Annotated in this window: 55 protein-coding genes (2 of these 55 cut by a window edge); 33 read left to right on the top strand and 22 right to left on the bottom strand. The window is 71.0% G+C overall.

Annotation, left to right across the window (positions count from 1 at the left end):
• The 3 genes from ACZ41I_RS21435 to ACZ41I_RS21425 form a co-directional block, all read right to left on the bottom strand.
• A protein-coding gene (locus ACZ41I_RS21435; protein WP_468514903.1) for an ABC transporter permease crosses the window boundary here: on the bottom strand, positions 1–2,207 show its 5' portion. Its footprint begins 43 nt before the window's first position; the window shows 2,207 of its 2,250 coding nt (coding positions 1–2,207); the start codon lies at positions 2,205–2,207; its stop codon lies beyond the left edge, outside the window.
• 164 nt (positions 2,208–2,371) lie between these two features.
• Entirely contained in the window at positions 2,372–3,124 is a 753-nt protein-coding gene (locus ACZ41I_RS21430) for an ABC transporter ATP-binding protein (RefSeq protein WP_363220494.1), read from the bottom strand.
• Positions 3,121–3,627, bottom strand: a complete 507-nt coding sequence (locus ACZ41I_RS21425; protein WP_363220493.1) for a PadR family transcriptional regulator — start codon at positions 3,625–3,627, stop codon at positions 3,121–3,123. The genes ACZ41I_RS21430 and ACZ41I_RS21425 overlap by 4 nt, the downstream gene beginning before the upstream one ends.
• Positions 3,628–3,758: 131 nt before the next feature.
• On the opposite strand from ACZ41I_RS21425, the gene ACZ41I_RS21420 reads away from it, so the two are divergent.
• The 5 genes from ACZ41I_RS21420 to ACZ41I_RS21400 all read left to right on the top strand — a co-directional run bounded on the left by ACZ41I_RS21420 (position 3,759) and on the right by ACZ41I_RS21400 (position 10,359).
• Positions 3,759–5,030 carry an ABC transporter substrate-binding protein gene (locus tag ACZ41I_RS21420; RefSeq protein WP_399770223.1) on the top strand — a complete coding sequence of 424 codons (1,272 nt, stop codon included), beginning with the start codon at positions 3,759–3,761 and terminating at the stop codon, positions 5,028–5,030.
• Positions 5,031–5,165: 135 nt separating this feature from the next.
• Complete coding sequence (locus ACZ41I_RS21415) at positions 5,166–6,776, top strand: glycoside hydrolase family 13 protein (RefSeq protein ID WP_363217118.1); 1,611 nt, start codon at positions 5,166–5,168, stop codon at positions 6,774–6,776.
• A gap of 40 nt (positions 6,777–6,816) precedes the next feature.
• Positions 6,817–8,142, top strand: coding sequence for an ABC transporter substrate-binding protein (locus ACZ41I_RS21410; RefSeq protein ID WP_363217117.1), 1,326 nt, complete (start codon positions 6,817–6,819; stop codon positions 8,140–8,142).
• 11 nt (positions 8,143–8,153) lie between these two features.
• On the top strand, positions 8,154–9,509 hold the full coding sequence (locus ACZ41I_RS21405) for a carbohydrate ABC transporter permease (protein WP_399770226.1): 1,356 nt from the start codon (positions 8,154–8,156) through the stop codon (positions 9,507–9,509).
• A gap of 10 nt (positions 9,510–9,519) precedes the next feature.
• Positions 9,520–10,359: a carbohydrate ABC transporter permease gene (locus ACZ41I_RS21400; RefSeq protein ID WP_363217115.1), complete on the top strand. Its 840-nt coding sequence runs from the start codon at positions 9,520–9,522 to the stop codon at positions 10,357–10,359.
• A 49-nt stretch (positions 10,360–10,408) separates the two neighbouring features.
• Here ACZ41I_RS21400 and pgl read toward each other — a convergent pair whose 3' ends face one another.
• The 5 genes from pgl to tkt are packed head-to-tail and all read right to left on the bottom strand — an operon-like array spanning position 10,409 to position 17,046.
• On the bottom strand, positions 10,409–11,191 hold the full coding sequence (pgl, locus tag ACZ41I_RS21395; protein ID WP_363217114.1) for a 6-phosphogluconolactonase: 783 nt from the start codon (positions 11,189–11,191) through the stop codon (positions 10,409–10,411).
• Entirely contained in the window at positions 11,188–12,261 is a 1,074-nt protein-coding gene (gene opcA, locus ACZ41I_RS21390; RefSeq protein ID WP_468514807.1) for a glucose-6-phosphate dehydrogenase assembly protein OpcA, read from the bottom strand. Before opcA ends, pgl begins: the two co-directional genes overlap by 4 nt.
• Positions 12,258–13,805: a glucose-6-phosphate dehydrogenase gene (zwf, locus tag ACZ41I_RS21385; RefSeq protein ID WP_363217112.1), complete on the bottom strand. Its 1,548-nt coding sequence runs from the start codon at positions 13,803–13,805 to the stop codon at positions 12,258–12,260. Before zwf ends, opcA begins: the two co-directional genes overlap by 4 nt.
• A gap of 1 nt (position 13,806) precedes the next feature.
• Positions 13,807–14,925: a transaldolase gene (gene tal, locus ACZ41I_RS21380; RefSeq protein WP_399770236.1), complete on the bottom strand. Its 1,119-nt coding sequence runs from the start codon at positions 14,923–14,925 to the stop codon at positions 13,807–13,809.
• A gap of 33 nt (positions 14,926–14,958) precedes the next feature.
• Complete coding sequence (tkt, locus tag ACZ41I_RS21375) at positions 14,959–17,046, bottom strand: transketolase (protein ID WP_468320049.1); 2,088 nt, start codon at positions 17,044–17,046, stop codon at positions 14,959–14,961.
• Between the two features lie 391 nt (positions 17,047–17,437).
• Between tkt and ACZ41I_RS21370 the strand changes: the two genes are divergently transcribed.
• From ACZ41I_RS21370 to ACZ41I_RS21360, 3 genes are all read left to right on the top strand, one after another.
• The gene (locus ACZ41I_RS21370; protein WP_399770526.1) at positions 17,438–18,427 is read left to right on the top strand and encodes a heme o synthase; all 990 of its coding nucleotides are present in this window, start codon (positions 17,438–17,440) and stop codon (positions 18,425–18,427) included.
• 58 nt (positions 18,428–18,485) lie between these two features.
• Positions 18,486–18,806 (top strand): hypothetical protein, encoded by a 321-nt coding sequence (locus ACZ41I_RS21365; protein ID WP_363217108.1) that lies wholly within the window; start codon positions 18,486–18,488, stop codon positions 18,804–18,806.
• 161 nt (positions 18,807–18,967) lie between these two features.
• Complete coding sequence (locus tag ACZ41I_RS21360; protein WP_468514806.1) at positions 18,968–20,074, top strand: amidohydrolase family protein; 1,107 nt, start codon at positions 18,968–18,970, stop codon at positions 20,072–20,074.
• 90 nt (positions 20,075–20,164) lie between these two features.
• Here ACZ41I_RS21360 and ACZ41I_RS21355 read toward each other — a convergent pair whose 3' ends face one another.
• The 4 genes from ACZ41I_RS21355 to ACZ41I_RS21340 all read right to left on the bottom strand — a co-directional run bounded on the left by ACZ41I_RS21355 (position 20,165) and on the right by ACZ41I_RS21340 (position 23,762).
• Positions 20,165–21,157 carry a heme A synthase gene (locus ACZ41I_RS21355; protein WP_399770529.1) on the bottom strand — a complete coding sequence of 331 codons (993 nt, stop codon included), beginning with the start codon at positions 21,155–21,157 and terminating at the stop codon, positions 20,165–20,167.
• A gap of 64 nt (positions 21,158–21,221) precedes the next feature.
• Positions 21,222–21,938 carry an ABC transporter permease gene (locus ACZ41I_RS21350; protein ID WP_468514902.1) on the bottom strand — a complete coding sequence of 239 codons (717 nt, stop codon included), beginning with the start codon at positions 21,936–21,938 and terminating at the stop codon, positions 21,222–21,224.
• 53 nt (positions 21,939–21,991) lie between these two features.
• On the bottom strand, positions 21,992–22,915 hold the full coding sequence (locus ACZ41I_RS21345) for an ABC transporter ATP-binding protein (protein ID WP_363217105.1): 924 nt from the start codon (positions 22,913–22,915) through the stop codon (positions 21,992–21,994).
• A 31-nt stretch (positions 22,916–22,946) separates the two neighbouring features.
• Positions 22,947–23,762, bottom strand: a complete 816-nt coding sequence (locus tag ACZ41I_RS21340; RefSeq protein ID WP_468514805.1) for an AAC(3) family N-acetyltransferase — start codon at positions 23,760–23,762, stop codon at positions 22,947–22,949.
• Positions 23,763–23,945: 183 nt separating this feature from the next.
• On the opposite strand from ACZ41I_RS21340, the gene ACZ41I_RS21335 reads away from it, so the two are divergent.
• The 11 genes from ACZ41I_RS21335 to dapD all read left to right on the top strand — a co-directional run bounded on the left by ACZ41I_RS21335 (position 23,946) and on the right by dapD (position 32,541).
• Complete coding sequence (locus ACZ41I_RS21335) at positions 23,946–24,680, top strand: helix-turn-helix transcriptional regulator (protein WP_363217103.1); 735 nt, start codon at positions 23,946–23,948, stop codon at positions 24,678–24,680.
• Positions 24,677–26,098, top strand: a complete 1,422-nt coding sequence (gene sufB, locus ACZ41I_RS21330; protein ID WP_363217102.1) for a Fe-S cluster assembly protein SufB — start codon at positions 24,677–24,679, stop codon at positions 26,096–26,098. The genes ACZ41I_RS21335 and sufB overlap by 4 nt, the downstream gene beginning before the upstream one ends.
• 56 nt (positions 26,099–26,154) lie before the next feature.
• Positions 26,155–27,339, top strand: a complete 1,185-nt coding sequence (gene sufD, locus ACZ41I_RS21325) for a Fe-S cluster assembly protein SufD (RefSeq protein WP_363217101.1) — start codon at positions 26,155–26,157, stop codon at positions 27,337–27,339.
• Positions 27,336–27,653, top strand: coding sequence for a non-heme iron oxygenase ferredoxin subunit (locus ACZ41I_RS21320; RefSeq protein WP_399770252.1), 318 nt, complete (start codon positions 27,336–27,338; stop codon positions 27,651–27,653). Before sufD ends, ACZ41I_RS21320 begins: the two co-directional genes overlap by 4 nt.
• A 7-nt stretch (positions 27,654–27,660) precedes the next feature.
• Positions 27,661–28,425: a Fe-S cluster assembly ATPase SufC gene (gene sufC / locus ACZ41I_RS21315; protein ID WP_360093029.1), complete on the top strand. Its 765-nt coding sequence runs from the start codon at positions 27,661–27,663 to the stop codon at positions 28,423–28,425.
• Positions 28,422–29,678 carry a cysteine desulfurase gene (locus ACZ41I_RS21310; RefSeq protein ID WP_363217099.1) on the top strand — a complete coding sequence of 419 codons (1,257 nt, stop codon included), beginning with the start codon at positions 28,422–28,424 and terminating at the stop codon, positions 29,676–29,678. Before sufC ends, ACZ41I_RS21310 begins: the two co-directional genes overlap by 4 nt.
• 18 nt (positions 29,679–29,696) lie before the next feature.
• The gene (gene sufU / locus ACZ41I_RS21305) at positions 29,697–30,164 is read left to right on the top strand and encodes a Fe-S cluster assembly sulfur transfer protein SufU (protein ID WP_076092461.1); all 468 of its coding nucleotides are present in this window, start codon (positions 29,697–29,699) and stop codon (positions 30,162–30,164) included.
• Positions 30,161–30,493 carry a metal-sulfur cluster assembly factor gene (locus ACZ41I_RS21300; RefSeq protein ID WP_030792219.1) on the top strand — a complete coding sequence of 111 codons (333 nt, stop codon included), beginning with the start codon at positions 30,161–30,163 and terminating at the stop codon, positions 30,491–30,493. The genes sufU and ACZ41I_RS21300 overlap by 4 nt, the downstream gene beginning before the upstream one ends.
• Before the next feature lie 137 nt (positions 30,494–30,630).
• On the top strand, positions 30,631–30,954 hold the full coding sequence (locus ACZ41I_RS21295; protein WP_468514804.1) for a DMT family transporter: 324 nt from the start codon (positions 30,631–30,633) through the stop codon (positions 30,952–30,954).
• The gene (locus ACZ41I_RS21290) at positions 30,954–31,490 is read left to right on the top strand and encodes a TetR/AcrR family transcriptional regulator (protein WP_399770255.1); all 537 of its coding nucleotides are present in this window, start codon (positions 30,954–30,956) and stop codon (positions 31,488–31,490) included. The genes ACZ41I_RS21295 and ACZ41I_RS21290 overlap by 1 nt, the downstream gene beginning before the upstream one ends.
• Before the next feature lie 64 nt (positions 31,491–31,554).
• Positions 31,555–32,541: a 2,3,4,5-tetrahydropyridine-2,6-dicarboxylate N-succinyltransferase gene (gene dapD, locus ACZ41I_RS21285; RefSeq protein WP_363217095.1), complete on the top strand. Its 987-nt coding sequence runs from the start codon at positions 31,555–31,557 to the stop codon at positions 32,539–32,541.
• Positions 32,542–32,715: 174 nt separating this feature from the next.
• On the opposite strand, the gene dapA is transcribed toward dapD, so the two are convergent.
• Positions 32,716–33,624, bottom strand: coding sequence for a 4-hydroxy-tetrahydrodipicolinate synthase (gene dapA / locus ACZ41I_RS21280; RefSeq protein ID WP_468514803.1), 909 nt, complete (start codon positions 33,622–33,624; stop codon positions 32,716–32,718).
• Between the two features lie 144 nt (positions 33,625–33,768).
• Between dapA and ACZ41I_RS21275 the strand changes: the two genes are divergently transcribed.
• The 3 genes from ACZ41I_RS21275 to ACZ41I_RS21265 all read left to right on the top strand — a co-directional run bounded on the left by ACZ41I_RS21275 (position 33,769) and on the right by ACZ41I_RS21265 (position 35,421).
• A complete protein-coding gene (locus ACZ41I_RS21275; protein WP_363217121.1) occupies positions 33,769–33,921 on the top strand; it encodes a hypothetical protein in 153 nt (50 codons plus the stop codon).
• The gene (locus ACZ41I_RS21270) at positions 33,918–34,613 is read left to right on the top strand and encodes a hypothetical protein (protein ID WP_468514802.1); all 696 of its coding nucleotides are present in this window, start codon (positions 33,918–33,920) and stop codon (positions 34,611–34,613) included. Before ACZ41I_RS21275 ends, ACZ41I_RS21270 begins: the two co-directional genes overlap by 4 nt.
• A 253-nt stretch (positions 34,614–34,866) precedes the next feature.
• Positions 34,867–35,421, top strand: coding sequence for a DUF3618 domain-containing protein (locus ACZ41I_RS21265; protein WP_363217092.1), 555 nt, complete (start codon positions 34,867–34,869; stop codon positions 35,419–35,421).
• Between the two features lie 79 nt (positions 35,422–35,500).
• Here the strand turns inward: ACZ41I_RS21265 and ACZ41I_RS21260 are convergent, their stop codons facing one another.
• Positions 35,501–37,327, bottom strand: a complete 1,827-nt coding sequence (locus tag ACZ41I_RS21260; RefSeq protein ID WP_468514801.1) for an endonuclease/exonuclease/phosphatase family protein — start codon at positions 37,325–37,327, stop codon at positions 35,501–35,503.
• Positions 37,328–37,593: 266 nt separating this feature from the next.
• On the opposite strand from ACZ41I_RS21260, the gene ACZ41I_RS21255 reads away from it, so the two are divergent.
• The 5 genes from ACZ41I_RS21255 to ACZ41I_RS21235 all read left to right on the top strand — a co-directional run bounded on the left by ACZ41I_RS21255 (position 37,594) and on the right by ACZ41I_RS21235 (position 42,740).
• Complete coding sequence (locus ACZ41I_RS21255) at positions 37,594–39,021, top strand: hypothetical protein (protein WP_468514800.1); 1,428 nt, start codon at positions 37,594–37,596, stop codon at positions 39,019–39,021.
• A 172-nt stretch (positions 39,022–39,193) separates the two neighbouring features.
• A complete protein-coding gene (locus tag ACZ41I_RS21250) occupies positions 39,194–40,642 on the top strand; it encodes an alkaline phosphatase PhoX (RefSeq protein ID WP_468514799.1) in 1,449 nt (482 codons plus the stop codon).
• Between the two features lie 110 nt (positions 40,643–40,752).
• Positions 40,753–41,367 carry a hypothetical protein gene (locus ACZ41I_RS21245; protein ID WP_468514798.1) on the top strand — a complete coding sequence of 205 codons (615 nt, stop codon included), beginning with the start codon at positions 40,753–40,755 and terminating at the stop codon, positions 41,365–41,367.
• Positions 41,368–41,411: 44 nt separating this feature from the next.
• The gene (locus ACZ41I_RS21240; RefSeq protein ID WP_468514797.1) at positions 41,412–42,050 is read left to right on the top strand and encodes a 2'-5' RNA ligase family protein; all 639 of its coding nucleotides are present in this window, start codon (positions 41,412–41,414) and stop codon (positions 42,048–42,050) included.
• A 129-nt stretch (positions 42,051–42,179) separates the two neighbouring features.
• Positions 42,180–42,740 carry a TetR/AcrR family transcriptional regulator gene (locus tag ACZ41I_RS21235; RefSeq protein ID WP_468514796.1) on the top strand — a complete coding sequence of 187 codons (561 nt, stop codon included), beginning with the start codon at positions 42,180–42,182 and terminating at the stop codon, positions 42,738–42,740.
• A gap of 102 nt (positions 42,741–42,842) precedes the next feature.
• Here ACZ41I_RS21235 and ACZ41I_RS21230 read toward each other — a convergent pair whose 3' ends face one another.
• The 7 genes from ACZ41I_RS21230 to ACZ41I_RS21200 form a co-directional block, all read right to left on the bottom strand.
• Positions 42,843–44,042, bottom strand: a complete 1,200-nt coding sequence (locus tag ACZ41I_RS21230) for a TerD family protein (RefSeq protein WP_468514795.1) — start codon at positions 44,040–44,042, stop codon at positions 42,843–42,845.
• Between the two features lie 70 nt (positions 44,043–44,112).
• The gene (locus tag ACZ41I_RS21225) at positions 44,113–45,102 is read right to left on the bottom strand and encodes a zinc-dependent alcohol dehydrogenase family protein (protein ID WP_363217084.1); all 990 of its coding nucleotides are present in this window, start codon (positions 45,100–45,102) and stop codon (positions 44,113–44,115) included.
• Positions 45,099–45,926, bottom strand: coding sequence for a carbohydrate ABC transporter permease (locus ACZ41I_RS21220; protein WP_363217083.1), 828 nt, complete (start codon positions 45,924–45,926; stop codon positions 45,099–45,101). Before ACZ41I_RS21220 ends, ACZ41I_RS21225 begins: the two co-directional genes overlap by 4 nt.
• On the bottom strand, positions 45,923–46,861 hold the full coding sequence (locus ACZ41I_RS21215) for a carbohydrate ABC transporter permease (protein WP_468514794.1): 939 nt from the start codon (positions 46,859–46,861) through the stop codon (positions 45,923–45,925). Before ACZ41I_RS21215 ends, ACZ41I_RS21220 begins: the two co-directional genes overlap by 4 nt.
• A complete protein-coding gene (locus ACZ41I_RS21210; protein ID WP_468514793.1) occupies positions 46,858–48,228 on the bottom strand; it encodes an ABC transporter substrate-binding protein in 1,371 nt (456 codons plus the stop codon). Before ACZ41I_RS21210 ends, ACZ41I_RS21215 begins: the two co-directional genes overlap by 4 nt.
• A 76-nt stretch (positions 48,229–48,304) precedes the next feature.
• Positions 48,305–49,075 carry a DeoR/GlpR family DNA-binding transcription regulator gene (locus ACZ41I_RS21205; protein WP_468514792.1) on the bottom strand — a complete coding sequence of 257 codons (771 nt, stop codon included), beginning with the start codon at positions 49,073–49,075 and terminating at the stop codon, positions 48,305–48,307.
• A 280-nt stretch (positions 49,076–49,355) separates the two neighbouring features.
• The gene (locus tag ACZ41I_RS21200) at positions 49,356–50,165 is read right to left on the bottom strand and encodes an NAD-dependent epimerase/dehydratase family protein (RefSeq protein ID WP_468514791.1); all 810 of its coding nucleotides are present in this window, start codon (positions 50,163–50,165) and stop codon (positions 49,356–49,358) included.
• Between the two features lie 209 nt (positions 50,166–50,374).
• Between ACZ41I_RS21200 and ACZ41I_RS21195 the strand changes: the two genes are divergently transcribed.
• Positions 50,375–51,316: a 5-dehydro-4-deoxyglucarate dehydratase gene (locus ACZ41I_RS21195; RefSeq protein WP_399770282.1), complete on the top strand. Its 942-nt coding sequence runs from the start codon at positions 50,375–50,377 to the stop codon at positions 51,314–51,316.
• Positions 51,313–52,476: a hypothetical protein gene (locus ACZ41I_RS21190; protein ID WP_468514790.1), complete on the top strand. Its 1,164-nt coding sequence runs from the start codon at positions 51,313–51,315 to the stop codon at positions 52,474–52,476. Before ACZ41I_RS21195 ends, ACZ41I_RS21190 begins: the two co-directional genes overlap by 4 nt.
• Here ACZ41I_RS21190 and ACZ41I_RS21185 read toward each other — a convergent pair.
• Positions 52,413–53,645 (bottom strand): MFS transporter, encoded by a 1,233-nt coding sequence (locus ACZ41I_RS21185; protein ID WP_468514789.1) that lies wholly within the window; start codon positions 53,643–53,645, stop codon positions 52,413–52,415. The genes ACZ41I_RS21190 and ACZ41I_RS21185 overlap by 64 nt on opposite strands.
• A gap of 162 nt (positions 53,646–53,807) precedes the next feature.
• Between ACZ41I_RS21185 and ACZ41I_RS21180 the strand changes: the two genes are divergently transcribed.
• The 4 genes from ACZ41I_RS21180 to ACZ41I_RS21165 form a co-directional block, all read left to right on the top strand.
• On the top strand, positions 53,808–54,026 hold the full coding sequence (locus tag ACZ41I_RS21180; protein WP_468514788.1) for a hypothetical protein: 219 nt from the start codon (positions 53,808–53,810) through the stop codon (positions 54,024–54,026).
• A gap of 3 nt (positions 54,027–54,029) precedes the next feature.
• Positions 54,030–54,611: a TIGR03086 family metal-binding protein gene (locus tag ACZ41I_RS21175; protein ID WP_363220347.1), complete on the top strand. Its 582-nt coding sequence runs from the start codon at positions 54,030–54,032 to the stop codon at positions 54,609–54,611.
• Between the two features lie 75 nt (positions 54,612–54,686).
• Complete coding sequence (locus tag ACZ41I_RS21170; protein WP_468514787.1) at positions 54,687–55,064, top strand: hypothetical protein; 378 nt, start codon at positions 54,687–54,689, stop codon at positions 55,062–55,064.
• A 120-nt stretch (positions 55,065–55,184) separates the two neighbouring features.
• Positions 55,185–55,457 carry the beginning of a GntR family transcriptional regulator gene (locus tag ACZ41I_RS21165; protein ID WP_468514786.1) on the top strand. It continues 402 nt past the right edge of the window, so only the first 273 of its 675 coding nucleotides appear in the window; its start codon is at positions 55,185–55,187; its stop codon lies off the right edge, out of view.

Raw genomic sequence — 55,457 nt, 5'->3', positions numbered from 1 at the left:
GCGCGGGCCGCGGGCAGTGCGGCGAGCGCCGCCGCCCCGAGCACGGCTGCCGCGCCCACGGCGAGCAGCAGCGCCGGCGAGGGGGACTGGGCGATACCGGCACCGATACCGCTGGAGCTGCCCTGGGCGTCGATCAGCCGGCGGGCCAGCGGCAGTCCCAGCGCCGTGGCGGCGAGCGCCGCGGCCAGGGCCGTACAGCTCGTCGCCGTGACGGTGATCGCCGTGATCTGCCGCGGGGACATGCCGATCGCCTTCAGCGCCAGCACATCCCGCTCGCTCTCGCGGACACTGCCGCCGATGGCGGTGAGCAGCTCGACCAGCCCGATCAGAGCCAGTACGGCGATCAGCCCGGCGACGACGGCGCGCAGCGGGGACAGCCCGTCGGCGGGGTTGTCCACGGGGTGCACGTCCAGGTGGCCCAGGCCGGCCGCGGACAGCGCGGTGGCCACGCGCTGCGGGTCGGCGCCGGGGCGCAGCCGCAGCTCGTAGAAGGCGGGGGACAGGCCCGGGTCGTTCTCGCGGAGCGTGTCCAGGGAGGTGGTGACGACCCGGCCGGCGTTCTGCGTTTCGATGCTGCGGCCCACGATGTGCAGGATCTGCGGCCGGTCTCCCACCGTCATGCGCACCCAGTCACCGACCCGCGCGTGCAGCAGGTCCAGCAGGCCCTGGCCGGCCACCGCCTCATCCTGTCCCCGTGCGGTTCGGCCCTCGGCGAGGGCGTAGGGGTAGGGCGCGGCACGGGTGCCGACGCCGCGCAGCGCGATGGTGCCGGTCTGGCCGGGGACCAGCGCGGCGACCTCGACCCCGGGATAGGCGCCGGTGACCCGGTGATCGGCGGTGAGCAGGGACCGTACGGCGGACGCGTCCAGGGCGCCGTCGGAGCGGACCGTGAGGGCCGTCGGCATGCCCACGCGCTCCGGGCTGCCGTGGAAGCGGTCGATCGTGGTCCAGGCGCCGAGCGCCACCACGATCAGCAGCAGCGGCAGCGTCAGCCGGGCCACGGTGGCCAGCGACCGGCCGCGTCCCGCGCACGCCTTGTGGCAGCCGAGGACCAGCGCGGCCGGCAGCCCCAGCCCGAGCGCGCGCCGGGCCGCCCCGGTCAGCCCGCCGCCGGCCGGCGCGACCGGGCGCGGCACCGGAACCGGCGGCACCCGCCCGGCCCGCCAGGCCGCGAGCCCCGTGGTCAGGCCGATGAACAGCACCGCGCCGACGGGCACCACGAACAGCGCCACGGTGTGCCCCGGCAGTCCCTGCCACACGCCCACGGCGTCGCCGAGCCGGCCGGGGATCCGGCTGCCCAGGGCCTCGGTGAGTGCCGCGGCGGCCACCGAGCCGAGCAGCGCGTACGCCAGGTGCTGCAGCAGGAAGACCCGGACGACCTGGCCGGGTGTGAAACCGATCGCCTTCAGCACCGAGAGGTCCCGCAGGTGCCCCCGGATGCGGGTGGCGATCGCCCCGTGCACGGCCAGCCCCGCGGCGACCAGTGCGCCCAGGCCGAACAGGCCGAGCACCTGGCCGAGCAGCCGGTTGTCGCCCTGGGCCGCGGCGCGCGCCTGCTGCCAGGTGGACACCTCGCCGACCGCGCCCGCGCCCAGCACCGTGACGGCGCGCTGCACCGCGTAGTCCGTGTCGCCCGGGTCGGCCAGGCGCAGCCCGATCACCTGGCCGCCGGGGGCGCGCACGGCGGACGGCAGCGCCCAGACCAGCCCCGGCTGCTCGCCCGGGTTGTAGTGCGGCTCGGCGCTGTCCGCGATGCCCTCGACGGTCAGGGTGCGGGCGGTACCCGGCAGCGTGAGGGTGTCACCCGGTTCGGCCAGCAGGGCCCGTGCCAGGCTGCTCTGCAGCACCACGCCGTCCGGTTCGGCCGGATCCAGCCAGTGCCCGGCGGTGAGCAGCGGCCGGCCGACGGAGGGCCGCTGGAAGACGCCGCGCAGTTCCACGGAGGCGCGGCTGCCGCGCACGGCGACGGTGGCGGACTCGGTGCGGTAGGGGCCGGCGACGGACTCGACGCCGCCCAGTCGGGCGAGCTTGCCGGTGTCCGCGGAGGCGACCGTGTGGATCCATACGTGTGCCCCGCGGGCCTGTGCGAAGATCCGCTGCCAGGGGTTGGTCGCGTAGCCGAACAGGGCGGTGGCCAGCAGCAGCGAGGCGACGATTCCGGCGGTGGCCAGCACGAGGAAGAGCGCCTCGCCTCGATGCGTGCGCAGATCGGAGTGCGCCCAGCGCCGGCCGGCTGCGCCGCTGAACGTCCCGCGGTGGGCCGTCGGTCGTGTGCGGCGCCGTGGTGGCTGGCCGGGCTCGTCCGGCGGCAGCCGCACATCGGACACAGTCCCGCCCCCCTTCGGGGCGCTGTCCGGACCGCGTACCACCATCAGTCCCTCAGCTCCAGCACGCCCGAGATCCCCGACTTCCGGGACGGGGGTGCGCCGTCCAGGCGCGCGTCGTCGGCTATGCGGCCGTCGAAGAAGCTGATGACGCGGTCGGCGGCGCTCGCCAGCCGGGCGTCATGGGTGACCAGCACGATGCTCTGCCCGCGCCCGTGGAAGCGGGACAAAAGCCGCATCACCTCACGTGTGCCCTTGCTGTCCAGGCTTCCGGCGGGCTCGTCGGCCAGCAGCAGTGGCGGATGGTTGACCAGGGCCCGGGCGAGCGCGACCCGCTGCTGTTCGCCGCCGGACAGCTCGCCCGGCATGCTGCGCTCCTTGCCCGCGAGCCCCAGCTCGGCCAGCAGCTCCTCGCGTTCGGCGCGCGCCTTCTTCGGCGGGACGCCGGCCAGCAGCGCGGGCAGCTCGACGTTGTCGGCCACCGACAGGTTCGACACCAGGTTGAAGAACTGGAACACGATCCCGATCGCCTTGCGGCGCTCGACCGCCCAGCGGGCCTCGCTGAAGGAGTCCGTGCACCGGCCGTCGAGCCAGATGCTGCCCTCGTCGGGCCGCTGCAGCCCGCCGAGCAGATGCAGCAGCGTGGACTTCCCGGCGCCGGACGGGCCGGTGATCGCGACGAACTCGCCGCGGGCCACGGACAGATCGACCCCGCGTACGGCATGTGCGGGCGCGCCCTCGCCGTGGTGGGTCTTCACCAGGCCCTCGGCGCGCAGCACCGCAGCAGCGTGCTCGCTCATTCCAGTTCCTCCTGGCACCGCTCCAGCCAGTCGAGGTCGGCCTGCAGATGCAGCATCGCGCCCTCGATGAGCAGGTGGGCGATTCGGTTGTCCCGGCTCTCGGCCGCGGCCAGTTTCGACAGGTTGCGCATGGTGGTGAGGTACTGGCGCCGCTGCTTGTTGATGAGGGCTATCTGGTCGGCGAGACCGGTCTGCGGGGCGAGGGCGAGCTTCATGAAGAACTCGTCCCGCACCCGCGGCTCGTCCTCGGTCTCCTCGAACCAGGCGTGCAGCGCCTCGCGCCCGGCGTCGGTGAGGTGGTAGACCTTCTTGTTGGGCCGGCTGGACTGCTCGACGTCCTCGCCCTCGATCAGTCCCGTCTTCTCCAGGCGGCCGAGGGTGACGTAGATCTGGCCGACGTTCGGCTGAGGGTACGCGGAGCCCAGCAGTTGCTCAAGGTCCTGCTTCAGCTCGTAGCCGTGAGCCGGGCCACGGGCGAGGAGTGCCAGGAGGGGCAGGCGCACTCGTGCTGTCCTCCTGTCTGCTCACAATGTGCTCCAGGCCCTAGTATCGCCCATACCTAACAGGTATACATGGCCTCTGACTCCCGGGCGAGGGTGCCCGGAGCCGTGTGTACGTGTTCAGGGAGGAACCTATGCGGTGGATCCACGCCGCCGGTAGGGGCCTCCTCGTTCTCGCCGTGATCATGGCCGGGTACGTCGCCTCCGGCGCACAGGCCGACGAGGTCGCGGGCGAGGGCCGCGGCCCGCTCACCCTGGCCACCGCCGGCGACCTCACCGGCTATCTCGGCCCGCTGCTCCAGGGCTGGAACCGCACCCATCCCGGCGAGAGGGTCACCCTGGTCGAGCTGCCGGACTCCGCCGACGAGACCCATGCGCAGATGACCACCGACCTGCGCGGCGGCGACCGGGGCCGCTTCGACGTCCTGAACATCGACGTCAACTGGACCTCGGAGTTCGCGGCTGCCGGCTGGATCCGCCCACTGCCGCGCGACCGCTTCCCGCTGAAGAGCTTCCTGCCCCCGGTCGTGGACACGGCCACCTATGACGGACGACTGTACGCGGTCCCGTACGTCACGAATGCCGGACTCCTCCTGTATCGCAAGGACGTGCTCGCCAAGGAGGGTGTGCCCCCGCCGCGCACCTGGGCCGAGCTGGAGCACGACGCCAAGACGATTGCGCCGAAGTACGGACTCGGCGGCTACGCGGGCCAGTTCCTGCCCTATGAGGGGCTCACCGTGAACGCGGCCGAGGCCGTCTACTCGGCGGGCGGCACGATCCTCGGCGACGAGGGCACCCGGGTCACCGTCGACTCGGCCGCCGCGCGCGAGGGCATCGGCTTCCTCGCCCGCGGCATCCGCGAGGGCTGGATACCGAGGGCGGCACTGACGTACAAGGAAGAGGAGTCCAAACAGGCCTTCCAGGACGGCAGGCTGCTCTTCCTGCGGAACTGGCCCTATGCGTACGCCGTCGCCTCCGCCAAGGGCTCCAAGGTCGCCGGGAAGATCGGCGCCGTACCGATCCCCGGCCCCGACGGGCCGGGGACGAGTGTGCTCGGCGGCTCGAACCTCGCCGTCAACTCCCATACGCCGCACCCAGATTCGGCCGCGCGTCTGATCGCCTACCTCACCAGTGCGCCCGTTCAGCGCCAGGTGCTCAGCCGGGGTGCGCTGCCACCCGTGCGGGCCGCGCTCTACCAGGACCCCGCACTGGTCCGGCGGTTCCCCTATCTGCCGACCCTGCGCACCGCCGTGCTGACCGCCGCCCCGCGCCCCAAGAGCGCGCGCTACGACCAGGTCAGCCTGGTGGTCCAGGCGGTCGTGCAGGACGCCCTGACGGGGCACGAGACGCCTGCGGCGGCGGTGCGCCGACTGGCGCGGGAGCTGGCGGCCGTCTCCGGCCGCTAGTTACTTGTTAAGTAACGCCAACGTCTCATCTGCCGTCCGAGTGTACAGATAAGTCCGGATTTGCCGCTCCGACTTGGCAGTAACCAACGTTCTTTTCATTGACACCTTCGCGATACGCCTACCTAACATGCATGCATGTTGAGTAAGCACCACTGGTGGCGCGACGCCGTCATCTACCAGGTGTACGTCCGCAGCTTCCTGGACAGCACCGGCGACGGCATCGGCGATCTGGCCGGGGTCCGCGCGGGGTTGCCGTATCTGAAGAAGCTCGGTGTCGACGGCATCTGGCTGAGCCCCTTCTACCCCTCGCCGCAGCACGACCACGGCTACGACGTGGCCGACTACTGCGACGTCGACCCGCTCTTCGGCGACCTCGCCGAGTTCGACCTGCTGATGGCGGCGGCCCGGCGGCTCGGCATCAAGGTGCTGCTCGACATCGTCCCCAACCACTGCTCCAGCGAGCACCCGTGGTTCCGCGAGGCACTGGACAGCGCACCCGGCACCCGGGCCCGCGCCCGCTTCCACTTCGCCGACGGCCGCGGCCCGGACGGCAGCGAGCCGCCCAACAACTGGCACGCCATGTTCGGCGGCCCCGCCTGGACCAGAGTCGGCGACGGCCAGTGGTACCTGCACATGTTCACGCCCGAGCAGCCCGACTGGAACTGGCGCAACCCCGAGGTCGCCGCCGAGTTCGACCGCGTCCTGCGCTTCTGGCTGGACCGGGGTGTCGACGGCTTCCGCATCGACGTCGCCGCCGGCCTGTACAAGCACCCCGAACTGCCCGACTCCGACGACCCGGAGGCCGACGCCCGCACCCGCGACTCGGTCAACCCGCTCGCCTGGAACCAGCCCGAGGTGCACGAGGTGTGGCGGCAGTGGCGCGCGACCTGCGAGGAGTACACCGCCCGCGACGGCCGCGAGCGCCTCCTCGTCGGCGAGGTCTCCGTCCCCACCGCCCGCGAACACGCCCTGTACGTCCGCCCCGACGAACTCCACCAGGCCTTCTTCTTCGACCTGCTCGGCGCCCCCTGGGACGCCGACGCCTTCCGCAAGGTCATCTGCGAGGCCATGCAGGACATCGCCGGCACCGGCTCCACGGTCACCTGGGTCCTCAACAACCACGACCAGGTCCGCACCGTCACCCGCTACGGCGAACCCGCCACCGAGAGCAGCGGCCTCGGCGCCGCCCGCGCCCGCGCCGCCGCACTGCTGATGCTGGCGCTGCCCGGAGCCGCGTACATCTACCAGGGCGAGGAGCTGGGCCTGCCCGAGGTCGTCGACCTGCCCGACGACGTCCTCACCGACCCCATCTTCCGCCGCACCGGCAGCCGCGCCCGCATACGCGACGGCTGCCGGGTCCCGCTGCCCTGGTCCGGGCAGGCCTCCCCGTTCGGCTTCACCTCCGGCGCCGAGTCCGCCAAGCCCTGGCTGCCGCAACCGGAGTACTTCGCCGAGTACGCCACCGACCGGGCCCTCGCCGACACCCGCTCCTTCTGGCACCTGTACCGCGACGGACTCCAGCTGCGGCACTCCCTGCCCCAGTTGGGCGAGGGCACGCTGCGCTGGCTGGACTCCCCGCCCGGCGTCCTCGCCTTCACCCGCGGCGACGGCCTGGTCTGCGCCGTCAACTTCGGTACGGCCCCCACGCCCGCACCCGTCTCAGGCACCCCCCTGCTCTCCAGCGGCCCCTGCCCGGCCGGCGTACTGCCCGGCGCCACGGCCGCCTGGTGGCTGAGCGACCTCTGACCCCGATCCGTCACCTCCCATCCCCGAAGGGACATCAACGATGATGCGACGACGTACCACCCTGCTCACCGGCTGCACGGCCGTCACCCTGGCCCTCGGTGCCACCGCCTGCGGCGGCGGACCGGTCTCGGCCGGCGGCGGCGACAAGGCGCTCAGCGGCCAGACCGTCACCGTGGCCGGCGTCTGGACCGGCAGCGAACAGAAGAACTTCCAGAAGGTGCTGGACGCCTTCACCGCGAAGACCGGCGCCAAGACTCAGTTCATCTCCACCGGCGACAACGTCTCCACCGTCGTCGGCAGCAAGATCGAGGGCGGCAACGCGCCCGACGTCGTGATGGTCCCGCAGGTCGGCGTCCTCGACCAGTTCGCGAAGAAGGGCTGGCTCAAGCCGCTGTCGCCGGCCACCCGGCAGACGGTCACCGCCGACTACGCACCCGTGTGGAAGAAGTACGGCAGCGTCGACGGCACCCTGTACGGCCTGTACTTCAAGGCCGCCCACAAGTCGACCGTCTGGTACAGCCCCGACGCCCTCACCCAGGCCGGGGTCAAGCCGCCGAAGACGTACGACGAGCTGCTCAAGGCCGGGCACACCGTCTCCGACTCCGGCCTCGCCGCCTTCTCGGTGGCCGGCCAGGACGGCTGGACCCTCACCGACTGGTTCGAGAACATCTACCTCTCCCAGGCCGGACCCCAGAAGTACGACGCCCTCGCCGCGCACAAGCTGAAGTGGACCGACCCGTCCGTCGCCAAGGCGCTCACCACGCTCGGCAAGCTGTTCAAGGACAAGCAGCTCATCGCCGGAGGCCAGAAGGAGGCCCTGAACACCGACTTCCCGAGCTCGGTGGAGAAGGTGTTCGGACCCAAGCCCGAGGCCGGCATGGTGTTCGAGGGCGACTTCGTGGCCGGTGTCGCGCACGACCAGTTCGGCAAGGCGATCGGCAAGGACGCGAACTTCTTCCCGTTCCCCGCGGTCGGCGGCGGCACGGCACCGGTGGTCAGCGGCGGTGACGCGGCCGTCGTCCTCAAGGACGGCAAGAACGCCAAGGCCGGTATGAAGCTCCTGGAGTACCTGGCCACGCCAGAGGCCGCGGCCGTGTGGGCGAAGGCGGGCGGCTTCCTGTCCCCGAACAAGAAGCTCGACCTCGCCTCGTACAGCGACGACGTCACCCGCGCCACCGCCAAGTCCCTGGTCGGCGCCGGGGACTCGGTCCGCTTCGACATGTCCGACCAGGCACCCGCGGCCTTCGGCGGCACCAAGGGGGCCGGCGAGTGGAAGCTGCTGCAGGACTTCCTGCGCGACCCGTCCGACCCGAAGGGCACCGCGGCGAAGCTGGAAGCCGCGGCGGCCAAGGCCTACCAGGACTGAGCGGCAGCACCATGACCGCCACCACTGTCGAGAAACAGCAGGCGGCCCAGCCGACCGCCGCCGGCCCGGCGCCCGTGCGCCGCGGCCGGCGGCGCGCCCGGCTGATCGCCCTGCTCTTCGTCTTCCCCGCCCTGCTCCTGCTCGGCGCGCTCGTCGTCTACCCGGTGCTGTTCTCCGTCGGCCGCAGCTTCTTCGACGCCTCCGGCACCCGGTTCGTGGGCGGCGACAACTACGCCGAGATGTTCCGCGACCCGGCGACCCTGAAGGCCATCCGCAACACCACCATCTGGGTGGTCGTGGCCCCGGCCCTGCTCACCGGCCTCGGTCTGATCCTGGCCGTCCTGGTGGAGAAGGTCCGCTGGGCGACGGCGTTCAAGCTGCTGCTCTTCATGCCCATGGCGGTGTCCTTCCTCGCCGCCGGCATCATCTTCCGGCTCGCCTACGACGAGGACCCGAACAAGGGCGTGCTCAATGCGGCCGTGGTCTCCGTCCACGACGCCTTCAAGGGCACGTCGTCGTATCCGACGGCCCGGGGCCGTCAGGGTCTGCTGACCCAGGACAAGGACGGCTCCTGGAGTACGACCGCCGCCGGCGGCCACTCGGTGACGCTCCCGATGGTCGGCGTCCTGCCCAAGGACCTGCCCAAGGGAGCCGAGCCCGCTGCCGCGGCGGCCTCCCGCAAGGCCGGACCCGGCGAGCTGCGCGGTGTCGTCTACCTGGACTTCACCCCAGGCGGGGGCGGCAGACAGGGCAAGGTCGACCCCAAGGAGAGCGGACTGCCGGGCATGAAGGTCGAGGCGGTGCGGGACGGCGCCACGGTCGCGAGCACGACGACGGCGGCCGACGGCTCCTTCCGCTTCTCCGGGCTGCACGCGGGCTCGTACACGGTCACACTCCCCGAGTCCAACTTCGCGCCGCCCTACCAGGGCGTCTCCTGGCTCGGCCCGACCCTCGTCACCCCGGCGATCATCGGCGCCTACCTGTGGATCTGGACCGGCTTCGCGATGGTCCTGATCGGCGCGGGCCTGTCCACGCTGCCCCGGGACGCGCTGGAAGCGGCCCGGATGGACGGCGCGAACGAGTGGCAGATCTTCCGCCGGATCACGGTCCCGCTGCTCGCACCCGTGCTCACCGTGGTCTTCGTGACCCTCGTCATCAACGTGATGAAGGTCTTCGACCTCGTCTACATCATCGCGCCCGGACCCGTGCAGGAGGACGCCACCGTCCTCGCCACCCAGATGTGGCTCGTGTCCTTCGGCGGCGGCAACAACCAGGGCCTCGGCAGCGCCCTCGGCGTGCTGCTCCTGCTCCTGGTGATCCCCGCGATGGTCTTCAACGTCCGCCGTTTCCGCAGCAGTCAACGATGAGGAGTCAGCGATGAACGCCCTACGGCGCTCCCTGGGCAACGGTCTCGTCCAGGCCGTCCTCGTGGTCATCGGCCTGGTCTGGCTGACCCCGCTCGCGGGACTGTTCCTGTCCTCCATGCGCTCGGCGCAGGACACCGCGAAGGGCGGCTGGTGGACGGCCCTGACGAGCCCCGGCCAGCTGTCCTTCGACAACTACTCGGCGCTGCTGAAGAACTCCGGGATGACACAGGCCTTCTGGAACACGGTCCTGATCTCGGTACCGGCCACGACCCTCGTCGTGGTCATCGCCGCCCTCGCCGGATACGCCTTCGCCTGGCTGGACTTCCCGCTGCGGGAGCCGCTCTTCCTGCTGGTGGTGGCCCTGCTGGTGGTGCCGGTCCAGATCGGCCTGCTGCCGGTGGCCAAACTCTTCGGCGCCCTGGGCCTGTTCGGCACGATCCCCGGTGTCGTCCTGTTCCACGTGGCGTACGGGCTGCCGTTCGCGGTGTTCCTGCTGCGCAACTACTTCGCGGAGATGCCCAAGGAGATGCTGGAGGCCGCGCGGATGGACGGTGGCAGCGAGTGGCGCATCTTCACCCGCCTGGTGCTGCCGGTGGGCCGGCCCGCGATCGCCTCGCTCGCGATCTTCCAGTTCCTCTGGGTCTGGAACGACATGCTGGTCGCCCTGCTCTTCGCCGACAGCTCCTCCCAGCCCCTGACCGTGGAACTCCAGTCGCAGATCCGCCAGTTCGGCAGCAACATCGACGTCCTGGCACCAGGCGCGTTCCTGTCCCTGATCGTGCCGGTGGTGGTGTTCTTCGCGTTCCAGCGGCACTTCGTGCAGGGCGTGATGGCGGGGTCCGTGAAATGAGTGACGGCGGGAACCGAAGTTCCCGCCGTCCGCTACTCCTTGGTGCGCCTCACGGCGACGCAGGCGGATACAGCGACCGGGGCAGCTGCGAAGCCGCAGCCGCGTCCAGCAGCCACAGGGTGCGGGCACGGCCGTACGCCCCCGCCGCCGGTGCCTGGATCTCACCGGCGCCCGACAGGGCGATGGCCGCGGCCTCCGCCTTGTCCTCGCCGGCCGCGAGCAGCCACACCTCGCGGGCCGACCGGATCGCCGGAAGGGTCAGGCTGATCCGGGTCGGCGGCGGCTTGGGCGCGCCGTGCACGCCGACCACCGTGCGCTCGGTCTCCCGTACGGCCGGCAGCTCCGGGAAGAGCGAGGCCACATGGGTGTCCGGACCGACGCCCAGCATGAGCACGTCGAAGGTGGGCACCGAGCCGTGGTTCTCCGGCCCGGCCGCCTTCGCCAGCTCCATCGCGTACGCCGCGGCCGCCGCGTCGACGTCCGTGCCGTACGGGCCGTCGGAGGCGGGCATGGCGTGCAAGCGCTCCGGGTCCAGCGGGACGGAGTCCAGCAGCGCCTCACGGGCCTGGGTGACATTGCGCTCGGGGTCGCCCTCGGGGAGGTAGCGCTCATCTCCCCACCACAGGTCCAGGCGCGCCCAGTCGATGGCGTCCCGGGCCGGCGCCGCCGCCAGCGCGGCCAGCAGGCCGTTGCCGTTGCGCCCGCCCGTGAGGACCACGGACGCGGTGCCCCGGGAGGCCTGCGCGTCCACGATCTTCGTGATCAGGCGGGCCGCGGCGGCCTGCGCCATCAGTTCCTTGTCGCGGTGGACGACCAGCTGCGGAGTGCTCACTTTGCCGTTGCCTTCCCCGCCGGTGCCTTCTTCGCGGTCTTCGCGGCGGCCTTCTTGGCCGGCGCCTCGGGCGCTTCCGCTTCGGGCTCGGGCTCGGCCACCGGGTCCTGAACGGACTGAGCGGACTGGACGGACTGTTCCGGCACCGTGTTCAGCCGCTCCACGCCGTAGCGCAGTGCCGACGCATAGGTGTCGTCCGGGTCGAGCCGGCGCAGCTCCTCCGCGATCAGCTCGGCGGTCTCCCGCCGCTTCAGCGCCACCGCGCGGGCCGGCTGGCCCTCGATGGACAGCGTGGCCAGCGAGCCGTCCGCCCGGTCCAGCACGATCGGACCGCAGTCGGTGGCCATGCGGACGGCCGTCAGGCCCGGGCCCGAGGACAGCGAGCGCTTCACCGGCACGTCCAGCCGGTCCGCGAGCCACATCGCCAGCAGCTCACAGCTCGGATTGAACTCCTCGCCCTCCACCTCGACGGCCTGCACCTCACAGACCACCTGGTCCAGGGCCGCCGCGAGCATCGAACGCCATGGCGTGATCCGGGTCCAGGACAGGTCGGTGTCGCCGGGCGTGTAGGCCGCGGCGCGGGCGGACAGCTCCCGCACCGGCTGCTCGGCGGCGTAGGTGTCGGTGACCCGGCGCTGGGCGAGCGCGCCCAGCGGGTCCTTCGCCGGGTCCAGCGGGGCGTTCACCGGCCACCACACGACGACGGGCGCGTCCGGCAGCAGCAGCGGCAGCACCACCGAGTCGGCGTGATCGACGACCTCGCCGTACAGCCGCAGGACCACCGTCTCGCCGGTGCCCGCGTCCGCGCCCACCCGCACCTCGGCGTCCAGCCGCGAGGACGTGCGGTCGCGCGGGGAGCGGGAGACCCGCTTGATGACCACCAACGTGCGCGAAGGGTGCTCGCGCGACGCCTCGTTGGCGGCCTTCAGGGCGTCGTAGGCGTTCTCCTCGTCGGTGACGATGACGAGGGTGAGGACCATGCCGACGGCGGGCGTGCCGATGGCGCGACGGCCCCGCACGAGCGCCTTGTTGATGTCGCCGGCGGTGGTGTCGGTCAGGTCTATCTTCATGGCCGGCGCCAGCTCCGTCCGTCTCGTGCGAGCATCTCGTCCGCCTCGGCGGGTCCCCAGGTGCCCGACTTGTACTGCGCGGGCCTGCCGTGCTTGTCCCAGTACTCCTCGATCGGGTCGAGGATCTTCCAGGACAGCTCGACCTCCTCCGTGCGCGGGAAGAGGTTGGCGTCGCCGAGCAGCACGTCGAGGATCAGACGCTCGTACGCCTCCGGGCTGGACTCCGTGAACGACTCGCCGTAGGCGAAGTCCATGGAGACGTCCCGGATCTCCATCGAGGTGCCCGGCACCTTCGAGCCGAAGCGGACCGTCACGCCCTCGTCGGGCTGGACGCGGATGACGATCGCGTTCTGGCCCAGCTCCTCCGTCGCCGTGGTGTCGAAGGGGGAGTGCGGGGCCCGCTGGAAGACCACGGCGATCTCCGTCACGCGGCGGCCGAGGCGCTTGCCGGTGCGCAGATAGAAGGGAACGCCCGCCCAGCGGCGGTTGTCGATCTCCAGCTTGATCGCCGCATACGTGTCGGTCTTCGACTGCGGGTCGATGCCCTCCTCTTCGAGGTAGCCGATGACCTTCTCGCCGCCCTGCCAGCCGCCCGCGTACTGCCCGCGCACGGTGCTGCGGCCCAGATCCCTGGGCAGCCGTACCGCGCCGAGCACCTTCTCCTTCTCCGCGGCCAGTGCGTCCGCGCCGAAGGAGGCGGGCTCCTCCATGGCCGTGAGGGCCATGAGCTGGAGCAGATGGTTCTGGATGACGTCACGGGCGGCGCCGATGCCGTCGTAGTAGCCGGCGCGACCGCCGATGCCGATGTCCTCGGCCATGGTGATCTGCACGTGGTCCACGAACGACCGGTTCCAGATCGGCTCGAACATCGTGTTGGCGAACCGCAGCGCCAGGATGTTCTGGACGGTCTCCTTGCCGAGGTAGTGGTCGATCCGGAACACCTGGTCCGACGAGAACACCTCGTGCACGACCTTGTTCAGCTCCTCGGCCGACTCCAGGTCGTGGCCGAACGGCTTCTCGATGACCGCGCGCCGCCAGGAACCGCCCGACTGGTCGGCCAGCCCGTGCTTCTTCAGCTGCTGGATGACCACCGGGAAGGAGCGCGGCGGCACCGACAGGTAGAAGGCGAAGTTGCCGCCCGTGCCCTGCGCCTTGTCCAGCTCCTCGATGGTGGCGCGCAGCCGCTCGAAGGCGTCGTCGTCGTCGAAGGTGCCCTGGACGAAACGCATCCCCTGGATGAGCTGCTGCCAGACCTCCTCACGGAACGGCGTGCGCGAGTGCTCCTTCACCGCGTCGTGCACGACCTCGGCGAAGTCCTCGTGCTCCCAGTCGCGGCGGGCGAAGCCCACCAGCGAGAAGCCCGGCGGCAGCAGACCCCGGTTGGCGAGGTCGTACACCGCGGGCATCAGCTTCTTGCGTGACAGGTCGCCCGTGACACCGAAGATGACCAGACCGGACGGCCCCGCGATGCGCGGGAGCCGTCGGTCGGCCGGGTCACGAAGCGGGTTCGCTCCGGAACCGGGAAACCCAGCAAGGGGGGTCAAGTCAGCCCTCCGAAGGGGCGAGGCGCTCGAGCTCCGCCTGGGTGGACTTCAGCAGGTCGTTCCAGGACGCCTCGAACTTCTCGACGCCCTCGTCCTCCAGCACCTGCACGACGTCGTCGTAGGAGACGCCGAGCCTCTCCAGCGCGTCCAGGTCGGCGCGCGCCTGCTCGTAGGTGCCGGCGACGGTGTCACCGCTGATCTCGCCGTGGTCCTCGGTGGCCTCCAGCGTGGCCTCCGGCATGGTGTTGACCGTGTTCGGGGCGACCAGCTCGGTGACGTACAGCGTGTCCGGGTACGCCGGGTCCTTCACACCGGTCGACGCCCACAGGGGACGCTGCTTGTTGGCGCCCGCCTTCTCCAGCGCGTTCCAGCGGTCCGAGGAGAAGACCTCCTCGTACGCCTGGTACGCGAGGCGCGCGTTGGCGACGGCGGCCTTGCCGCGCAGCGCCTTGGCCTCGTCGGTGCCGATGCCCTCCAGGCGCTTGTCGATCTCGGTGTCCACGCGGGACACGAAGAAGGACGCCACGGAGTGGATCAGCGACAGGTCCAGGCCGCGCTCCTTGGCCTTCTCCAGGCCGGAGAGGTAGGCGTCCATGACGGCGCGGTACCGCTCCAGGGAGAAGATCAGAGTGACGTTGACGCTGATGCCGAGGCCGATCGTCTCGGCGATCGCCGGCAGACCCGCCTGGGTGGCCGGGATCTTGATCAGGGTGTTGGGGCGGTCCACCAGCCAGGCCAGCTGCTTGGCCTCGGCGACGGTGGCCTTGGTGTTGTGCGCCAGGCGCGGGTCGACCTCGATGGAGACCCGGCCGTCCTTGCCGCCGGTGGCGTCGTAGACCGGGCGCAGGATGTCGGCGGCGTCGCGGACGTCCGCCGTGGTGATCATGCGGATGGCCTCTTCGACGGTGACCTTGCGGGCGGCGAGGTCAGCGACCTGCTGTTCGTATCCGTCGCCGGCCGAGATCGCCTTCTGGAAGATCGTCGGGTTGGTGGTGACGCCCACGACGTGCTGCTGGTCGATCAGCTCGGCGAGGTTGCCGGACGTGATCCGCTTGCGCGACAGGTCGTCCAGCCAGATCGCGACGCCTTCCTCGGAGAGGCGCTTGAGTGCGTCTGTCATGGAATTACATCTCCTACGTGTCGTATATGAGCGTCAGCGCTGGGCGGCGGTCAGGGATTCCCGGGCCTTGGCGGCCACGTTCTCCGCAGTGAAGCCGAACTCGCGGAAGAGGACCTTGCCGTCGGCCGAAGCACCGAAGTGCTCCAGGGAAACGATGCGGCCGGCATCCCCCACGTACTTGTGCCAGGTCAGCCCGATGCCCGCCTCGACGGCCACCCGGGCCTTGACGGACGGCGGCAGCACGGAGTCCCGGTACCCCTGGTCCTGCTGCTCGAACCACTCGACCGACGGCATGGACACGACCCGCGTGGGGACACCCTCGGCCTGCAGCTGCTCGCGCGCCTCGACGGCCACGTGCACCTCGGAACCGGTGGCGATCAGGATCACCTGCGGCTCGCCGCCGTCGGCCTCGAACAGCACATAGCCGCCGCGCGCCGCGTCCTCGTTGGGCTCGTAGGTCGGCACACCCTGACGGGTCAGCGCCAGGCCGTGCGGCTGGCCCTTGCCGAACTCCTTGGTGTAGCGCTTGAGGATCTCGCGCCAGGCGATCGCGGTCTCGTTGGCGTCGGCCGGGCGGACGATGTTCAGGCCCGGGATGGCGCGCAGCGAGGCGAGGTGCTCGACGGGCTGGTGGGTGGGGCCGTCCTCGCCCAGACCGATGGAGTCGTGCGTCCACACGTACGTCACCGGCAGGTGCATCAGGGCCGACAGGCGCACCGCGTTGCGCATGTAGTCGGAGAAGACGAGGAAGGTGCCGCCGTAGATACGGGTGTTCCCGTGCAGGGCGATGCCGTTCATCTCGGCGCCCATGGAGTGCTCACGGATGCCGTAGTGGATCGTGCGACCGTACGGGTTCGCCTCGGGCAGCGGGTTGCCCTCGGGCAGGAAGGAGCTGTCCTTGTCGATGGTGGTGTTGTTCGACCCGGCCAGGTCGGCGGAGCCGCCCCACAGCTCGGGGATCACCGCGCCCAGCGCCTGCAGCACCTTGCCGGAGGCGGCGCGCGTGGCGATGCCCTTGCCGGGCTCGAAGACCGGGATCTTCTCCTCCCAGCCGGCGGGCAGCTCACCGGCGCTGATGCGGTCGAACTCCGCCGCGCGCTCCGGGTTGGCGTCGCGCCACAGCTGCAGGGACTTCTCCCACTCGGCCTTCGCCTGGGCGCCGCGCTCCAGGGCCTTGCGGGTGTGCGCGATCACCTCGTCCTCGACCTGGAAGTGCTGCTCGGGGTCGAAGCCGAGGACGCGCTTGGTGGCCGCGACCTCCTCGTCGCCCAGCGCCGAGCCGTGCGCGGCCTCGGTGTTCTGCGCGTTCGGGGCGGGCCAGGCGATGATGGAGCGCATCGCGATGAAGGAGGGCCGGTCGGTGACGGCCTTCGCCTCCTGGACGGCGGCGTAGATCGCGGCCGGGTCCAGGTCGCCGTTGGCCTGGGCCTCCACCCGCTGCACATGCCAGCCGTACGCCTCGTACCGCTTGACGGTGTCCTCGGAGACGGCCGTCTCGGTGTCGCCCTCGATCGAGATGTGGTTGTCGTCCCACAGCAGGATCAGATTGCCCAGCTTCTGGTGCCCGGCCAGCGAGGACGCCTCGGCGGAGATGCCCTCCTGCAGACAGCCGTCACCGGCGATGCAGTAGACGAAGTGGTCGAAGGGGGACTCGCCCTGCGGGGTCTCGGGGTCGAACAGGCCGCGCTCGTAGCGGGCGGCCATCGCCATGCCCACCGCGTTGGCCACACCCTGGCCGAGCGGACCGGTCGTGGTCTCGACGCCCTTGGTGTGGCCGTACTCCGGGTGACCGGGGGTCTTGGAGCCCCACGTCCGGAACGCCTTCAGATCGTCCAGCTCCAGGCCGAAGCCGGCCAGGTACAGCTGGGTGTAGAGGGTCAGGGACGAGTGGCCGGCGGACAGCACGAAGCGGTCGCGCCCCACCCACTCGGGGTCGGCCGGGTCGTGCCGCATCACCTTCTGGAAGAGGGTGTAGGCGGCCGGAGCCAGGCTCATCGCCGTACCGGGATGGCCGTTGCCGACCTTCTGTACGGCATCGGCGGCCAGGACACGGGCGGTGTCCACGGCCCGCTGGTCCAGCTCGGTCCACTCAAGGTCTGTGGTGGTCGGCTTGGTGCTCACCCTGGGTCAGGGCTCCTCTCCACATGTCGGTCGCCGGTCTTCGGGGCGTGCGCCCACCCGGCTGCCGGTGCACTGCGTGCCCACCGGCCGGGGTCGAGCCTACCCCCGTGAGGACGTGCATTTTTTCGAGTGTTTCCAGACTGCCGGGAGTCCATCGGATCCGCCTCCCGACTGGCCGAGCGCCGTATTCGGCACATGAATACGGACGCTGACATCTGAGCGCTCAATCGAGTGCCGGGGCGTCTCTTATGGGGCTCCTCCCAGGGGGGCTGCCAACACGACCCCACCCCCGCGAAGGACGGGGTATGGGCAACGTCTAAAGTGGCGTGGTACGCGCGAGCCTTTACCGGGACTTCACACGGGGAGGCTTGCTGGGATGTCTCTGTCAGGGGTGTGCGTGACGGCCGTCGAATCCCGTCCTGGGGGCACCTCCCAGGCCCTTAAGGCTCTGGGGGAGGGCGCGCTCGGTAGTGCGAGTCAGGGCCCGGTTCACCGGCCGTTCGGGGCCCGTGTCAAGGCGTTCGTGGCTCTGACCAAGCCGCGGATCATCGAGCTGCTGCTCATCACCACCGTTCCGGTGATGTTCCTGGCGCAGCAGGGCGTGCCGGACCTCAAGCTGGTCCTGCTCACCTGCATCGGCGGCTACCTGTCCGCGGGCGGCGCCAACGCGCTCAACATGTACATCGACCGGGACATCGACGCCCTGATGGACCGCACCTCGCAGCGGCCACTGGTGACCGGCATGGTCAGCCCACCCGAGTGCCTGGCCTTCGGCATCACCCTGGCGGTCGTGTCGACGCTGCTGTTCGGATTCACCGTCAACTGGCTGTCCGCCTGGCTCTCCCTCGGCGCACTCCTCTTCTACGTCGTCGTCTACACGATGATCCTCAAACGGCGTACGTCGCAGAACATCGTGTGGGGCGGCATCGCCGGCTGCCTCCCGGTGCTCATCGGCTGGTCCTCGGTCACGAACTCGATGTCCTGGGCGCCGGTCATCCTCTTCCTCGTCATGTTCTTCTGGACGCCGCCGCACTACTGGCCGCTGTCCATGAAGGTCAAGGAGGACTACGCGCGCGTGGGCGTGCCGATGCTCCCCGTGATCGCCTCCAACAAGGTCGTCGCCCGGCAGATCGTCATCTACAGCTGGGTGATGGTCCTGGTCTCCCTGCTCCTCACCCCGCTCGGCTACACCGGCTGGTTCTACACGGTGGTCGCCCTGGCGGCCGGCGGCTTCTGGCTGTGGGAGGCGCACGGGCTGCAGAACCGGGCGAAGGCCGAGGTGACGGGCGCGAAGCTGAAGGAGATGCGGCTGTTCCACTGGTCGATCACCTACGTGTCGATCCTGTTCGTCGCGGTCGCGGTGGACCCGTTCCTGCGCTGACACACGTCACACGGGCCTGCTCTCGCCAGTCGATCTACTCATGAGTAGCATCCTGGGCATGGCAGACACGCAGCAGGTTGACCCGAAGGCCGAGCGCAAGGCGACGAAGCTCGCCCACCAGATCAGCACCTTCGCCAAGGCCCACGGCGGCGCCGAGGGCCAGGTGGCCAACATCGGCGAACGCGGCGCGCGGATCGTGCTCGTCGGCGAGGACGGCAGCTGGGGCGACCTGGTGGCCCCCAGCACGCAGATCGCCGAGCAGGCGGTGGAGAAGGCCGGCATCACCGTCCACGAGTCCTTCGACGGGGAGTTCGCGGCGAAGGTGACGACGGGCGCGTACGAGTGGAAGAGGATGGCCGGCATTCAGGTGGGCGGCTGAACGACGCGCCCCGAAGGGGGCGCGAAGAACTGCGCGATCCCCTTCGGGACGACCCGCGGCCGCCGAACTGCAAACAGTCCCGAGCTCATCCGCGACCTCACACCCCGTTCACCCGTTAGGCCCGTCGAAGCCAGCGCACGCGGGGAGGCGGGGAGGCCCGGATGATCGAAACGCCGTCCCTCGTGGACCAGTACTGCCACGGCGTACTGCGGACGGAGCTGGGCCTCGGCACCTTCGAGGCCCAGCTGGCCCGCACCGAGGGCCCACCCGCGGCCGGCACCACCCTCTTCGACACCCAGACGGGCTTCGCCGTACGGCGCTGGTGCCCGCCCCTGCTCGGCCTGGAACCGCACTGTCCGCCCGCCCGCTATCTGGCCCGGCGCCGAGAACTGGGTGTCCTGGAAACGGGCCGCCGGCTGCTGCGCGGCAGCGGCATCACCACGTACCTGGTCGACACCGGTCTGCCCGGCGATCTCACCGGCCCCGCCGAGATGGCCTGTGACGGAGACGCCCAGGCCCGCGAGATCGTCCGGCTGGAGCTGCTCGCGGAGCAGGTCGCCGACACCTCCGGCACCGTCGAGTCCTTTCTCGCCAATCTCGCCGAGTCCGTGCACGGGGCCGCCGCGCACGCCGTCGCCTTCACCTCCGTCGCCGGCCTCAGACACGGCCTCGCCCTCGCGCCCGAGCCGCCGGGACCGGGTGAGGTGCGCGGCGCTGCGGGCCGCTGGCTGGCAGGGCGGCGGGTCGGGGGGACGCTCAGCGACCCCGTGCTGCTACGGCACCTGCTGTGGATCGCGGTCGCCTCGGGCCTGCCCCTGCAGCTGCACGCCGGGCTCGGCGAGCCGGGCGCCCGCATGGACCGCACCGACCCCGTGCTGCTCACCGACTTCGTCCGGGCCACGGCCGGTCTCGGCACCGATCTGATCCTGCTGCACGGCTATCCGTACCACCGGCACGCCGCCCATCTGGCCGGGGTCTTCCCGCACGTCTACGCCGACTCCGGCGCCGCACTGGTGCGTACCGGCGCCCGCGCGGCCACGGTCCTCGCCGAGATCCTGGAACTGGCCCCGTTCGGCAAGATCCTCTTCTCCACCGGCGCCCACGGCCTGCCCGAGCTGCACGTCGTCGGCGCCCGCCTCTTCCGCGAGGCCCTGAGCCGGATCCTGGGCACCTGGGTCGCCGACGGCGCCTGGTCGCTGGACGACGCCCAGCGGGTGGCCCGGATGGTCGCGGCGGACAATGCACGCCGGGTCTACGGACTGGGGTGAGCCGTCCGGCGCGGGCCGGGAAGGCCGCAGCGACCCGGATCCGACCGCCGTACCGCCGGGGCCGCCGTGCCTCGGGCCCCTACGCGTGACTCACACGCGCGTGCCCACCGCCACCTCGGCCGCGGGGCCGGGCAGGCCGAGGGCGGCCTCAGGGCGTTCGCGGAGCGACAGCAGGACGCGCAGCACACCGATCCACACCAGGCAGGAGCCGAACATGTGCAGCGCGACCAGCAGCTCGGGCAGATGCGTGAAGTACTGCACGTAACCGATCACGCCCTGACCGAGCAGGATCAGGAACAGCTCGCGCGTGCGCGCCAGCGGCCCCCTCGGCGCGTCCACCGCCTTCAGTACGAACCACAGGGCGAACGTCAGCGTCACCACGATCCATGCGAGCACCGCGTGCAGCTTGGCCACGGTCTCCCAGTCGACGGGGATCCGCTTGACCTCGCTGGAGTCACCCGCGTGCGGACCGGCCCCGGTCACCGCCGTGCCGGCGACGACGAGCAGCAGGGACGCGGCCACCAGGAACCACACCAGCTGCTGTACGGCCTTGCCGACCAGCGGCCGCGGCGCTTCGTCGCCCTCGCGGGTGCGCTGCCACATCACCGCGGCGACCGCGACCAGAGCCGTCGCCGACAGGAAGTGGACCGCGACGGTGTACGGGTTGAGCCCCACCAGCACCACGATGCCGCCGATGACCGCGTTGCTCATCACCAGCCAGAACTGCGCCCAGCCCAGCCGGGTCAGGCTGCGCCGGTACGGCTTCTCGGAGCGCGCGGCGATGATCGCCCAGCCGACCGCGGCGCACAGCACGTACGTCAGCATCCGGTTGCCGAACTCGATCGCGCTGTGGTAGCTCAGCGCGTTCGTCGGTGTGAGCGAGCCGTCGGTGCACTCGGGCCAGGTAGGGCAGCCGAGGCCCGAGGCGGTCAACCGGACGACACCGCCGGTGACGACGATGACCACCGACATCACGAGCGCGGCGAGGGCCGCCCGCTGGACGGTCCGGGGCTGCGGGGTCCAGCGGTCGGCGATGAAGGCGAGCGGGTTGCGCAGGGCCGCTACGGCGTCGGCGGGGTTCAGCTTGGGCACGCCCCCATGGTAGGCCGCCGCTTGTGCACGCTTTCACGAGGGTCGCCGGGGCGGCTCACTCCCAGCGGAAGAACTTTCCTGCGGCGGCCAGCCCGAGGACCGCCCACACGGCCAGGATCCCCAGGTCGCCCCAGGGCATCCCGGCCCCCTGCCGGAGCACGTCCCGCAGCCCGTCCGACAGGGCGGAGATGGGCAGCAGACCGAGGATGTGCTGCCCGGCCGACCCGAACTTCTCCAGCGGCACGATGACGCCGCCGCCGACGAGCAGCAGCAGGAAGACCAGGTTGGCGGCGGCCAGCGTCGCCTCCGCCTTCAGGGTGCCCGCCATCAGCAGTCCGAGCCCGGAGAAGGCGGCCGTACCGAGGACGAGGAGCAGCAGGACGGCGGCGGGGTTGCCGTGCGGGGACCAGCCCAGCGCGAAGGCGATCATCGTCAGCAGGATCACCTGGAGAACCTCGGTGACCAGCACGGACGCCGTCTTCGCGGTCATCAGGCCCCAGCGGGGGAGCGGTGAGGAGGCGAGCCGCTTGAGCACGCCGTAGCGGCGCTCGAAGCCGGTCGCGATGGCCTGCCCGGTGAACGCCGTCGACATCACGGCCAGCGCCAGGATGCCGGGGGCCAGGAAGTCCACCGCCTCGCCCTTGCCGGTGTCCACGATGTCCACGGAGCTGAAGAGCACCAGCAGCAGCGTCGGGATGACGACCGTCAGCAGCAGCTGCTCGCCGTTGCGCAGCAGCATCTTCGTCTCCAGCGCCGCCTGCGCCGCGATCATGCGGGGCAGGGGCGCCGCGCCCGGCTTGGGGGCGTACGTACCGGTTGTCGTCGTCACGAGCGCAGCTCCTTGCCGGTGAGCTCCAGAAAAACGTCCTCCAGCGTGTGCCGTTCCACCGAGATCCGGTCCGGCATCACTCCGTGCTGGGCGCACCAGGAGGTCACGGTGGCCAGCAGCTGCGGGTCGACCTTGCCGACGACCCGGTAGCTGCCCGGGGTCAGTTCGGCGGCCGTGCAGTCGGCCGGGAGTGCCTTCAGCAGGGAGCCCACGTCGAGGCCGGGGCGGCCGGTGAAGCGCAGGGTGTTCTCGGCGCCGCCCTTGCACAGCTCCTCCGGAGAGCCCTGGGCGATGACCCGGCCGCCGTCGATGATCGCCACGTCGTCGGCGAGCTGCTCGGCCTCTTCCATGTAGTGCGTGGTGAGGATCACCGAGACACCGTCGGCGCGCAGGTCCTTCACCAGGTCCCAGGTGGCCCGCCGGGCCTGCGGGTCGAGGCCGGCCGTCGGCTCGTCCAGGAAGACCAGCTCCGGGCGCCCCACGACGGCCATGGCGAGCGCGAGCCGCTGCTGCTGGCCACCGGACAGCCGTCGGTAGCCGGTCCGCCCGCAGCTGCCGAGCCCCAGCCGCTCGATCAGCGCGTCCACGTCCAGCGGATACGCGTGCATCCTGGCCACGTGCCGCAGCATCTCGTCGGCCCGGGCGCCGGAGTACACACCGCCGGACTGGAGCATCACGCCGATACGGGGGCGCAGCTCGGCGGACTGGCGCACGGGGTCGAGGCCCAGGACGCGCACCGTGCCGGAATCCGGCTTCCGGTACCCCTCGCAGGTCTCGACCGTGGTCGTCTTCCCCGCCCCGTTGGGACCGAGTACGGCGGTCACACCCGCCCTGGCCACCAGGTCGAGGCCGTCCACCGCGGTCTTCGTGCCGTACCGCTTCACCAGGGCCTGGACCTGGACCACGGGCTCACTTCGCATGACCCCAGAGTCTAGGGAGACGCCGGACCGCTCAGGCGCGGGGGTGCGGGAAGTCCTCCTCATGGGGCCGGTGCAGCGGAAGCCACCGCTCCGCGTAGGCCACGGCGTCCGCGACCGGAAACAGCCGCACGTCGGCGGCGCCCACCGTGCCGCGCACGACGGGCCGGTCCCGTTCGAAGTCGTGCCCCAGCTCGTCGAACCGGTCGGAGCTGATCGAGACCTCGACGACCGTCTCCCAGCCACCGCCGGGGGCGGGCCGGCCGACCTCGACGCGCGGCGCGGGTATGCGGTATTCCGCCAGGTGGAAGGCCGTGCAGGAGTCGTATCCGGCCCCGAGCAGCAGCACCCGGGCACCGAGCTTCTCCAGCCGGGCCAGCGGGCTGCGCTCACCCAGCCGGCAGTTGGGTGCGTGGCCGTCGGTGATCTCGCGCGCGTGCGGGCCGATCGCCGCGAACGAGGTCTGCGGGTGCGCGCTGCGCAGGGCGCCGGGCCAGGTGCGTACGGTCTCGGGGATCACGCCGACGCCACGGGTGGGGGTGATCGGCGGGTCGTAGGCGGGCATGGTGGCGCGGATGCGGTCCCACCAGTCCTCGGGCATCGGCGGGTTCTGCCACACCGCCGGATCGGACAGGTCGCCGGTCTGGGTGGGCACCACGAGCGTGCCCGAACGGCCGAGGGCGTCCAGAATTCCGTGGACGACCGCGACCGAGCCTCCGTTGACCCAGCCGAGGGAGCTGAGCGAGGTGTGGACGAGGAGGGTCTCGCCGGTCTCGACACCCAGCAGACGCAGCTGCGCGGCGATGGTGTCGCGAGTGACAAGAGGGCCGGTCGGAGGGGGTATGGGCATGGTTCGCGAGTCTCGCCGACGGGCCCCTGCGCCGCCACTGCTTTCCTGCTCGCCCCATGCCGGATGATCGATCAGAAGATCGTTTCCGCAGGTCACATTAGGTATGCCTAAGTGACGCAGGGCACCGCCCGATGATCCGGACGGCGCTTGCCAGGCTCTGAGGAATTACGCAACAATGGCGTTGTGAAAAACGTCGGCGAGGCTCGGGAGACCCCCCTGGGGGCCCCACAGGAGGAACTCGCGACCGGTGAGCGCTCCACGCGCAACCGCGTCGCGCGATCCATCCTGGACCACGGCCCGTCGACCGTCGCCGAGCTCGCCGGCCGGCTGGGACTGACCCAGGCGGCCGTCCGGCGTCACCTGGACGCACTGGTCGCCGACGACGTCGTGGAGGCCCGCGAACAGCGCGTGTACGGCGCGCGCACGCGTGGCCGCCCCGCCAAGGTCTTCGCGCTCACCGACTGCGGCCGCGACGCCTTCGACCAGTCGTACGACAAGCTCGCCGTGGACGCGCTCCGCTGGATCGCCGAGCAGGGGGGCGGCCCCGAGGCGGTCGCCGCCTTCGCCCGCGCCCGGATCGCCGCCCAGGCAAGCGCGTACCGCGAGGCGATCGAGGCCGTGACGCCCGACAAGCGCGCGGAAGCGCTGGCCAAGGCCTTGAGCGTGGACGGGTACGCTGCTACGGCGCGCAGCGCACCGGTCGGCGAGCAGCTGTGCCAGCACCACTGCCCGGTCGCCCATGTCGCGGAGCAGTTCCCCCAGCTGTGCGAGGCGGAGACGGAGATCTTCGCCGAGCTGCTGGGTACCCACGTCCAGCGACTGGCGACCATCGCGCACGGCGACGGCGTCTGCACGACGTTCATCCCCAAGACATCCACTGACGCACCTGCAAGCACGGCCGGGAGGAACCCCGCATGACTCTCCCCACGGAGACTGCCCACCCCGAACTCGAGGGCCTGGGCAAGTACGAATACGGCTGGGCCGACTCCGACGTGGCCGGTGCCTCCGCCAGGCGTGGCCTGAACGAGGAGGTCGTCCGCGACATCTCCGGCAAGAAGTCGGAGCCGGAGTGGATGACCAAGCTGCGCCTGAAGGGCCTGAAGCTCTTCGAGAAGAAGCCGATGCCGAACTGGGGCTCCGACCTCTCGGGCATCGACTTCGACAACATCAAGTACTTCGTGCGCTCCACGGAGAAGCAGGCGGAGTCCTGGGAGGACCTGCCCGAGGACATCAAGAACACCTACGACAAGCTGGGCATCCCGGAGGCCGAGAAGCAGCGCCTGGTCGCCGGCGTCGCCGCCCAGTACGAGTCGGAGGTCGTCTACCACCAGATCCGTGAGGACCTGGAGGAGCAGGGCGTCATCTTCCTCGACACCGACACCGCGCTGAAGGAGCACCCGGAGCTCTTCAAGGAGTACTTCGGGACCGTCATCCCCGCCGGTGACAACAAGTTCGCGGCCCTGAACACCGCCGTGTGGTCCGGCGGCTCCTTCATCTACGTCCCGCCGGGCGTCCACGTCGAGATCCCGCTCCAGGCCTACTTCCGGATCAACACCGAGAACATGGGCCAGTTCGAGCGGACCCTGATCATCGTCGACGAGGGTGCCTACGTGCACTACGTCGAGGGTTGTACGGCCCCGATCTACAAGTCGGACTCGCTGCACTCCGCGGTCGTCGAGATCATCGTCAAGAAGAACGCCCGCTGCCGCTACACGACCATCCAGAACTGGTCGAACAACGTCTACAACCTGGTCACCAAGCGCGCCGTGGCCTACGAGGGCGCGACCATGGAGTGGATCGACGGCAACATCGGCTCCAAGGTGACGATGAAGTACCCGGCCGTCTACCTGATGGGCGAGCACGCCAAGGGCGAGACCCTCTCCATCGCCTTCGCGGGCGAGGGCCAGCACCAGGACGCCGGCTCCAAGATGGTCCACATGGCGCCGAACACGTCCTCCAACATCGTCTCCAAGTCGGTGGCGCGCGGTGGCGGCCGTACCTCGTACCGCGGTCTGGTCGAGATCGGCGAGGGCGCTGCCGGATCGAAGTCGAACGTGCTGTGCGACGCGCTGCTCGTCGACACGATCTCCCGCTCCGACACCTACCCCTACGTGGACGTCCGCGAGGACGACGTGTCCATGGGCCACGAGGCGACCGTCTCCAAGGTCTCCGAGGACCAGCTCTTCTACCTGATGAGCCGCGGTCTGACCGAGTTCGAGGCGATGGCGATGATCGTGCGCGGCTTCGTCGAGCCGATCGCCAAGGAGCTGCCCATGGAGTACGCCCTGGAGCTCAACCGGCTGATCGAGCTGCAGATGGAAGGCGCGGTCGGTTAAGACCCGCCCCGTCGGTCAGCACACGTCTTACTCAGAAAGCGAGCACTACGACAGCCATGGCTGAGGCTCAGAACATCCCGGTGGGCTCCACCACCGCCGGCCAGATCGCGGTGGCCGCCGAGTCGACCGTCGCCACCCGCATGAGCGCGCCCCCGTCCTTCGACGTGGCGGACTTCCCGGTCCCCCACGGCCGCGAGGAGGAGTGGCGGTTCACCCCGCTGGAGCGCCTGCGCGGGCTGCACGACGGCACCGCCGTGGCGAACGGCGGCGGCGTGAAGGTGGACGTCCAGGCCCCCGAGGGCGTGACCGTCGAGACCGTCGGCCGCGACGACGCCCGCATCGGCAGGGCCGGCACCCCGGTGGACCGTGTCGCCGCCCAGGCGTACTCGGCCTTCGAGCAGGCCGGCGTGGTCACCGTCCCCAAGGAGACGGTGCTCACCGAGCCGATCCGCATCGCCGTGCACGGCGAGGGCGGGGTCGCCTACGGCCACCAGGTGATCGAGCTGGGCGCCTTCGCCGAGGCCGTCGTGGTCATCGACCACACCGGTGACGCGGTGCTCGCCGCCAACGTCGACTACGTCCTCGGCGACGGGGCGAAGCTGACCGTCGTCTCCGTCCAGGACTGGGACGACAAGGCCGTCCACGTCGCCCAGCACAACGCGCTGGTCGGCCGGGACGCCTCCTTCAAGTCCGTGGTCGTCACCTTCGGCGGCGACGTCGTACGCCTGCACCCGCGCGTCACCTACGCGGGCACCGGCGGCGAGGCCGAGCTGTTCGGCCTGTACTTCACCGACGCCGGGCAGCACCAGGAGCACCGCCTGCTGGTCACCCACAACACCCCGCACTGCAAGTCGAACGTCGTCTACAAGGGCGCGCTCCAGGGCGACGACGCGCACGCGGTCTGGATCGGCGACGTGCTCATCGAGGCCAAGGCCGAGGGCACCGACACCTACGAGATGAACCGCAACCTGGTCCTCACCGACGGCGCGCGCGTCGACTCGGTGCCGAACCTGGAGATCGAGACCGGCGAGATCGTCGGCGCCGGCCACGCCTCCGCCACCGGCCGCTTCGACGACGAGCAGCTCTTCTACCTGATGGCCCGCGGCATCCCGCAGCACGAGGCCCGCCGCCTGGTGGTCCGCGGCTTCTTCGCCGAGCTGGTCCAGCAGATCGGTGTCGCCGACATCGAGGAGCGTCTGCTCGCCAAGATCGAGGAGGAGCTGGAGGCTTCGGTCGCATGACCTTCGTACGCGCCTGTGCGCTGAGCGAGCTGGAAGAGGACACCCCGAAGCGGGTGGAACTCGACGGCACGCCGGTCTCGGTCGTCAAGACCGAGGGCGAGGTGTTCGCGATCTACGACATCTGCTCCCACGCGAACGTCTCGCTGTCCGAGGGCGAGGTGGAGGACTGCCAGATCGAGTGCTGGCTGCACGGCTCCTCCTTCGACCTCCGCACCGGCAAGCCGTCCGGCCTCCCGGCCACGCGCCCCGTCCCCGTATACCCCGTAAAGATCGAAGGGGACGACGTTCTCGTCTCCCTCTCCCAGGAGTCCTGAGGCACCCATGGCAACGCTTGAAATCCGAGACCTGCACGTCACCGTCGAGGCCGACAACGCCACGAAGGAGATCCTCAAGGGCGTCGACCTCACCGTGAAGCAGGGCGAGACGCACGCCATCATGGGCCCCAACGGCTCGGGCAAGTCGACCCTCGCCTACTCGCTCGCGGGTCACCCGAAGTACACGATCACCGAGGGCACCGTGCTGCTCGACGGCGAGGACGTCCTGGAGATGTCCGTCGACGAGCGCGCCCGCGCGGGCCTGTTCCTGGCGATGCAGTACCCGGTCGAGGTCCCCGGCGTCTCGGTCTCCAACTTCCTGCGCACCTCCGCCACCGCCATCCGCGGCGAGGCCCCCAAGCTGCGCACCTGGGTGAAGGAGGTCAAGGAGGCCATGGAGCGCCTCAACATGGACCCGTCCTTCGCCGAGCGCAACGTCAACGAGGGCTTCTCCGGCGGTGAGAAGAAGCGCCACGAGATCCTCCAGCTGGAGCTCCTCAAGCCGAAGGTCGCGATCCTGGACGAGACGGACTCGGGTCTGGACGTCGACGCCCTGCGGATCGTGTCGGAGGGCGTCAACCGCGTCCGCGAGACCGGCGAGGTCGGCACCCTGCTGATCACGCACTACACGCGCATCCTGCGCTACATCAAGCCCGACTTCGTCCACGTCTTCTCCGCCGGCCGGATCGTCGAGTCCGGCGGCGCCGAGCTCGCCGACAAGCTGGAGGACGAGGGCTACGAGGCATACACGAAGGGTGGCGCATCCGCGTGACACAGCTGCCGGGCCTCCTCGACACCGAGGCGATCCGCAAGGACTTCCCCGTCCTGGACCGAGTCGTCCACGACGGCAAGAAGCTCGTGTACCTGGACAACGCGGCGACCAGCCAGAAGCCGCGCCAGGTGCTGGACGCCCTGAGCGAGTACTACGAGCGCTACAACGCCAACGTCCACCGCGGTGTGCATGTGCTCGCCGAGGAGGCCACGGCGCTGTACGAGGGCGCGCGCGACAAGGTCGCCGCGTTCATCAACGCGCCGAGCCGCGACGAGGTGATCTTCACCAAGAACGCCTCCGAGTCGCTGAACCTCGTGGCGAACATGCTGGGCTGGGCCGAGGAGCCCTACCGCGTGGACCACGAGACCGAGATCGTCATCACGGAGATGGAGCACCACTCCAACATCGTGCCGTGGCAGCTGCTCGCCCAGCGCACCGGCGCGAAGCTGAAGTGGTTCGGCCTCACGGACGACGGCCGGCTCGACCTGTCCAACATCGACGAGATCATCACGGAGAAGACGAAGATCGTCTCCTTCGTGCTGGTGTCGAACATCCTGGGCACCGTCAACCCGGTCGAGGCGATAGTGCGCCGCGCCCAGGAGGTCGGCGCGCTGGTCTGCGTCGACGCCTCCCAGGCCGCCCCGCACATGCCGCTGGACGTGCAGGCCCTGCAGGCCGACTTCGTGGCCTTCACCGGCCACAAGATGTGCGGCCCGACCGGCATCGGCGTCCTGTGGGGACGCCAGGAGCTGCTGGAGGACCTGCCCCCGTTCCTCGGCGGCGGCGAGATGATCGAGACGGTCTCGATGCACTCGTCGACGTACGCCCCGGCGCCGCACAAGTTCGAGGCGGGCACCCCGCCGATCGCGCAGGCGGTCGGGCTGGGTGCGGCGATCGACTACCTCCAGTCGATCGGCATGGACAAGATCCTCGCCCATGAGCACGCGCTCACCGAGTACGCGGTGCAGAAGCTGAGCGAGGTCCCGGACCTCAGGATCATCGGCCCGACCACGGCCGAGGACCGGGGCGCCGCGATCTCCTTCACGCTCGGCGACATCCACCCGCACGACGTCGGCCAGGTCCTCGACGAGCAGGGCATCGCGGTCCGCGTCGGCCACCACTGCGCCCGCCCCGTCTGCCTCCGCTACGGAATTCCTGCGACCACGCGAGCGTCGTTCTATCTGTACTCCACGCCGGCCGAGATCGATGCACTGGTCGAGGGGCTGGAGCACGTTCGGAACTTCTTCGGCTGAGGGACGTGAGCTGAGACCGTGAAGCTGGATTCGATGTACCAGGAAGTCATCCTGGACCACTACAAGAACCCGCACGGGCGTGGTCTGAGGGATGGCGACGCCGAGGTACACCACGTGAACCCGACGTGCGGCGACGAGATCACCCTCCGCGTGAAGTACGACGGCACCAAGATCGCGGATGTCTCGTACGAGGGCCAGGGCTGCTCCATCAGCCAGGCGAGCGCCTCCGTCCTCAACGAACTCCTCGTCGGCAAGGACCTGACCGAGGCGCAGAAGATCCAGGAGACCTTCCTGGAGCTGATGCAGTCCAAGGGCCGGATCGAGCCGGACGACGCGATGGAGGACATCCTGGAGGACGCGGTCGCGTTCGCCGGTGTCTCCAAATACCCCGCGCGGGTCAAGTGCGCCCTCCTGAGCTGGATGGCGTGGAAGGACGCGACGGCCCAGGCGCTGGGTGGCGCCGACGCCGAAAGGAAGACGGCATGACCGACACCGCTGAGATGAAGCCGGCATCGGAGGAGGAGCTCCGCGAGGCCCTGATGGACGTCGTCGACCCCGAGCTGGGCATCGACGTCGTCAACCTCGGCCTGATCTACGGCATCCACATCGACGACTCGAACATCGCGACCGTCGACATGACCCTGACCTCCGCGGCCTGCCCGCTGACGGACGTCATCGAGGACCAGGCCAAGTCCGCCACGGACGGCCTCGTCAACGAGCTGCGCATCAACTGGGTCTGGATGCCCCCGTGGGGCCCGGACAAGATCACGGACGACGGCCGCGAGCAGCTTCGGGCGCTCGGGTTCAACGTCTGAGACCCCGGGCGTCCGGGACAGAGCCTGCGAAAGGGGCCACGGCAGCACGCCGTGGCCCCTTTTCCTGCGCTCAGGGCGTCCTGCGCTCAGGGCACCCATGCGTACGCGCGTACACAACGGTGTGTACGCTCGTACACATGGGATATCTGACACTCGCCGGCGCCATAGCCGCCGAGGTCGCCGCGACGACGGCGATGAAGTACAGCGAGGGATTCAGCCGGCTCCGGCCCTCGCTCGTGACGGCTCTGGGCTATCTCGTCTCCTTCGCGCTGCTCGCCCGGACACTGAAGACCGTCCAGATCGGCACGGCGTACGCGATCTGGTCCGGGGTGGGCACCGCGGCCATCGCCGTGCTCGGCCTGCTGCTCTTCGGAGAGGGGCTGAGCCTCGTCAAGGTGGGCGGGATCCTGCTGATCGTCGGCGGAGTGGTCGTACTGAACCTGGGCGGAGCGAGCCACTGATGCCCCGCCGCTACGACCCCGACCGGCGCCGGCGCCTCATCGACGCGGCGATCCGCGTGGTCGGCAGGGACGGCATCGCCGGTCTGAGCCACCGCTCGGTCGCCGCCGAGGCGGACGTCCCGCTCGGCTCCACGACGTACCACTTCGCCACCCTGGAAGAGCTGATGGTGGCCGCGCTGCGGCAGGTGAACGAGAACTTCGCCAGGGTGCTCGCCGAGCGGCTGCCGGACCAGGGCGACGGCGGCGACCTGGCCGGGGACCTCGCCGGCGCGCTGGGCGCGTGGCTGAGCGGCGACCGTACCGGCGTGGAGCTGGAGTACGAGCTGTATCTCGCCGCGCTCCGGCGCCCCGCGCTGCGCCCCGTCGCCGCCGAGTGGACCGAGGACGCGGCGGCACTGCTGGCCCGGCGCACGGACCCGGTCACGGCCCGCGCGCTGCTCGCCCTGATGGACGGGATCTGCCTCCAGGTCCTGCTGACCGGCGGTTCGTACGACGCGGAGTACGCCCGCACCGCGCTGGCTCGGCTGATCCCCTGAAGGCGCGCCCGGCACGTGAGACGCGGTTCGCCCTCACGACCCCGCTCACGTTAGGTTTTGTTCCATGACCGAGTCTGCTTCCCGTACCACCGGCGCCGTCGCCGCCGGCCTCGCCACCCTCGCCTCCGACGGCACCGTTCTCGACACCTGGTTCCCGGCCCCCGAGCTCGTCGAGGAGCCGGGCCCCGCCGGCACCGAGCGGCTGACCGCCGAGCAGGCGGCCCAGCTGCTGGGCGGCGGCGCGACCGCGGCGATCGGCCCGGACGCCCGCCGGGGCGTCGAGGTGGTCGCGGTCCGTACGGTCATCGCCTCGCTCGACGAGAAGCCGCTCGACGCCCACGACGTCTATCTGCGGCTGCACCTGCTCTCGCACCGCCTGGTCAAGCCGCACGGCCAGAGCCTGGACGGCATCTTCGGCCACCTCGCCAACGTCGCCTGGACCTCGCTCGGCCCGGTCGCCGTGGACGACATCGAGAAGGTGCGGCTGAACGCCCGCGCCGAGGGCCTGCACCTCCAGGTCACCTCGATCGACAAGTTCCCGCGCATGACGGACTACGTCGCCCCCAAGGGCGTGCGGATCGCCGACGCCGACCGGGTCCGCCTCGGCGCGCACCTCGCCGAGGGCACCACGGTCATGCACGAGGGCTTCGTCAACTTCAACGCCGGCACGCTCGGCACGTCCATGGTCGAGGGCCGGATCTCCGCGGGTGTCGTGGTCGGCAACGGCTCCGACATCGGCGGCGGCGCCTCCACCATGGGCACCCTGTCCGGCGGCGGCAACGTGATCATCTCCATCGGCGAGCGCTGCCTGATCGGCGCCGAGGCGGGCGTCGGCATCGCGCTCGGTGACGAGTGCGTCGTGGAGGCCGGCCTCTACATCACCGCGGGCACCCGGGTCACCATGCCCGACGGCCAGATCGTCAAGGCCCGTGAACTGAACGGCGCCTCCAACATCCTCTTCCGCCGCAACTCGGTCAGCGGCAAGGTCGAGGCCCGCCCGAACAACGCGGTCTGGGGCGGCCTGAACGACATCCTGCACAGCCACAACTGACCACCGGCGGCCGTGACCTGCGGCCGCCCACTCGACAAGCCCACTGCTCTGATCAGCTCGGATGCCGTGGGCTTCTGTCGTTGTCGGTCGGCGTCGGGCGACTCATGCTGCGGCCACCCCGGCGATCGTGCGTTCCTCAAATATGGTCGACTGAATGGGTGAGTGCCCGGCCGGTCAGCTCGCGACCAGCTCCGCGTGCAGCGCCAGCAGCATGTCGGCCGTCTCCCGGCCGGCGGGCAGCAGCGGGGGGCGTACCGGTCCGGCGGGCAGGCCGAGGCGGGTGAGGAGGGCCTTTGCGGTGACGGTCCCGGGCAGGCCCGCGGCCATCATCGCCTCGATCAACGGCGTGGCCCGCAGCTGGAGTTCCGTCGCCCGGGCGGTGTCGCCCGCGTCGAACGCGTCGAGGATCGCGGTGATGTGTCCGGGAACGGCGTTGACGACCGTGCTCACACAACCCGCCGCGCCGACCGCGTACAGCGCGAGCACGTGCTCGTCGCAGCCCGCGTAGTACGCCAGGTCCGTGTGGGCCAGCACCTTCTGGGTGCCGAGCAAGTCGTACGAGCAGTCCTTGACGGCCACGATCCGCGGGTGCGCGGCGAGCCGGATCAGCGTCTTCGGCTCGATACGGGTGCCGGTGCGGCCGGGGATGTCGTACAGCATCACAGGCAGGGCGCTCGCGTCGGCGACCGCACGGAAGTGCGCCTCCACGGCCTCCTGCGGTGGCCTGCTGTAGTACGGCGTCACGAGGAGCACACCGTCGGCGCCCGCCTCCTCGGCCGCGCGGGTCAGTTCGACGGTGTGCCGGGTGTCGGCCGTACCCACGCCCGCGACCAGGGACGTCCGGTCGCCGACCGCCTCTCGGACGGCCGCGATCAGTTCCGCCTTCTCGGTGTCCGTGGTGGTGGGCGACTCGCCGGTGGTGCCGCTCAGCACCAGGCCGTCGCAGCCCCCGGCCACCAGCCGCGCGGCCAGCTTCCGGGCGCCGACCAGATCGAGGGCGCCCGCCTCGGTGAACGGCGTGATCATCGCGCAGAGGGTGCGGCCGAAGGGGCGGGGCCGGGCGGTGGTGCGGGAGGTCGTCATGGGAGTAGTCTCGGCAGCTCGTGCGTGAAGATCTACTTAATTATTCTTAGGTATATTGTTAAGTGTCGCTGTAGCGTAGGGGCTGCCCTGTGTCCAACTCGGCACCTCATGGGTCACTATGGCCGGAGGGGTACCGACGTCGTCATGGGAGGCACCATGAAGCTCGGCAAGGCACTGGCCACCGGAGTCGCCGAGGAGCGGCCGGTCGTCCGCGAAGAGGAGATGCCGGCGCCCGAGGAGACCGTCCATGTCGAACCGGCCGAGCCGGCCCGCGACGAGGTTCCGGCCGCCCGATGAGACTGCGGCTCCCGGCGGAACGCCCGACGGAGCCGCCGACCGGATACAAGATCGCCCACCCGGTGCTGTCCCATGACGGCGCCCGGGCCGGGTTCACCGGAGTGTCGCTCGGCGGCGCGCTGCCGTACGGCGTGCTCGACGACGCCGCGTGCGTCTACGGGCGGCGGCACCGGCCGCCGGCGCGGCTGTGCGACTGCGGGTTCCACTGCGTCCATGAGCGGGGGGCCGCCGAGGCCATGCTCTGCACCGCCGAGCACCGGACGGCAGTGCTGCTGGAGGTCTCCGTGCTCGGCGCCTACATCCGCTTCGAGCGCGGCTTCCGCTTTGCCCGGCAGCGGGTGCGCACGGCCGTCGCGGGGCCCTGCACCTGCGGTGCCACCGCCGTCGCCCTGGCCGATGCCGGCTGGGGCAGGCCCGGCTGGCGGGCCCTCGTTCCCGTCTGCGCCGGCTGTGTGCGCGGCCGTACGTCTGTCTCGCTCGCCGGGTTCGCCCGGCTGGCCGGGGAGGGTCTGCGGGTGGTGGCGCGGGGCGGCGGTACGGGGTTCCCCGCCGCCGGCTTGGCGGAGCGGGGGGATCCGGGAGTGCCCGAACTCGCCGCGGAGGCGGCGCTGTTGCAGGCGCGGCTCGACTGGTTCCAGAGCCAACTCGCGCGCCTCGGCGAGCGCGGGGGCGGCGCAGGTGAGCAGGGCTAACCGTCTTCGGGCCGGGTACCCGGGTCTCGGGGCACGCGTGCGGGTGCGTGGGCGTGGCGGCCTGCGGCGTCCCGTGCGGGTGCGTCGTGCCTGGTGTCGCGCCTACGGTGGTCTGTGAGCCGGTGCCGCGCCGGGTGGTGTCCGTACTGGCTTGGCGGGCGCGTCCGCTGCGTGGCGGAGGGAGCTCCGCCGGCCGCTGCGGCACACCACCCGGCACGTTCCCGCGCCGCCGTGTGCGGCCCCAGGAGACGCCATGCGCATCGCCACAGCAGGAAAGGGCACACCGATGATGCACAGGATCCCGCACCGCTCGGGCGCCAAGGGCCCCGACGAGCTGCGGCAGCAGATCGAGCACACCAGGCACCAACTCGGGCACACCGTCGCCCAGTTGGTCGGCAAGGCCGATGTCAAGGAGAGGGCCCGGGTGCGGGCCGCCGACCTGAAGGACAAAGCCGGTGCCATGACCGTGCAACTGCGCGCGAGCGCCGCCCACGCCGGCCACGGCGTCCAGGGCCGGGCCGCCCAGGCAGGTCACATGGTGCAGGGCAAGGCCCTGAAGGCAGGACACGCGGTGCAGGGGCAGGCGGCCAGGGCGGGGCATGCGGTGCAGGGCAGGGCGCTCAGTGCCGGGCATGCCGTGCAGGGGCGGGCCGGGCGCGCGGGGCACGCCGTGCAGGATGCCGTCCCACAGCCGCTGCGTGGCGCTGTGCGCGCGGGTATGCGCCACCCGGGTCCGATCCTCGTGGTGGGCGTACTGGGCGCGGCGGCGGTGACGGCCGGTATCGCCTGGCGCAGGATGCACCACTGACCGTGACCGGGCGCGCCGGCGCCGCCTCGCAGGACCGGCCGAACGGTGTGTTCAGCCGGTCCTGAGCCTGCGGGGGGGCCTACGGACGGAACCGCAGCACCTGCGGGTCGTGGTCGCTGATCTGGTCGTGGAACTCCGAGTTGACGTGCACGCTGTCGTACTCGAAGTCGCAGCCGCGCCGGATCGCCGGGCTGATCAGGATCTGGTCCAGAACCTGCTCGTTGCCCTGGTAGTCGTAGGTGTAACGCTCGCTCCTGGGCAGCGACTTGATCGCCGACCACAGCTCGCCGTCACCCTCCAGGATCTTCGCCGTCCCGGAGAACTCGAAGTCGTTCATGTCGCCGAGCGCGATGACGTTCGCGTTCTTCTGGGCGTCGAGGATGCTCTTGACGAACGCGTTCACCTCGGTCGCCTGGGCGTGGCGCTGGATCTCCGAGCTGCGCACCGGCGGCTGGTACTGGGAGGTCAGACCCTGGTCGCCGCCCTTGGAGTTGAGGTGGTTGGCGATCACGAACACGGTCTTGCCGCGGAAGACGAACTCGCCCGCCAGCGGCTTGCGGCTGTTGGTCCAGGCGGCGTTCGCCGGGTCGATGCGGCCCGGGGAGGCCGTCAGCTGCGCCTTGCCGTGCACCTTGGTGACGCCGACCGCCGTGGTGGAGTCGCCGCCCGGACGGTCCACGAAGGACACCCGCTCCGGGTTGAAGAGGAACACCTGGCGGATGTTGCCGCCCGGCTCGCCGCCGTCCTGGTCGTTGACCGGGTTGATCGAGCGCCAGTCGTACTTCGGGCCGCCCGCCGCGACGATCGCGTCGATCAGCTTGTTCACGGTCTCGCTCGCGTCGACCGTGCCGTCGTCCTTGGCGCCGTTGTCGTCCTGGATCTCCTCCAGGGACACGATGTCCGGCGACTGCAGGTTGTTCACGATCGCGGCGGCGTGCTTGTCGAAGGTGGCGTCGGACGGGTCGAGGTTCTCGACGTTGTACGTCGCCACCGCCAGCTCGCTGCGCGACTGCTTCCGCGTGGTCTCGCGCTCCAGGCCGCCGCTCTGCAGCGTACCGAGCTTGCTCGCGACCAGGGTGTAGCCGCCGAACTGGTTGAAGTCCAGCGGGCCGGTCGTCGTACCGGACAGAGTGTCGCCGACGTTCGCCTTCGGGAAGTCGGCGGTCGCGCCCAGTGACTGGATCTGCAGCCGGCCGGTGTTCTGGGAGTCGTAGGAGCCGTAGACCGTGCCGCCGCGGCGGTTGCGGTGCTCGTACGGCTTCACCGTGACCCACAGCTCGCTGTACGGGTCGGTCGCGGTGACCACGCGGGCGTCGGCGACCTGGACGTTCATGCCCTCCAGGGACTCGTAGTGGTCCAGGGCGTACGCGGACGGGTCCAGGGGCAGGCCGTTGACGGAACCGTTCGCCGCGGTGTCGCCCTCGGGGGCGTACGCGTCCGGCACCGAGTTCTCGTCGATGACGACCGGCGCCGGGACCGGGTTGCCGGTGGAGACGGTGGTGACGGTCGGCTTGGTGATCTCCGTGACCGACTGGTTGCCGGAGGAGGCGCTCCCCGGGACGTACTCGGAGACCGTGCCGGTCACCGTCACCGAGTCGCCGACCGCGGCCTTCGGCGCGGAGCCGGTGAAGACGAAGACGCCCTCGCTGGTGGCCGGGTTGTCGTCCGGGGTCGGGTCCTGGATCCAGAAACCTCTGGAGGAGCCGTAGGTGCGGGTGGCCGTGACGATGCCGGGGACGTCCGTGACCTTCTGGCCGGCGAGCGGCGATATTCGGGTGGTGCCCTGGATGTCGTGGATGCGCACCGCGTCCGCGTGGGCGGGGGAGGTGAGGACGACGGCGGACGCCGCACTGCAGACGGCGGCGACGGTGAGCGCGGCGAGGCGCGCGGAAGACCTGCTCGGCAAGGGATCCCTCCGGGGACGTGTGTGAGCGCCGGGACGAGGGTGGAACGGGAGCGTGCGGGGCTCGTAGCCCTCCGTGACACGCATAGAGCCGAGTGAACAGTTGTCCCCCCAACTTCTACGCGCGTCAATCTCCAGCCTGACGCGGGGAGTTGTCAAGGTTTCGGCCATGTACGGCCGCTGACGGGGAGATGAACCGGGCGGCATGGGTGGAAATCCGTCTAGGCTGAGCGGTTGAGCCCGTTCACGGTGTTGAGGAGAACCAGCCGATGTCAGACAGCTCCCCCCTGCCGCCCGTACGGCTGCACCCCGAAGCGGAGCTGGCGCGCGCCGCGCTGTCCACGCCGTTGCTGTCCCGTGCCGCCCGCCTCGCCCGCTGGGCCGGCCCCGACACCCGCGTGGACGCCGGCGGCGGCCTGGCCGAGGAGCAGCTTCCGGCCGCCGCCGAACTGCTCGGACTGAACGGTGACGACGCCGCCGCCCACGCCAGCGAGGCCTGGCGGGTCGCCGTGGACGCCGGACTGGTCGAGATCGTGGACGAGGAGGCCGGGACCGTCCGCGCCGGCGAGGAGCTGAAGCTGCTCACCGCGGGCTCCCCGGCCGATGTGCTCGCCGTGTGGCTCGCCGCGCTGGAGACCGTCATCGCCGACGCGAGCGTGCCGGATCTGGATGATCTGGTCGATGCCCTGGACGAGGGCGGCGAGATCGATTTCTCGTCACTCGACTGGGACCCGGAGGCCGAGGCGGACTTCCTCGACGGCGTCCTCGGCAGCCTCTATCTGCTGACGGTGAGTGAGGACGGCCCCGGTGACGGTCCGGTCCCGCTGCCCGCGCTGGCCGCCTCGATGCTCGTCCCGGACGGCATGGGTGAGCCGACCAACGACGTCCTGGAGCAGGTCTCCGACGCGATGATGCGGCTGGACGACCAGTTCCGGATGCTGGAGCCGGTCGGGCTCGTGGCGTACCGGCCGGTGGACGAGGCCCTCATGGCCGACGCCGACGAGGAGCCCGCCGCGCCGGTGGACGACACCGACGTCTCCCGCTACGGCATGGTCCGGCTCACCCCGCTCGGTGTGTACGGGCTGCGGGCGAGGCTGCTGGAGGCCGGCTTCCAGGCACCGGCCGTCGGTGAACTCGCCGACAAGGGAGCGGACGCGCTGCTCGACGGGACGGCGGGTTTCGGGCAGGCCGCCGCCCGCGCCGAGACCGAGCAGTGGCTGGCCCGGCGCGAACCCCTCGCCGCGGCACGGGAGTTGCTGGCCGCGGCCCGGGGCGCCGACGCGGGCGCGCCGCTGCGGAGACTGCGCTGTCAGCAGGCCCTGTCGCTCGTGGGCGCGGAGGCGGAGCCGGCGCTCCGCGAGGTGCTGGACGATCCCGAGCTCGGCGGCCTGGCCCGGGTGTGGCTGAGCGAACGGGGGGCTGCGGGGGTCCCGGCGCCGTCCGAGGCGATGGTCTTCTGGCTGACCATCGACACGGTTGCCGCGCAGCTGGCCGCCGAGGGCAACTCCGAGGAACTCCAGGCACTGGTGGAGGGGCTGGCGGCGCAGCACAGCGGGTTCTTCTCGGCCGCCTGGCGGGTGGAGCATCCGGCCACGGCCGATGTGCTGGAGGCGATGGGGCGGCTGCACCCCGACAAGAAGGTGGCGAAGGAGGCGCGGAAGGCGGCGTTCAAGGCGCGGTCGCAACAGGGCGCCTGACAACTCCTGAAGCCGGTCATGGGCTGGTCCATACGGACGGCATGCGGATTCTTGAACAAACGCCGGTGAAGTAGCCCGGCGTTCAACTCCCGTTCAAGGTGTGGCGGGAGCGTGTGCGCCGAACGAGGTCCGCCACCCTCCACGGCACTCCCACCGTCTCAGGAGACACACCATGTCGCTCACCCGCAGGGACTTCGGCAGGAAAAGCGCGATCACCGGCGCCGGGGTCGCCCTGGCAGGCAGCGTGGGCGTGCTCGCCACCGCACCGAACGCCCTCGCCGCGGCGGACATCGACAGCACCGGGACGGAGTCGGCGCACGGTGGCCACCACGGCGTCGGCTACGGCCCGTTGATCGCCGACCCGAACGGCATCCTGGCCCTGCCCGCGGGCTTCACCTACCGGGTCATCACCTACAGCGGCCGGACCAAGCTGGAGTCCGGCGAGTACACGCCCTCCCACCATGACGGCACCGCCGCCTTCGAAGGCCCCCGCGGCGCCACCCTCCTGGTCAACAACCACGAGCTCAAGGGCCCTCGTTCGGCCTGGCAGTACCCCGTTCCGCTCACCGAGGGCCTCGTCTACGACCCCGCCGCGTCCGGCGGCTGCACGGTCGTCGAGGTGCGCCGCGACCACGTCGCCGAATGGGTCGGCATCGCCGGCACCTCCACCAACTGCGCGGGCGGCAGCACCCCTTGGGGGACCTGGCTCACCTGCGAGGAGACCGAGGACAGGGCCGGCCAGAACGGCATGACCAAGGACCACGGCTACGTCTTCGAGGTCGACCCCGCCGACCGCCGCGCAGGCCGCGACCCCAAGCCCGTCAAGGCCCTCGGGCGCTACGCCCACGAGGCCGTGGTCATCGATCCCGGGCGCGGCCACGCCTACCTCACCGAGGACGCTGCCGGCCCGAACGGGCTGCTGTACCGATGGACCCCGCCGGAGGGCTTCCAGCACGGCCGCGGCAGGTTCCGCACGCTCGCCGACGACGCCGGTGTCCTCCAGGCCTTCAAGTGCTTCGACTCCGGCGGCAGGTTCGTCGACGACCTCTCCCGCGCCACGAAGACCGGCACGGTGTACGGCGTCGACTGGGTGGACGTCCCGGACCGCGACGCGCAGACGGTGGCCGTCCGCAAGCAGTTCACCGACGGCCAGGTCACCCGCGCCCGCAAGCTGGAAGGCATGTGGTGGGGCGACGGCGGCGCCTACGTCGTCTCTTCCTACGCCCGCGCGGAGAGCCCGGTCCAGCACGACGGGCAGGTCTGGTTCTACGACCCGCGGCGTCGCACCCTCACCCTGAAGGTCCTGCTCGGCGTCAACCCCGACCCGGCCGAGGACGGCAACTTCGACGGCCCGGACAACATCACGGTCTCCCCGTACGGCGGCCTCGTCATCGCCGAGGACGGCGAGGGCGTCCAGCACCTGTTCGGCGCCACGGAGGGCGGCCGCACCTACCCGATCGCCCGCAACGAACTGAACATCGGCACCGAAGAGGAGCCGGAGTACAGCGAGTTCACGGGCGTCACCTTCTCGCCCGACGGCAAGACCCTGTTCGCGAACATCCAGACGCCGGGCATCATGCTGGCGATCACGGGGCCGTGGAAGCGTCAGAAGCGCGCCTGAATCCTCGACACGGCGCCTCGGCTTAGATCACAAATTACTACCGTCTGTGCCTATATTTCTCACGCTGAGTAGCCGATTGAGCTCCATGCTCAGGTGAGAAAGGGTCAACCATGCGTAAATTCCAGCGCGCAGCGCTCGTGGCCGCCGTGGTCACGGGGCTGTCCGCACTCGGCGCCGGCACCGGCTTCGCCGACGGCAACGACGGTCCGCAGCAGGTCTCCGCGGTGGCATCCTCGCAAGCCACCGCCGTGGTCACGGGGGGTGCCCACCTCAGCGAGACGCACTCCGACTCCTCCGAGTCCCAGTCCGACTCGCAGTCCATGTCCCAGTCCGACTCGCACTCCGTCTCGGTCACGGCTCCGCCGGTGAAGCAACCGGCAAAGCCGGCGAAGCCGACGGAGCAGGACCACAAGAAGCACGAGCAGAAACCCTCCAAGCCCAAGCAAGATCAAAAGCCTTCGGCGGAGAAGCCCGAGCACAAGCAGCACGACGGGAAGAACGAGCACAAGCAGCAGGGCGCGAAGCACAGCCACAAGAAGCACGGGGCGAAGCACAGCCACAAGAAGCACGCCGCTGAGCACAGCCACAAGCACCACGACGCGAAGCCCAGCGACGCGAAGCCCAGCGACGACAAGCCCAGTGACGAGAAGCTCAGCGACGAGAACGCACGTGGAGCCGGCTTCCTGTCCGGCGCCTGGGTCTTCCTGCCGGCTGCGGTTGATTGAGGAATGAGGCAGCGCCCGTCGGCGGGCGGGGCCATGATGGCGGTGTGCCCTGCCCCACGACGCCCGGCCCGGCCGAAGCCCTCGGCCGGCTCGAGTCGGGTCCCACGCCCCGGACCGCCGTGGCGTGGCTTCCCCCGGCCGGACTCTGGCCCGCCATCCAGCGCATCCGCGTCGCCCACGACCCGCAGATCCGCCGCTGGCCACCTCATGTGAACCTGGTCTTCGGATTCGTACCGGAGGAGGACTTCCCGGCGGCGCTCCCGCTGCTGGCCGCCGCGGCCGCCGGATGCGAGCCCTTCGACATCCGGCTCAGCGGAGTCCGCGCGTTCCGCCACCGGTCCTACGCCACCGTGTGGCTCGACCCCGCTGCGGCCGGCCTCGAACCCTGGACGGAGCTGCAGCGCGCACTGGCGGAGCCCTTCCCGTATTGCACGGAGCGTTTCCCGCGCTTCATTCCGCACCTCTCGCTCGGCCGCACCCGCGCCCCGCGCGTCCTGGCGGCCGACTGCGCCGCCCGGCTCGGTGTGCTGCACGCGCGCGTGGCCGAGATCGACGTGCTCGCCCGCCGCGGTGACGGCCCCATGCGGACGCGGGCCACCGTCGGCCTGGGCACCGGTGCCGTACACCGGCACCTCGGACCGGACCCGGCCACCGGCGGGTACGAGCCACCGGAGCGGCGCTGACCGGCACCGGCGAGCGCTTCGCGGAGGAGGTGCCCCTGCCCGGCCTGTTGGTGCAGACTCGGGTGTCGGCGCCGGCCGTCATCCCGGTGGTGACGACGACGAGGACGCAAAAGATCGGGGAGTGACTGGATGCCGCAGCCGAGACCCATGCGTGCGGACGCTCGGCGCAACTACGAGCGGTTGCTGAAGGTGGCGGCGGAGGCCTTCGCCGAGCATGGGGAGAACGCGTCGCTCGACGACATCGCCAAGCGGGCGGGTGTCGGCTCGGGCACGCTCTACCGGCACTTTCCGACGCGGCAGAAGCTGCTGGAGGCCGCGTACGTGGACCGGATCGAGGCGTTGGGGGCGCGGGCCGACGAGTTGGCGCGGGAGCTGGCGCCGGGTGAGGCGCTGATGGAGTGGCTGAACGAGTTGTGTGTCGCCACGCTTCAGGTGCGCGGGATGAAGGCACTGCTGGGCAAGGCGGTCACGGACAGCGACGCGGCTCCGGTGACGGGGTGCGGGTCTGTGGTGCAGGGTGCGGTGGGTCCGCTGGTGCGGGCCGCGCAGGCGGAGGGCAGCGTGCGGGGCGATCTTGAGCCGATCGAGCTGCTTCGGCTGGTGCATGGGGTGGCGACCGCGTTGGAGTGTGCCGAGGGGCGGCAGATCCGGCGGTATCTGACGCTGCTGGCGGAGGGACTGCGGCCGTAGCCGGAGCGTTTTGAGCTTCGTGGGTACGACCGCCCGCAGCTGTGAGCGCCCCGAGGCGGCGCGGGGAACTGCGCGATCAGCCCCGCGCCGCCACACGGAGAACTACAGGGCCCTCGCTCCCGGTTCCACCATGTTCCGCACCGTCCGGGCCTTCACGAACTCGCCCATCGCCGTCATGTCCCACTCGCCGGAGAACTGCCGGATCAGCTTGGCCATCATCACGCCGGTCTGGGGCTCGGCGTGGGTGAGGTCGAAGCGGACCAGTTCCTCGCCCGTGGCCGCGTCCACCAGGCGGCAGTACGCCTTGGCGACCTCGGTGAACTTCTGGCCGGAGAAGGAGTTCACCGTGAAGACCAGGCCGGTGACCTCCTGGGGCAGGCGGCCGAGGTCGACGGTGATCACCTCGTCGTCGCCCCCGCCCTCACCGGTGAGGTTGTCACCGGAGTGCCGGATCGCGCCGTTCAGGATCGTCAGCTTGCCGAAGTAGCAGCTGTCGAGGGCGTTGCGCTGTGGGCCGTAGGCGATGACCGAGGCGTCCAGGTCGATGTTGCTGCCGCGGAACGCGGGCTCCCAGCCGAGGCCCATCCGTACCTGGGAGAGCAGCGGCCGGCCCCCCTTGACCAGGGACACGGTCTGGTTCTTCTGCAGGCTGACCCGGCCTTTGTCGAGATTGATCTTTCCGGCGCCCGGCGCGGGGGCGGCCGGGGCCGGGGGAGGGGACACCGGCGGGGCGGGCGGCGTGACGGGGGTCTGCATGGTGGCTGCCGGGGCGGGCGCCGGCGGTGCCGACGGCCGGGGCGGTGCCGCGGGCTCCTCCACCGTCACCCCGAAGTCCGTCGCGATGCCCGCCAGACCGTTCGCGTACCCCTGGCCGACCGCCCGGGCCTTCCAGGCGCCGCCCCGGCGGTAGATCTCCACGACGACCAGTGCCGTCTCCGTGCCGAGCTGCGGTGGGGTGAAGGCGGCCAGCACCGAGCCGCCGTCCGCGTCGCGGATCGTGGCCGTCGGCTCGATGCCCTGGAAGGTCTGGCCGGCCGCGTCCGGGCTGGCCGTGACCACGATCTTCTCGATGTCCGGCGGGACGGCGGCGGTGTCGACCGTGATCGCGTCCGGTGCCGCACCGCCGCCGGACGCGTAGCTCACGCCGGGGCCCGTCGGCTGGTTGTAGAAGATGAAGTCGTCGTCCGAGCGCACCTTGCCGTCGGCGGTGAGCAGCAGGCCCGACACGTCGAGCCGCACCGGCGCGGCCACGTCCACCGTGACGCGGGCGACCGACAGAGGGATGTTCGAGCCTGGGGTCATAGCTGTCATGCCGGGTGAACGAACAACACCGCTTTACCGTTCCCTTACCAGCCGAAACCCGTCGAACGGCCTACGGCACCACCACGATCTTCCGCCCCACCCCCGCCGCGAACTGCTCCAGCGCCTGCGGGTACCGCTCCAGCGGGATCCGGTCGCTGATGAACACCCGCGGGTCCAGCACCCCGTTCGCGAACAGCTCGGCCGCACGCTCGAAGCTGTGCAGGACGGCCATCGAACCGGTGATGGTGATCTCCTGGTTGTAGATCCGGTACGGATCGATCGTCACCCGGGTCGCGTAGTCGGCCACCCCGAACTGCAGGAACGTGCCCGCCTTCGCCACCCGGTCCAGACCGTCCTGGATCGCCGCCGCGTTGCCGGTCGCGTCCACGACCACGTCCCAGCCCTGCGGGCGGTCCAGTTCGTCCGCGCTGCCTGCCGCTGCCGAGACACCGAGCAGGCGGGCCGTCTCCAGGCGCGCCGGGTTCACGTCGACCATGTCCACGCTCGCCGCGCCCGTCCGCTTGGCCAGTTCCAGCATCATCAGGCCCATGGTCCCGGAGCCGTAGACCAGGACGTGGGCGCCGAGGCGGGACCGCAGCACGTCGTAGCCGCGGACCGCGCAGGACAGGGGCTCCACCAGGGCCGCGTCCTCGGTGCGCACGTGTTCCGGCAGCTTCACGCAGTTCGCCACCGGGGCGACCGCGTACTGTGCCGCGCCGCCCGCCGTGGTCACGCCGATCGCGGCCCACCGCTCGCACAGGTTGTTGTGACCGGTACGGCAGTAACGGCACTCGTAGCAGTACAGCGAGGGATCCACGGCCACCCGGTCGCCGGTCGCGACCTCGGTGACCTGGCTGCCGACCCCGACCACCGTGCCCGCGAACTCGTGCCCGGGGACGATGGGCAGCTTGGGGGCGAACTCGCCCTGCAGGATGTGCAGGTCGGTGCCGCACAGGCCGCAGGCCGCCACTTCCACGACGACCTCGCGCGGGCCCGGCGTCGGGTCCGGCACCTCGGTGACGACGGCGCGGCCCACGGACTCGATGACGGCGGCCTTCATTTCACGGCTCCCAACGACAGGCCCTGGACCAGCTTGTCCTGGGCGGCGAACCCCGCGGCGAGCACCGGCAGGGAGATGACGAGCGACGCGGCGCACACCTTGGCCAGGAACAGGCCCTGGCTGGTGATGAAGCCGGTCAGGAAGACGGGGGCGGTCTCGGCGACCACGCCCGTGAGGACCCGGGCGAACAGCAGCTCGTTCCAGCTGAAGATGAAGCAGATCAGGGCCGTCGCCGCGATGCCGGGCAGGGCGATCGGGGCCACCACACGCGCGAGGACCGTCGGCAGCCGGGCCCCGTCCACCCGGGCCGCCTCGATGACGGCGACCGGGACCTCGGCGAGGAAGGACTGCATCATCCACACCGCGATCGGCAGGTTCATGGAGGTGTACAGGATGACCAGGAGCCAGATGTTGTCGAGCATCCCGGCGTTCTTGGCGAACAGGTAGACGGGCAGCAGGCCCGCCACGGCCGGCAGCATCTTCGTGGACAGGAAGAAGAACAGGACGTCCGTCCACTTCTTCACCGGCCGGACGGACAGCGCGTACGCCGCCGGAAGGGCCAGCAGGAGGACGCACAGCGTGGAGACCAGTGAGGCCACGGTGGAATTGATCAGCGCGGGCCACGGGCTCGGCCCGCCGCCGCTGCCGAAGAACTCGCGGTAGCCGTCGAGCGTCAGCGGCGCGGCGAAGGACGGCGGGTTGGTCGCGGCGTCGGACTCCGAGTGGAACGACGTCAGCGCCATCCACGCGATCGGCAGGAAGAACACGATCCCGGCCAGCCAGGCCACCAGACCCAGCCCGTTGCGGCGCAGTACGGCGTTCATGCGCGGGACACCTCCTCGCGGAACAGGGACGACACCACGCGCAGGGCGAAGGTCGCGATGACGATCGAGCCGATGACGACCAGGACCCCGGCGGCCGAGGCGAGCCCGTTCTCGTGGGCCTGGTAGAAGCTCTGGTAGACGGTGTAGGGGAGGTTCGCCGTGCCCAGGCCGCCCGACGTGATCGTGAAGACCGCGTCGAAGTTCTGGACGATGTAGATCGAGCCCAGCAGGGCCCCCAGCTCCAGATAGCGGCGCAGATGGGGCAGGGTCAGATGGCGGAAGATCTGCCAGTCGTTCGCGCCGTCGACCCGCGCGGCCTCGATCTGCTGCTGGTCCCGGGACTGCAGCCCGGCGAGCAGGATCAGCATCATGAACGGCGTCCACTGCCACACCAGGGAGGCCTCGACCGCGAGCAGCGGGGTGTGCGAGATCCAGTCGGGCTGTGGGCCGCCCACATAGTGCAACAACCCATTGAGCAGGCCGTATTCGGGGTTGTAGAGCACATGCTTCCAGAGCAGGGCGGCGGCCACCGGCACCACCAGGAACGGCGCGATGAGCAGGGTGCGGACGATGCCCCGGCCGCGGAACCTCCGGTCCAGCAGCAGCGCCAGTGCCAGTCCCAGCACCAGGCTGGCCAGCACCACCGCCACCGTGAGCAGCACGGTCGTCCACACCGAGTGGCGCAGGTCGGCGTCGGTCAGCACCTGGCGGTAGTTGTCGAGGCCGGTGAAGCGCCGGGCCTTGGGGTAGAGGGCGTTCCAGTCGAAGAAGGAGATCACCAGCGTGGCCACGAACGGCAGCTGGGTCACGGCGATCATGAAGACGAGGGCCGGCAGCAGCGGGGCCCGGGTGGCCCAGGCGCGCAGCCGGGCCGAGGGCTGCTTCAGCGTTCTTGCGGGGGCGGCGGCGCAGGGGGCCGTGGTCGTCGCTGTCATCGTCCCTCGTACTCCTTGGAGATCTTCTCGGCGAGCGCCTGCGATGTCTTCAGGGCCGAGGCGACGGACTGGCGTCCGGCGATGGCCGCGCTGATCTCCTGGGAGACCTTGGTGCCGAGGTCGGTGAACTCGGGGATGCCGACGAACTGGATGCCGGGCGCGGGCCGCGGCTGCACCCCGGGGTCGTTCGGGCGGGCGCTCTCGATGGCCTCCCTGGTCATCTCCTGGAAGGACGCCGCCGATGTGCGGTAGTCCGCGTTCGTGTACGTCGACGCCCGCTTGCCCGCGGGGACGTTCGACCAGCCGCTGGTCCTGCCGACCAGCTGCTCGTATCCCTTGCCGGACGCCCAGGAGACGAACTTCCAGGCCTTGTCGGGGTTGCGGGAGGCCTTCTGGATGCCCCAGGCCCAGGTGTACAGCCAGCCGGAGGAGCCGGTCTTCTCGACCGGGGCGGCGGCGTACCCGAGCTTGCCCTTGACCGGGGAGCCGGCTGCCTCCAGCAGCCCGGCCGCGGAGGTGGCGTCGTACCACATGGCGACCTTGCCCTGGGTCATGTCGTTGAGGCATTCGGCGAACCCGGACTGCGCGGCGCCGGACTCTCCGTGCGCACGGACGAGATCGACATAGAACTTTGTCGCCTTCTCGAACTCCGGGGAGTCCAGGTGGGCCTTCCAGTGCTTGTCGAACCAGGTGCCGCCGAAGGTGTTCACGACCGTGGTGAGCGGGGCCATCAGTTCGCCCCAGCCCGGCAGGCCGCGCAGGCAGATGCCCTTCATGCCGGGCTGCGCGCCGTCCGCCCGCGCGGCCAGGCCGGCGACCTGCTGCCAGGTGGGGTGGGCCGGCATGGTCAGGCCCTTCGCCGCGAACACGTCCTTGCGGTACATCAAGAAGGACGACTCGCCGTAGAAGGGCTGCCCGTAGAGCTTGCCGTCGTCGCCCGTGAGGGACTGCCGCATCGGCTTCAGGACGTCCTGTTCGTCGTACGACGGATCCTTCGCGACGTATGTGTTCATCTGGTGCAGCCAGCCGTTGCGGGCGTAGATCGGTATCTCGTAGTTGGAGAGGGTGGCCACGTCGTACTGGCCGGCCTGGTTGGCGAAGTCCTGGCTGATCTTGTCGCGTACATCGTTCTCGGGCAGGACGGTGAAGTTGACCTTGATGCCGGTCTCCTTGGTGAAGTGGGCGGCGGTCAGCTTCTGCAGCTCGGTCATCTGAGGGTTGTTGACCATCAGCACGTTGATGGAGTCGCCGCCGGAACCGGTCCCGCCCGCACCGGCCCAGCAGCCGGAGAGCAGCGGGGCGAGCAGCGTCCCTGCGGCGGCCATGACGAGCGTGGCTCGCGGCCTCCGTCGGCTCGGGATACGCATGGATCGCTCCTGGAGATTTGTGGATATAAGGGGCACTGAGAGGCGGGGAACACCGCCGAGGGGGTGGAGGGGACTTTCAGACCCGGATGACCTGCGGGCCCAGCAGGGAGTAGCGGTGGGCCTCGGCGGCCGGGAGTTGGGTGCTCGTCACGATCGCCTCCAGCGCGCCGATCTCGGCGAACCGGCAGAAGCTGACCGCGCCGAATTTGGTGTGCACGCCCGCGAAGACGGTGCGGCGCGCGGCCCGTACGGCCTCTGCCTTGACCTCGCTGACCGCCGGGTCGGGCGTGGTCAGGCCGTGCTCACGGGAGATGCCGTTGGCGCCGACGTAGGCGAGGTCGAGGACGAAGCCGGCGAGCATCTTCGTCGTCCAGTGATCGACGGTGGCCAGTGTGCCGGATCGCACCCGGCCGCCGAGCAGCAGCACCGAGACCTGCTCGGCCTGCGCCAGGGCGCCCGCGACCGGCAGGGACGCGGTGACCACCGTCAGCCGTCGGTCGGTCGGCAGGGCCTCGGCGATGAGCTGCGGGGTGAAGCCCTCGTCCACGAAGACCGTCTCCGCGTCCCCGAGCAGCTCGGCCGCGGCGGCGGCGATCCGGCGCTTCTCGGGCACGTGGCTGGTGGCGCGGAAGGCGAGTGTCGTCTCGAAGCCGGCGCTCTCCACCGGATAGGCGCCGCCGTGCGTACGACGGATCAGGCCGTGGTCCTCCAGGACGCGCAGATCGCGCCGGACGGTCTCCTTGGCCACGCCCAGCGCGGCGGCGAGCGCGGTGACGTCGACCGAGCCGCTCGCGCGAGCGGCCCGCACGATCTCACGCTGGCGTTCTTCCGCCGTCCTCGTGCTCATGGGGTCACCCACCTTCCACCCTCCCGCGGAGCTGCCCGTTCGGGCCCTCGGGGAAAGTTTCTACCGGGGGTGTGCGCCGCTGACCAGGCCTGTCGGGGGTCCGATACTGCCCGGGTGTGCCCGTTTGCCGGACCGGGCTGCCCGGCCCGGACCTGCGCAGCCGTGCGGCGCGGGGTGGGAGCGGGCGCCGCGGATGCCCGGATACGGCGGGGGCGGGCCCGTTCGGTGCCCGCCCGCGCGCGTGAGCGATGGTTTTCGGCCTGCCGGGGCGCCGCCGAGGTCAGTACGGCCAGAGGGGCGGATCGTTCACGAAGTGCCCGCCGAGGTGGCTGTGCGCCGGGTTCTGCGGGTCCAGCTCGCCCTGCTCGGCGATCAGCTTCCCGGCGTACGGCTCGGAGTCGTCCTGCGGCTCGTAGCCGAGCGCCCGCGCGGTGGTCAGGTCCCACCACAGCCGGGTGTTGGCGGAGGAGCCGTGGACGACCGTGTGGCCGACCTCCTCGGCGGTCAGGGCCGCGTGGAAGAGGCGGGCGCCGTCCGCCGGGCTCATCCACACCGAGAGCATCCGCACGCTGGTCGGCTCCGGGAAGCAGGAGCCGATCCGCACGGACACGGTCTCCAGGCCGTGCTTGTCCCAGTAGAGCTGGGCGAGGTCCTCACCGAAGGCCTTGGACAGACCGTAGAAGGTGTCCGGGCGGTGCGGGGTGTCGACCGGGATCGGCGGCTCGCCCGCGCGCGGGGCGGGGGTGAAGCCGATGGCGTGGTTGGAGGAGGCGAAGACGATCCGCGGCACACCCTCCCGGCGGGCGGCCTCGTACAGGTTGTAGGTGCCCTCGATGTTGGCCTTCAGGATCTTGTCGAAGGGCGCTTCCAGCGAGATGCCCGCGAGGTGGAGAACCGCGTCCACGCCCCGCACGGCCTCGCGCAGCGCCTCCGTGTCGGCGAGGTCGGCGGTGATCGCGTCCGGCTCGCCCTCGACGGGGCGCATGTCGAACAGGCGCAGCGTGTAGCCGTACTCCGGCAGCAGGGACCGCATCAGGGTGCCGAGCCCGCCGGCGGCGCCGGTGAGCAGGACGGTGCGGGGAGCGGGCATCCGGGTTCTCCTTGTGAACGATATTCACATGCGTGGAAACGCTAGAGAGGTTCGCCGTACACCGTCAAGTCTCCCCTGAGGTGCGTGAATTCGCTTCGGTGTCGCGAGTGCGCCCGCTTGACCGGCCGTAGAGGGCCCCTTAGCGTGGTGGCGTTCAGAAATGTAGACGTGAATCAGATACATGCACCGGCGTGTCCCAAGGAGAGCCCGTGACGCCCACTCCTTTCACCGAACGGCTCAGCGATCCGCGCGGGCCCCTCTTCTTTCCCGTCACGGCCTACGGCCCCGACGGCTCACTCGACCTCGACGCCTACCGCACCCATGTGCGCCGGGGCGTCACGGCGGGCGCCGCCGCCGTGTTCGCCTGCTGCGGCACCGGGGAGTTCCACGCGCTGCTGCCGGAGGAGTTCGAAGCCTGCGTCCGGGTGGCCGTGGAAGCGGCCGGCGGACGGGTCCCGGTGGTCGCCGGCGCCGGCTACGGCACCGCGCTCGCCGTCCGTTACGCCCAGCTCGCCGAGGCGGCGGGCGCCGACGGCCTCCTCGCCATGCCGCCGTACCTCGTCCTCGCCGGCCAGGAGGGGCTGCTGCGGCACTACCGGGAGATCGCCGCGGCCACCGCCCTGCCGTTGATCGTCTACCAGCGCGACAACGCCGTCTTCACCCCGCAGACGGTGGTGGAACTCGCCCGCACCGAGGGGATCACCGGCCTCAAGGACGGCCTCGGCGACCTCGACCTGATGCAGCGGATCATCAGCGCCGTACGCACCGAGGCTCCCGGCGACTTCCTCTACTTCAACGGCCTGCCCACCGCCGAGCAGACCCAGCTCGCCTACCACGCCCTCGGTGTCACCCTGTACTCCTCGGCCGTCTTCTGTTTCGCCCCCGAGATCGCCCTCGCCTACCACCGGGCGCTGGCCGCGGGCGAGACGGCGACCGTCCGGCGCCTCCTGGACGGCTTCTACCGTCCGTTCGTGGAACTGCGCGACCAGGGCCGGGGCTATGCCGTCTCGCTCGTCAAGGCGGGTGTACGACTGCGTGGCCTGGACGTCGGCGAGGTCCGGCCGCCGCTGCACGAGCCGGCGGAGGAGCACGTCGGACACCTCGCCCAGCTGATCGAGCGCGGATACGAGCTGCTGGCGGAGGCGGCGTGAAGGCGTCGGCGTTCGTCTACCCCTGGGACGTGAACGGCGACCCCGACGCCCCGGCACGCATCGCCGGGCTCGGCGTCGAGCAGGTGACCCTCGCCGCCGCCTACCACTCCACCCGCGCCCTGACCCCCCGCCACCCCCGCCACCGCATCGTCACCGCCGAGTACGCGGCCGTCCTGTACCCCATGGGCGAGCGCTGGGCAGGCCGCGGCCTCAGGCCGTACCCCGCCGGCCGCTGGGCCCCCGGCGACGCCTACGGCGAGGCGGCAGCGGCCCTGACCGCGGCCGGCCTGGAGGTGCACTCCTGGGTCGTCCTCGCCCACAACTCCCGCCTGGGTGCCGAACACCCGGACACCTCGGTCGTCAACGCCTACGGCGACCCCTACCCCTGGGCGCCCTGCATCGCCCAGCCCGCCACCCGCGCGTACCTGGTCGACCTGGCCGCCGAGGCCGCCGTACGCCCCGGCGCCCACGGCACCGAGCTGGAGTCCCTCGGCTGGTACGGGCTGCAGCACCTGCACGCCCACGACAAGACCTCCGGGGTGCCACTGGGGGAGGCCGGGCAGTACCTGATGTCCCTGTGCTTCTGCCCGACCTGCCGCGCCGGGTACGGCGAACAGGGCCTGGACCCCGAGGTGCTGGCCGCGTCCGTGCGGGCCGCGCTGGAGCCGCTGTGGCGGGGCACGGCGGACGACGAGGGCTGGCTCACGGTCGGGAAGCTGCTCGGCGAGGAAAACGCGGCCCGCACGCGCGCGTGGCGCGAGGACACCGCCGGAACGCTCCAGGAGGAGGCCGTCGCCGCCGTACGCGCCGCCGCACCGGCCGGCTTCCAGGTGCTGCTGCACGCCGATCCGGTCTCCCACCACTGCGGCGCCAACGCCGGCGTCGACCCCGCCCGCGTCCTCGCCGTCGCCGACGGTGTGGTGGTGCCCTGCACGGGCGGAACGGCCCTGCTGGCACCCTTCGCCGAAGCGGCCCGGGAGCGGACGGTGCTGGCCGCCAACCTCACCGTCGTCTCCGGGATGGGCGGCAGCCCCGGGACGCTCGCCGCGGACGCGGCACGCGCGCGTGCCCAGGGCGCGACCGAACTACGGCTCTATCACGCCGGGTTGGCGTCGGACGGCGACCTCGCCCCGGTGCGCGAGGCGCTGTCCGCGCGCTGAGCCAGGGAAGCCGCCGTCCCGAGCAGCGCGAGACCGTACACCGGCAACAGCAGGGCGGGAGAGGCGAGTTCGACCAGGCCCGCGCCGACGGCGAGGCCCACGACGTTGGGCGTGAAGACCAGGGTGCTCGCGGTGGCCGTCGCCCGGCCGAGCAGGGGGCCGGGCGTCTCGCGCTGGACGGCGGTGAACGCGGCGACGAGCACACAGGGCAGCCCGAGGCCGCCCGCCGCGGACGAGGCGAGGGCCACCGCGTCCGACGGCACGGCACGCGCGGCCACCGCGAGCGCCGTCAGCGCGATCCCCGCCGCCGCGAACCGGCGCGCGCCCAGCCGCCGCAGCGCGGCCCCCGAGACGAGACCGGCCGTCACCGAACCGGCGCCCTGGACGGCGTACAGCACACCCGTGTACGCGGGGGAGTGGCCGAGACGGTCGACGACGGCGTACAGCGTCGTGCTGCACAGGGAGCTGACGAGCATCGTCATGCCGCCCGCCCGGACCAGCGGGCGCAGCCCCGGGTGCCCCCACAGGTGCCGGACGCCCGCCACGGTCTCCCGCCGCCAGTCGCCCCCGGACCGGGCGGGCCGCTCCTCACGCACCCGCAGCAGGGCGTACAGCCCGGCGGCGACCGCGAAGGTGCCCGCGTCCAGGCAGGCGACGGCCGGACCGCCGAAGGCCGTGTACAGGGCCGCCCCGGTCAGCGGGGCCACGAGCTTCATGCCCTCGGTGACGGCCATGCGCAGCCCGTTGAAGTCGCCGAGGCGCTCCGGGCCGATCGCCGTGGTCACCAGGGCCGACTCGGCCGCGTCCTGGACGACCTCGGCGGCGCCGTAGACCAGCAGGACCGTGAACAGCAGCCACAGGCCGCCCGGGGAGTCGACGGTGCACAGGGTGGGCAGCAGGACCGCCAGGCCCGCGTTCAGAGCCACCAGCAGCGGCCCGCGCCGCACGCGGTCGGCGATTGTGCCCAGCGCCGGGCCCGCCAGGGTCGGCGCCCACATGGCGAGCATGCACAGGGCGGCCAGGCCGTCGGACCCGGTGAGGTCCTTCACCCACACGCCCGATGCCAGGAACAGCGCCGAGTTGCCGAAGCCCGACACCACCACCGCGGCCAGATACAGCCCCGCGCTGCGGTCCCGCAGCACGCGGAGCAGGGTCCAAGAAGTCGTCATGCCTGCTCATCGTGGGTCTGAGGAGGGCGGGCGCGGATCGGTGAGGTGCCTTATCCGCCGGGCGGGGCGCGGCGGCGGCAATCCGTCGGAACCTGTCAGGAACGCCCTGGGGCGTACGCCGGGCCGGACCTGCCGTCGGCGGACGAGGGGCATCAGCAGAACGTGGGCGAGACCGACGGCGGCGGCCTCGGCGGCCGGGAGTTCGCGTTCACCGCGGTGGCCACCTACGTTGCCTGCAAGGGCCTCGACTCCTGGGCCGGTGATCGCGGTGTGGTGCTGGGCGGCGGACGATCGCCGCGGGAGTGGCTGCGGGGTATCGATGAATTCTCGGGCGCCGGCCGGTCAGCCCTTCGCAGCAGGACCGCAACCGTCAAGGAGTAGGACATGACCATGATCGATCTTGGCCCCCAGACCAGAATGGTGGCTGGGCTGGTCGAAACGGTGACGGACGACCAGCTCACGGCCCCCACGCCGTGCCCGGACCTCGCGGTGCGGAATCTGCTCGGCCACATTCACATGCTCTCCGTGGCCTTCCGCGACGCCGCCCGCAAGGACCTCGGGCCGACGACCGACACCAGCCCGACCGCTACCGTCCCGGACATCGGCCCCGGCTGGCGCGAGAAGCTGCCCGAGGCCCTGGACGAACTCGCCGACGCCTGGCGTGATCCGGCGGCCTGGACCGGCATGACCCGCGCGGGCGGGGTGGACCTGCCGGGCGAGGTCGCCGGTGCCGTCGTCGTCGACGAGCTGGTCATCCACGGCTGGGACCTGGCCCAGGCCATCGGACGCCTCTACGCACCCGACCCCGCCGCCCTGGACTCGGCCCACGGCTTCCTGCTCATGGCGGCCGAGGACCCGGACCGCGGCGGCGGCCTCTTCGGGCCGGTCGTCCCGGTGGCGGAGGACGCGCCGCTGCTGGAGCAGGCGGTGGGGCTGAGCGGGCGGGACCCGATGTGGCGTCCATGACTGAGTAGGAGGGCAGCTGCGGCATGAGTACGTGCACCGGTGTGGCGGCCGCCGTGACGCCGGTTCACTGCTCGCATGACGACACAGCACATCACCCCGCTTCCGGGGCCGGCCGACCGTGACGCGCGGGACCGCCGGGCCTGGGTGGCACCGACGATCGCGACGGCCCTCCTGGGCGTGCTCGGCCCGGCCGCCGTCGTCCTGGCCGGGTTCTCCGTGATGGCGACGGACAGCTGCGGCCCCGACGACTGCTCGGCCGCGCTGAACACCTCCCTGTCCTGGATCTTCGGACTGCTCCGCTACGGCGGCCCGCTGTGCGTCGGCACCCTGCTCACGGCCTGGCTGCTGCCCTGGACACGCCGCTGGTCCGTGACGCGCGCCTGGACGGCGGTCCTGGCCGTGCTGCCGCCCCTGGGCGTGCTGCTCCTGGTGTTCACCCTGCCGGCCCCGTGACGGGCCGCGTGCACCTTTTTGTCAGAAGCATTGACGAATCACGAGCCCCCTCCTACTTTCAACGCGTCGCACTTCGTACGTCATATATGAGACGCGATATGTGAGATCCGAGAGGGCCGCATGACCTCCGTGCCCACACCGATCCCGTCCCGCACGCAGTACGTGCTGGACGCGATCAAACTCCGCATCCTGACCGGCCGGCTGTCACCCGGTCAGGCCCTGGTCGAGACGGAGCTCGCCGCGCAGTTCGGAGTGTCCAAGACCCCGGTGCGGGAGGCGCTGAAGACCCTCGCGGGGACCGGACTCGTCGTGATGAGCCAGTACAAGGGCGTCACGGTGCGCATGGTGGACGCCGACATGGCGCGCGAGGTCTACGACGTGCGGCTGCTGCTG

This window comes from Streptomyces sp. NPDC030799 (genome assembly GCF_055572255.1).
Note: the sequence above shows the minus strand (reverse complement) of the source record. Positions and strands in the feature narration are given on the sequence as shown.

What these genes read in the sequence shown, in the direction of transcription:
- ACZ41I_RS21265 (WP_363217092.1), top strand. Translation starts at nt 34,867, where the DNA reads ATGCGCATCGCCACAGCAGGAAAGGGCACACCGATGATGCACAGGATC.
- ACZ41I_RS21360 (WP_468514806.1), top strand. Translation starts at nt 18,968, where the DNA reads ATGATCGAAACGCCGTCCCTCGTGGACCAGTACTGCCACGGCGTACTG.
- ACZ41I_RS21200 (WP_468514791.1), bottom strand. Translation starts at nt 50,165, where the DNA reads ATGCCCGCTCCCCGCACCGTCCTGCTCACCGGCGCCGCCGGCGGGCTC.
- ACZ41I_RS21230 (WP_468514795.1), bottom strand. Translation starts at nt 44,042, where the DNA reads ATGACCCCAGGCTCGAACATCCCTCTGTCGGTCGCCCGCGTCACGGTG.
- dapA (WP_468514803.1), bottom strand. Translation starts at nt 33,624, where the DNA reads ATGACGACCTCCCGCACCACCGCCCGGCCCCGCCCCTTCGGCCGCACC.
- ACZ41I_RS21270 (WP_468514802.1), top strand. Translation starts at nt 33,918, where the DNA reads ATGAGACTGCGGCTCCCGGCGGAACGCCCGACGGAGCCGCCGACCGGA.
- ACZ41I_RS21250 (WP_468514799.1), top strand. Translation starts at nt 39,194, where the DNA reads ATGTCGCTCACCCGCAGGGACTTCGGCAGGAAAAGCGCGATCACCGGC.
- ACZ41I_RS21275 (WP_363217121.1), top strand. Translation starts at nt 33,769, where the DNA reads ATGGGAGGCACCATGAAGCTCGGCAAGGCACTGGCCACCGGAGTCGCC.
- ACZ41I_RS21340 (WP_468514805.1), bottom strand. Translation starts at nt 23,762, where the DNA reads ATGCCCATACCCCCTCCGACCGGCCCTCTTGTCACTCGCGACACCATC.
- dapD (WP_363217095.1), top strand. Translation starts at nt 31,555, where the DNA reads ATGACCGAGTCTGCTTCCCGTACCACCGGCGCCGTCGCCGCCGGCCTC.
- ACZ41I_RS21410 (WP_363217117.1), top strand. Translation starts at nt 6,817, where the DNA reads ATGATGCGACGACGTACCACCCTGCTCACCGGCTGCACGGCCGTCACC.
- ACZ41I_RS21415 (WP_363217118.1), top strand. Translation starts at nt 5,166, where the DNA reads ATGTTGAGTAAGCACCACTGGTGGCGCGACGCCGTCATCTACCAGGTG.
- ACZ41I_RS21365 (WP_363217108.1), top strand. Translation starts at nt 18,486, where the DNA reads ATGGCAGACACGCAGCAGGTTGACCCGAAGGCCGAGCGCAAGGCGACG.
- tal (WP_399770236.1), bottom strand. Translation starts at nt 14,925, where the DNA reads ATGACAGACGCACTCAAGCGCCTCTCCGAGGAAGGCGTCGCGATCTGG.
- ACZ41I_RS21400 (WP_363217115.1), top strand. Translation starts at nt 9,520, where the DNA reads ATGAACGCCCTACGGCGCTCCCTGGGCAACGGTCTCGTCCAGGCCGTC.
- sufD (WP_363217101.1), top strand. Translation starts at nt 26,155, where the DNA reads ATGGCTGAGGCTCAGAACATCCCGGTGGGCTCCACCACCGCCGGCCAG.
- ACZ41I_RS21215 (WP_468514794.1), bottom strand. Translation starts at nt 46,861, where the DNA reads ATGACAGCGACGACCACGGCCCCCTGCGCCGCCGCCCCCGCAAGAACG.
- ACZ41I_RS21320 (WP_399770252.1), top strand. Translation starts at nt 27,336, where the DNA reads ATGACCTTCGTACGCGCCTGTGCGCTGAGCGAGCTGGAAGAGGACACC.
- ACZ41I_RS21175 (WP_363220347.1), top strand. Translation starts at nt 54,030, where the DNA reads ATGACCATGATCGATCTTGGCCCCCAGACCAGAATGGTGGCTGGGCTG.
- ACZ41I_RS21220 (WP_363217083.1), bottom strand. Translation starts at nt 45,926, where the DNA reads ATGAACGCCGTACTGCGCCGCAACGGGCTGGGTCTGGTGGCCTGGCTG.
- ACZ41I_RS21205 (WP_468514792.1), bottom strand. Translation starts at nt 49,075, where the DNA reads ATGAGCACGAGGACGGCGGAAGAACGCCAGCGTGAGATCGTGCGGGCC.
- ACZ41I_RS21235 (WP_468514796.1), top strand. Translation starts at nt 42,180, where the DNA reads ATGCCGCAGCCGAGACCCATGCGTGCGGACGCTCGGCGCAACTACGAG.
- ACZ41I_RS21295 (WP_468514804.1), top strand. Translation starts at nt 30,631, where the DNA reads ATGGGATATCTGACACTCGCCGGCGCCATAGCCGCCGAGGTCGCCGCG.
- ACZ41I_RS21225 (WP_363217084.1), bottom strand. Translation starts at nt 45,102, where the DNA reads ATGAAGGCCGCCGTCATCGAGTCCGTGGGCCGCGCCGTCGTCACCGAG.
- ACZ41I_RS21405 (WP_399770226.1), top strand. Translation starts at nt 8,154, where the DNA reads ATGACCGCCACCACTGTCGAGAAACAGCAGGCGGCCCAGCCGACCGCC.
- ACZ41I_RS21345 (WP_363217105.1), bottom strand. Translation starts at nt 22,915, where the DNA reads ATGCGAAGTGAGCCCGTGGTCCAGGTCCAGGCCCTGGTGAAGCGGTAC.
- sufB (WP_363217102.1), top strand. Translation starts at nt 24,677, where the DNA reads ATGACTCTCCCCACGGAGACTGCCCACCCCGAACTCGAGGGCCTGGGC.
- ACZ41I_RS21255 (WP_468514800.1), top strand. Translation starts at nt 37,594, where the DNA reads ATGTCAGACAGCTCCCCCCTGCCGCCCGTACGGCTGCACCCCGAAGCG.
- ACZ41I_RS21245 (WP_468514798.1), top strand. Translation starts at nt 40,753, where the DNA reads ATGCGTAAATTCCAGCGCGCAGCGCTCGTGGCCGCCGTGGTCACGGGG.
- ACZ41I_RS21350 (WP_468514902.1), bottom strand. Translation starts at nt 21,938, where the DNA reads ATGATCGCGGCGCAGGCGGCGCTGGAGACGAAGATGCTGCTGCGCAAC.
- ACZ41I_RS21170 (WP_468514787.1), top strand. Translation starts at nt 54,687, where the DNA reads ATGACGACACAGCACATCACCCCGCTTCCGGGGCCGGCCGACCGTGAC.
- sufC (WP_360093029.1), top strand. Translation starts at nt 27,661, where the DNA reads ATGGCAACGCTTGAAATCCGAGACCTGCACGTCACCGTCGAGGCCGAC.
- ACZ41I_RS21290 (WP_399770255.1), top strand. Translation starts at nt 30,954, where the DNA reads ATGCCCCGCCGCTACGACCCCGACCGGCGCCGGCGCCTCATCGACGCG.
- ACZ41I_RS21210 (WP_468514793.1), bottom strand. Translation starts at nt 48,228, where the DNA reads ATGCGTATCCCGAGCCGACGGAGGCCGCGAGCCACGCTCGTCATGGCC.
- ACZ41I_RS21300 (WP_030792219.1), top strand. Translation starts at nt 30,161, where the DNA reads ATGACCGACACCGCTGAGATGAAGCCGGCATCGGAGGAGGAGCTCCGC.
- ACZ41I_RS21430 (WP_363220494.1), bottom strand. Translation starts at nt 3,124, where the DNA reads ATGAGCGAGCACGCTGCTGCGGTGCTGCGCGCCGAGGGCCTGGTGAAG.
- ACZ41I_RS21420 (WP_399770223.1), top strand. Translation starts at nt 3,759, where the DNA reads ATGCGGTGGATCCACGCCGCCGGTAGGGGCCTCCTCGTTCTCGCCGTG.
- opcA (WP_468514807.1), bottom strand. Translation starts at nt 12,261, where the DNA reads ATGAAGATAGACCTGACCGACACCACCGCCGGCGACATCAACAAGGCG.
- ACZ41I_RS21185 (WP_468514789.1), bottom strand. Translation starts at nt 53,645, where the DNA reads ATGACGACTTCTTGGACCCTGCTCCGCGTGCTGCGGGACCGCAGCGCG.